At 53.8% G+C, this 50,708-nt stretch carries 43 protein-coding genes; 12 read left to right on the top strand and 31 right to left on the bottom strand.

Going from position 1 to position 50,708, the window contains the following annotated elements:
* The 5 genes from KQJ18_RS24605 to acnB form a co-directional block, all read right to left on the bottom strand.
* The coding region (locus tag KQJ18_RS24605; protein ID WP_346014720.1) for a hypothetical protein at positions 1-69 on the bottom strand (69 nt) is incomplete at its 3' end.
* On the bottom strand, positions 59-1,330 hold the full coding sequence (locus tag KQJ18_RS03790) for a D-threonate kinase (RefSeq protein WP_216421440.1): 1,272 nt from the start codon (positions 1,328-1,330) through the stop codon (positions 59-61). The genes KQJ18_RS24605 and KQJ18_RS03790, both read right to left, overlap by 11 nt.
* A complete protein-coding gene (locus KQJ18_RS03795) occupies positions 1,327-2,280 on the bottom strand; it encodes a 2-keto-3-deoxygluconate permease 1 (protein ID WP_038637287.1) in 954 nt (317 codons plus the stop codon). The genes KQJ18_RS03790 and KQJ18_RS03795 overlap by 4 nt, the downstream gene beginning before the upstream one ends.
* A 181-nt stretch (positions 2,281-2,461) precedes the next feature.
* Complete coding sequence (gene yacL / locus KQJ18_RS03800) at positions 2,462-2,824, bottom strand: protein YacL (protein ID WP_038637284.1); 363 nt, start codon at positions 2,822-2,824, stop codon at positions 2,462-2,464.
* Positions 2,825-2,998: 174 nt separating this feature from the next.
* The gene (acnB, locus tag KQJ18_RS03805; protein ID WP_216421441.1) at positions 2,999-5,596 is read right to left on the bottom strand and encodes a bifunctional aconitate hydratase 2/2-methylisocitrate dehydratase; all 2,598 of its coding nucleotides are present in this window, start codon (positions 5,594-5,596) and stop codon (positions 2,999-3,001) included.
* Positions 5,597-6,044: 448 nt separating this feature from the next.
* Between acnB and KQJ18_RS03810 the strand changes: the two genes are divergently transcribed.
* Together KQJ18_RS03810 and KQJ18_RS03815 are read left to right on the top strand one after the other, a co-directional pair.
* Positions 6,045-7,646 (top strand): DUF3300 domain-containing protein, encoded by a 1,602-nt coding sequence (locus tag KQJ18_RS03810; protein ID WP_216421442.1) that lies wholly within the window; start codon positions 6,045-6,047, stop codon positions 7,644-7,646.
* Positions 7,647-7,656: 10 nt separating this feature from the next.
* The gene (locus tag KQJ18_RS03815) at positions 7,657-8,451 is read left to right on the top strand and encodes a DUF2950 family protein (protein ID WP_216421444.1); all 795 of its coding nucleotides are present in this window, start codon (positions 7,657-7,659) and stop codon (positions 8,449-8,451) included.
* 61 nt (positions 8,452-8,512) lie between these two features.
* Here KQJ18_RS03815 and traT read toward each other — a convergent pair whose 3' ends face one another.
* From traT to pdhR, 6 genes are all read right to left on the bottom strand, one after another.
* A complete protein-coding gene (gene traT, locus KQJ18_RS03820) occupies positions 8,513-9,244 on the bottom strand; it encodes a conjugal transfer complement resistance protein TraT (protein WP_038637274.1) in 732 nt (243 codons plus the stop codon).
* A gap of 208 nt (positions 9,245-9,452) precedes the next feature.
* Positions 9,453-9,737, bottom strand: a complete 285-nt coding sequence (locus KQJ18_RS03825; RefSeq protein WP_137351405.1) for a hypothetical protein — start codon at positions 9,735-9,737, stop codon at positions 9,453-9,455.
* Positions 9,738-10,006: 269 nt separating this feature from the next.
* On the bottom strand, positions 10,007-11,431 hold the full coding sequence (lpdA, locus tag KQJ18_RS03830; protein ID WP_003018686.1) for a dihydrolipoyl dehydrogenase: 1,425 nt from the start codon (positions 11,429-11,431) through the stop codon (positions 10,007-10,009).
* A 175-nt stretch (positions 11,432-11,606) separates the two neighbouring features.
* Positions 11,607-13,499 (bottom strand): pyruvate dehydrogenase complex dihydrolipoyllysine-residue acetyltransferase, encoded by a 1,893-nt coding sequence (aceF, locus tag KQJ18_RS03835; protein WP_216421447.1) that lies wholly within the window; start codon positions 13,497-13,499, stop codon positions 11,607-11,609.
* A 14-nt stretch (positions 13,500-13,513) separates the two neighbouring features.
* Positions 13,514-16,177 (bottom strand): pyruvate dehydrogenase (acetyl-transferring), homodimeric type, encoded by a 2,664-nt coding sequence (gene aceE / locus KQJ18_RS03840; protein ID WP_038637266.1) that lies wholly within the window; start codon positions 16,175-16,177, stop codon positions 13,514-13,516.
* 162 nt (positions 16,178-16,339) lie between these two features.
* On the bottom strand, positions 16,340-17,104 hold the full coding sequence (pdhR, locus tag KQJ18_RS03845) for a pyruvate dehydrogenase complex transcriptional repressor PdhR (RefSeq protein WP_003018699.1): 765 nt from the start codon (positions 17,102-17,104) through the stop codon (positions 16,340-16,342).
* 565 nt (positions 17,105-17,669) lie between these two features.
* On the opposite strand from pdhR, the gene aroP reads away from it, so the two are divergent.
* The 3 genes from aroP to KQJ18_RS03860 all read left to right on the top strand — a co-directional run bounded on the left by aroP (position 17,670) and on the right by KQJ18_RS03860 (position 21,557).
* The gene (aroP, locus tag KQJ18_RS03850) at positions 17,670-19,043 is read left to right on the top strand and encodes an aromatic amino acid transporter AroP (RefSeq protein WP_087857667.1); all 1,374 of its coding nucleotides are present in this window, start codon (positions 17,670-17,672) and stop codon (positions 19,041-19,043) included.
* 157 nt (positions 19,044-19,200) lie between these two features.
* Complete coding sequence (locus tag KQJ18_RS03855; protein WP_042312300.1) at positions 19,201-20,607, top strand: MFS transporter; 1,407 nt, start codon at positions 19,201-19,203, stop codon at positions 20,605-20,607.
* Positions 20,607-21,557 (top strand): family 43 glycosylhydrolase, encoded by a 951-nt coding sequence (locus KQJ18_RS03860; protein ID WP_216421449.1) that lies wholly within the window; start codon positions 20,607-20,609, stop codon positions 21,555-21,557. The genes KQJ18_RS03855 and KQJ18_RS03860 overlap by 1 nt, the downstream gene beginning before the upstream one ends.
* Positions 21,558-21,648: 91 nt before the next feature.
* Here the strand turns inward: KQJ18_RS03860 and ampE are convergent, their stop codons facing one another.
* Entirely contained in the window at positions 21,649-22,503 is an 855-nt protein-coding gene (gene ampE, locus KQJ18_RS03865; protein ID WP_087857666.1) for a beta-lactamase regulator AmpE, read from the bottom strand.
* The gene (gene ampD, locus KQJ18_RS03870) at positions 22,500-23,063 is read right to left on the bottom strand and encodes a 1,6-anhydro-N-acetylmuramyl-L-alanine amidase AmpD (RefSeq protein WP_038637254.1); all 564 of its coding nucleotides are present in this window, start codon (positions 23,061-23,063) and stop codon (positions 22,500-22,502) included. Before ampD ends, ampE begins: the two co-directional genes overlap by 4 nt.
* An 87-nt stretch (positions 23,064-23,150) precedes the next feature.
* On the opposite strand from ampD, the gene nadC reads away from it, so the two are divergent.
* The 4 genes from nadC (at position 23,151) to hofC (ending at position 27,298) form a co-directional block, all read left to right on the top strand.
* Positions 23,151-24,044: a carboxylating nicotinate-nucleotide diphosphorylase gene (gene nadC, locus KQJ18_RS03875; protein WP_085048304.1), complete on the top strand. Its 894-nt coding sequence runs from the start codon at positions 23,151-23,153 to the stop codon at positions 24,042-24,044.
* A gap of 232 nt (positions 24,045-24,276) precedes the next feature.
* Positions 24,277-24,714 carry a prepilin peptidase-dependent pilin gene (ppdD, locus tag KQJ18_RS03880; RefSeq protein ID WP_038637249.1) on the top strand — a complete coding sequence of 146 codons (438 nt, stop codon included), beginning with the start codon at positions 24,277-24,279 and terminating at the stop codon, positions 24,712-24,714.
* Between the two features lie 9 nt (positions 24,715-24,723).
* A complete protein-coding gene (gspE, locus tag KQJ18_RS03885; protein ID WP_216421450.1) occupies positions 24,724-26,106 on the top strand; it encodes a type II secretion system protein GspE in 1,383 nt (460 codons plus the stop codon).
* A complete protein-coding gene (hofC, locus tag KQJ18_RS03890) occupies positions 26,096-27,298 on the top strand; it encodes a protein transport protein HofC (protein WP_216421452.1) in 1,203 nt (400 codons plus the stop codon). Before gspE ends, hofC begins: the two co-directional genes overlap by 11 nt.
* Before the next feature lie 34 nt (positions 27,299-27,332).
* On the opposite strand, the gene KQJ18_RS03895 is transcribed toward hofC, so the two are convergent.
* Positions 27,333-28,376: a GMP reductase gene (locus KQJ18_RS03895; protein ID WP_085048308.1), complete on the bottom strand. Its 1,044-nt coding sequence runs from the start codon at positions 28,374-28,376 to the stop codon at positions 27,333-27,335.
* 225 nt (positions 28,377-28,601) lie between these two features.
* Here KQJ18_RS03895 and coaE point away from each other — a divergent pair, with 225 nt between their 5' ends.
* Genes coaE through yacG form a run of 3 tightly spaced genes read left to right on the top strand, consistent with a single transcriptional unit; the run spans position 28,602 to position 30,169 of the window.
* On the top strand, positions 28,602-29,222 hold the full coding sequence (coaE, locus tag KQJ18_RS03900; protein ID WP_038637237.1) for a dephospho-CoA kinase: 621 nt from the start codon (positions 28,602-28,604) through the stop codon (positions 29,220-29,222).
* Entirely contained in the window at positions 29,222-29,965 is a 744-nt protein-coding gene (gene zapD, locus KQJ18_RS03905; RefSeq protein ID WP_038637234.1) for a cell division protein ZapD, read from the top strand. Before coaE ends, zapD begins: the two co-directional genes overlap by 1 nt.
* A gap of 9 nt (positions 29,966-29,974) precedes the next feature.
* Positions 29,975-30,169, top strand: coding sequence for a DNA gyrase inhibitor YacG (yacG, locus tag KQJ18_RS03910; protein ID WP_003018740.1), 195 nt, complete (start codon positions 29,975-29,977; stop codon positions 30,167-30,169).
* A 90-nt stretch (positions 30,170-30,259) separates the two neighbouring features.
* Here yacG and mutT read toward each other — a convergent pair whose 3' ends face one another.
* The 17 genes from mutT to ftsL all read right to left on the bottom strand — a co-directional run bounded on the left by mutT (position 30,260) and on the right by ftsL (position 50,706).
* Positions 30,260-30,649, bottom strand: coding sequence for an 8-oxo-dGTP diphosphatase MutT (gene mutT / locus KQJ18_RS03915; RefSeq protein ID WP_038642991.1), 390 nt, complete (start codon positions 30,647-30,649; stop codon positions 30,260-30,262).
* A gap of 56 nt (positions 30,650-30,705) precedes the next feature.
* Complete coding sequence (gene secA / locus KQJ18_RS03920) at positions 30,706-33,411, bottom strand: preprotein translocase subunit SecA (RefSeq protein ID WP_038637231.1); 2,706 nt, start codon at positions 33,409-33,411, stop codon at positions 30,706-30,708.
* 60 nt (positions 33,412-33,471) lie between these two features.
* Complete coding sequence (secM, locus tag KQJ18_RS03925) at positions 33,472-33,978, bottom strand: secA translation cis-regulator SecM (protein WP_038637228.1); 507 nt, start codon at positions 33,976-33,978, stop codon at positions 33,472-33,474.
* 282 nt (positions 33,979-34,260) lie between these two features.
* Positions 34,261-35,178: a UDP-3-O-acyl-N-acetylglucosamine deacetylase gene (gene lpxC, locus KQJ18_RS03930; protein WP_006686706.1), complete on the bottom strand. Its 918-nt coding sequence runs from the start codon at positions 35,176-35,178 to the stop codon at positions 34,261-34,263.
* Between the two features lie 100 nt (positions 35,179-35,278).
* Positions 35,279-36,430 (bottom strand): cell division protein FtsZ, encoded by a 1,152-nt coding sequence (gene ftsZ / locus KQJ18_RS03935; RefSeq protein ID WP_003018753.1) that lies wholly within the window; start codon positions 36,428-36,430, stop codon positions 35,279-35,281.
* 62 nt (positions 36,431-36,492) lie between these two features.
* The gene (gene ftsA / locus KQJ18_RS03940) at positions 36,493-37,755 is read right to left on the bottom strand and encodes a cell division protein FtsA (protein ID WP_003018755.1); all 1,263 of its coding nucleotides are present in this window, start codon (positions 37,753-37,755) and stop codon (positions 36,493-36,495) included.
* Positions 37,752-38,585, bottom strand: coding sequence for a cell division protein FtsQ (gene ftsQ / locus KQJ18_RS03945; RefSeq protein ID WP_038637223.1), 834 nt, complete (start codon positions 38,583-38,585; stop codon positions 37,752-37,754). The genes ftsA and ftsQ overlap by 4 nt, the downstream gene beginning before the upstream one ends.
* A gap of 1 nt (position 38,586) precedes the next feature.
* Positions 38,587-39,507, bottom strand: coding sequence for a D-alanine--D-alanine ligase (locus tag KQJ18_RS03950; protein WP_216421454.1), 921 nt, complete (start codon positions 39,505-39,507; stop codon positions 38,587-38,589).
* The gene (gene murC / locus KQJ18_RS03955) at positions 39,500-40,975 is read right to left on the bottom strand and encodes a UDP-N-acetylmuramate--L-alanine ligase (RefSeq protein WP_085048311.1); all 1,476 of its coding nucleotides are present in this window, start codon (positions 40,973-40,975) and stop codon (positions 39,500-39,502) included. Before murC ends, KQJ18_RS03950 begins: the two co-directional genes overlap by 8 nt.
* Before the next feature lie 51 nt (positions 40,976-41,026).
* Positions 41,027-42,094 (bottom strand): undecaprenyldiphospho-muramoylpentapeptide beta-N-acetylglucosaminyltransferase, encoded by a 1,068-nt coding sequence (murG, locus tag KQJ18_RS03960; RefSeq protein ID WP_038637216.1) that lies wholly within the window; start codon positions 42,092-42,094, stop codon positions 41,027-41,029.
* Positions 42,091-43,335: a cell division protein FtsW gene (gene ftsW / locus KQJ18_RS03965; RefSeq protein WP_038637214.1), complete on the bottom strand. Its 1,245-nt coding sequence runs from the start codon at positions 43,333-43,335 to the stop codon at positions 42,091-42,093. The genes murG and ftsW overlap by 4 nt, the downstream gene beginning before the upstream one ends.
* Complete coding sequence (gene murD, locus KQJ18_RS03970; protein WP_216421456.1) at positions 43,335-44,651, bottom strand: UDP-N-acetylmuramoyl-L-alanine--D-glutamate ligase; 1,317 nt, start codon at positions 44,649-44,651, stop codon at positions 43,335-43,337. The genes ftsW and murD overlap by 1 nt, the downstream gene beginning before the upstream one ends.
* 2 nt (positions 44,652-44,653) lie before the next feature.
* Positions 44,654-45,736: a phospho-N-acetylmuramoyl-pentapeptide-transferase gene (mraY, locus tag KQJ18_RS03975; protein ID WP_016151694.1), complete on the bottom strand. Its 1,083-nt coding sequence runs from the start codon at positions 45,734-45,736 to the stop codon at positions 44,654-44,656.
* On the bottom strand, positions 45,730-47,088 hold the full coding sequence (gene murF, locus KQJ18_RS03980) for a UDP-N-acetylmuramoyl-tripeptide--D-alanyl-D-alanine ligase (protein WP_085048313.1): 1,359 nt from the start codon (positions 47,086-47,088) through the stop codon (positions 45,730-45,732). The genes mraY and murF overlap by 7 nt, the downstream gene beginning before the upstream one ends.
* Entirely contained in the window at positions 47,085-48,572 is a 1,488-nt protein-coding gene (murE, locus tag KQJ18_RS03985; protein ID WP_038637205.1) for a UDP-N-acetylmuramoyl-L-alanyl-D-glutamate--2,6-diaminopimelate ligase, read from the bottom strand. Before murE ends, murF begins: the two co-directional genes overlap by 4 nt.
* Complete coding sequence (gene ftsI / locus KQJ18_RS03990; RefSeq protein ID WP_038637202.1) at positions 48,559-50,325, bottom strand: peptidoglycan glycosyltransferase FtsI; 1,767 nt, start codon at positions 50,323-50,325, stop codon at positions 48,559-48,561. Before ftsI ends, murE begins: the two co-directional genes overlap by 14 nt.
* A gap of 15 nt (positions 50,326-50,340) precedes the next feature.
* The gene (gene ftsL, locus KQJ18_RS03995; protein WP_006686695.1) at positions 50,341-50,706 is read right to left on the bottom strand and encodes a cell division protein FtsL; all 366 of its coding nucleotides are present in this window, start codon (positions 50,704-50,706) and stop codon (positions 50,341-50,343) included.
* Between the last annotated feature and the right edge of the window lie 2 nt (positions 50,707-50,708).

Raw genomic sequence — 50,708 nt, forward strand, 5'->3', positions numbered from 1 at the left:
TTTAACAATAATTTCCGGACCAATCCCCGCCGGATCTCCCATCGTAATCGCAATAGTTTTAGTTACCACGGTACATCTCCTCAATAAAATAAAGCGCATCACAAAGGGTCGTGTCGGAACCGAATCCACCCGCTTTGGTGATCACTGGCAAGTCATCAATCTCGCTGTTCACAAATGTTCCACACGGAATACAGGGGGCAACCTCACTTTGAATGCGATACCCTTCTGCCCCCAGCGCACTGGCGACCGCCGTAGCAATATCGCCTCCGGTCAGGAACAAACCGCCGATACGCGCCCGCTCAATAATCCGCAATGTTATCTCTCCAAGACGCCGACTCAGCAGCTCTCCCAACTGTTGCCGGCTCATCCCCAGGTTGGCGCACAGCGAGTCGATCATATTCCGGTCTTCTGCACGCCGACTGGTGCGCAAGATCGTGTGCTGTTGCTGGCTCAACTGCGCGCAAGCCTGTTCAACAACAGAGGCCATTTCCTGCTCAAATGACGATGCAGACAATCGCGCGGCATCGATTTCAACCACCGTTGCCCGGCCCTGGCACAACGCTTTTTCCACCTGACGTCGCGTTGCTTCGCTCATTGAGCCCGCCACGACCAGCACCGGTAATGCCTGCTTTTCTTGCATAAACGTTCCGGCAGGTAAGGCATTGGCAAGCCCTGCCGCCCCAACCAATAACGGCATCTGTTTTTGTTCGCAGACTGCGTGCGCGATTAGCGACAGATCTCGCTCTTCCACTGCATCCACAACCACCATGCATTCGCCTTCTGTCGCAAAAGCGCGAAGCAGCGCACTTAAGCTTCCCCGACGCACATCCGATAGCGACACCTCATGTACCGGGATATCGCTTTGCAACGCAATCAGCTCAGCAATACGAGAAGAGTGAATGGGTGTTTTTGGATCGCTGGCAAATTCCGTCTCTAACAGCGGCACGCCATGTACCAGACATAATCCACCCTGCGTGGTACGCCCGGCAGCAGGGATCGCTGCCGCAATCACGGCCAGCGTCCGACCAGCAGCACGCATCGCTGAGGTGACTTCGGCCCCGACATTGCCCCGGAAAGTAGAGTCGATTTTTTTGTATACCAGCGGTGTTACCGCTTCTTCACACCATGGCGCTAACGCCTGTTGTACAGCTGCAGCGGCCTGCATTGCAGGCATCGCCCGACTTTCGGTGTTGATGACCAGAACATCGGCGCGACGAGAGGGTTTCTGCGCAGGTGTGAGCATGACCTCCGTACGTGCGCCTTTTTTCGCCAACTGTACGCCGGTATCGTTAGACCCCGTAAAATCATCGGCGATAACGATCATTTTCATGCTTTGTTCTCCTGAACTGCCTGGCGCGCCTGCTTTTTCGCCACCCACGACGTAAGAATTGGCGTCAGAATAGCTGTCGTGATGACTGACGCTGCGATCAACGGCGCAGCCGCAGCAGCAACCTCTGCCAGCGATGGATCGGCTTGTGCTATCGCCAACGGCGTCGCCACCGCGTTCCCTGCAGTACTGGATGCAGCAGCGCCAGCAATACCACTCCCTCCGACGAGACGGTCGGCGCGAATGTTAAAGAAGCCGCCAACAAAGGTGGTCAGCACCCCCAACAGAATGCCCGCCAGACCGCCCTGCAGCAGCATTTCCAGGTTAATACCGGCCCCAAGCGCAAAGGCAAAGAAAGGAATGAGCAACGGACCGCCTTTGGTCAGGAAGTCACGCATATTGGCATCGAGGTTACCGAGGATCATACCTACCACCAGCGGTACCAAAACCGCCACCAGCGCCATGATAGGAATATTTGCCATACCCGCCGCGCCCAATGCGATCATGGTAAAGAAAGGCCCATCATTCAGCGACAAGATAGAGATCGCACCGACATCACGTTCGTTGCCAAACTCCCCCACCAGCGCCGCATAAAGCCCGCCATTGGAGTTACTCATTGCCGCAATAATGGCGACACCGCTTAAGCCAAAGATACCTTCCGCGCCAAACAGATGTTCAACCCCGAGGCCAATCGCGATGGCGACAAGTAATTTTGTCAGCGTAATCGTACCGCCTTGTAACAAAGCTTGTGGCGCCGCCTTTACGCTAATCCCTGCGCCCATGCAGAGCAGGAACGCGCCAATTAGAGGAGCTGCGCCATTTTTAAATAAAGCAGTGGTGAATCCACCAATCTGCAACGCCTGCGGGGCAAAAGTGTTGATAATGGCACCGATAACCAACGGCACAACCATCATGCCGCCGGGTACACGTTCTATTGCCTTCTTGATGTTCATGGTCTTCCCGCCTGTTGTTATGTTGTGATTAAATAAAATCATAACGATTATATTCAATCAAAATAAAAGCGCAAACGCGGCAGATCACAGTTTAATAATGATCAATAAAAATCAAATAATCATTTTTGTGAAAAAAAAAGCCGGGTTCGTCTCACCCGGCTTGATTGATATCTGAAATTTCTCAGGATTGATGGACAAATTCACGGTACGCCGCGACCACTTGCAGAAAATCCTCTACGCCGCAGAGCGAAAAGCTCTCTTCGTCGTAGTAGCTCATCCCCTCTTCCATTTCATCGCCTGAAAACTCAAGCTGATTGGCGCGAATCATCACCTCTTCGCCATCCAGCCAGAGCGTGTATTCATGCCCTGCTCGCTGCCAGGAGCGCTCACTGCCCTTAACCGCACGCGCCGCCTGTTCCACTTCATCAAGTAAGGCCAGGTTCTCTTTCACTTCTTCATTAAACCAGTGCCCCACCACCTCGTGGCCCATGGACATACGCACTTTTACCACTCCGGTAATATCGCGCAGAAATTCGTAATCCATAATGTCTTCCTCTGCTCCCGGCAATGCGCCAATACCGCATTGCGCCTTGCTGTAATTATCGCAGCAGCGCGGCAGAAAAAAAGCGTAGCGGGTATAAGGAATAGAAATAAAAATGCCCGGAGAAGCAGACTCCTCCGGGCATTGATGCGTTTTTACACAAAATGCGTTAGCGCATTAGACTGCGGTCTGGAAAATCACGCCGTCCGCTTTCTCGGTGTACTGAGAAAGCTGGTCGAAGTTCAGATAACGGTAGGTATCCACCGCCGTCTTATCCACCTGCGCCACATAGGTCTGATACTCTTCCGCTGTAGGCAGTTTGCCAATCAGCGCCGCAACCGCCGCCAGCTCAGCAGAAGCCAGATAGACGTTTGCCCCGGTACCTAAACGGTTCGGGAAGTTACGGGTAGAGGTCGATACCACCGTTGCGCCGTCAGCCACACGCGCCTGGTTACCCATACACAGGGAACAGCCAGGGATCTCAATACGCGCGCCGCTCTTACCAAACACGCTGTAGTAGCCTTCTTCGGTCAGTTGCGCCGCGTCCATACGGGTCGGCGGAGCCACCCACAGGCGCGTCGGCAGTTGGCCTTTGTGCGCATCCAGCAGCTTACCAGCGGCGCGGAAGTGGCCGATGTTGGTCATGCAGGAACCGATGAACACTTCGTCGATCTTCTCGCCCTGCACGTCGGACAGCAAACGCGCATCGTCCGGATCGTTCGGCGCACACAGGATCGGCTCTTTGATATCCGCCAGATCGATGTCGATCACCGCCGCGTATTCCGCGTCAGCATCGGCTTCCAGCAACTGCGGATCCGCCAACCATTTTTCCATGCCCTGCACGCGACGTTCCAGCGTACGACGATCGCCGTAGCCTTCTGCAATCATCCACTTCAGCAGCACGATGTTGGAGGTCAGGTACTCGATAATCGGTTCTTTGTTCAGCTTGATGGTACAACCGGCCGCGGAACGCTCGGCGGAAGCATCGGTCAGTTCAAACGCCTGCTCGACTTTCAGATCCGGCAGACCTTCAATTTCCAGGATGCGGCCAGAGAAGATGTTTTTCTTCCCTTTCTTCTCCACGGTCAGCAGGCCCTGTTTAATTGCATACAGCGGGATGGCGTGTACCAGATCGCGCAGAGTGATGCCCGGCTGCATTTTGCCTTTGAAGCGCACCAGCACGGATTCCGGCATATCCAGCGGCATCACGCCGGTCGCGGCAGCAAACGCCACCAGACCAGAGCCCGCCGGGAAGGAAATACCAATCGGGAAACGGGTATGGGAGTCACCGCCAGTACCGACGGTATCCGGCAGCAGCATGCGGTTCAGCCAGGAGTGGATAACGCCGTCGCCCGGACGCAGCGACACACCGCCGCGGTTCATGATGAAGTCTGGCAGCGTGTGGTGCGTGTTCACGTCCACCGGCTTCGGATACGCCGCAGTGTGACAGAAGGACTGCATCACCAGGTCAGAAGAGAAGCCCAGACACGCCAGGTCTTTTAGTTCGTCACGGGTCATCGGGCCAGTGGTATCCTGGGAACCCACGGAAGTCATCTTCGGTTCGCAGTACGCGCCCGGACGGATACCTTTCACACCGCAGGCGCGGCCAACCATTTTCTGCGCCAGAGAGAAGCCGCGGCTGCTTTCCGCCACGTCTTTCGCCTGACGGAAAACGTCTGAGTGCGGCAGACCCAGCGCTTCACGCGCTTTGGTGGTCAGGCCACGACCGATAATCAGCGGGATACGGCCGCCGGCGCGGACTTCGTCGATCAGCACGTCGGTTTTCAGTTCAAATGTCGCCAGCAGCTCACCGGTTTCGTGGTTGCGCACTTCACCGCTGTAAGGGTAAACATCAATCACGTCGCCCATGTTCATGTTCGACACGTCGACTTCAATCGGCAGCGCACCCGCATCTTCCATGGTGTTGAAGAAGATAGGCGCAATTTTGCCGCCGAGGCACAGACCGCCGCCGCGCTTGTTCGGCACATGCGGGATATCATCGCCCATGAACCACAGTACGGAGTTGGTCGCCGATTTACGGGAGGAACCGGTGCCGACAACATCACCGACGTAGGCCAGCGGGTAGCCTTTTTTCTGTAATGCTTCGATTTGTTTGATCGGGCCAACGACGCCCGGCTGATCCGGGTCAATGCCTTCACGGGCGTTTTTCAGCATCGCCAGGGCGTGCAGAGGGATATCCGGGCGGGACCAGGCATCCGGGGCCGGAGAGAGGTCATCGGTGTTGGTTTCACCCGTCACTTTAAAGACGGTAACGGTGATTTTTTCAGCAAGCTGAGGACGATTCAGGAACCATTCGGCATCAGCCCAGGACTGCATTACCTGCTTCGCATATTCGTTGCCCGCTTTGGCTTTTTCTTCTACATCGTAGAAGTTATCGAACATCAGCAGCGTTGAAGAGAGCGCTTTGGCAGCAATCGGTGCCAGTTTTGCGTCGTCCAGCGCATCGATCAGCGGATGAATGTTGTAACCACCCTGCATGGTGCCCAGCAGTTCAATGGCTTTTTCTGGCGTGACCAGTGGGGAGGTGGTGTCGCCTTTCGCGACAGCAGCGAGAAAACCGGCTTTAACATATGCGGCTTCATCTACGCCAGGAGGAACGCGGTTGATCACCAGGTCTAACAGGAATTCTTCTTCGCCCACAGGCGGGGTCTTCAGCAGCTCGACAAGTGCGGCCATTTGGGTTGCGTCTAAAGGTTTGGGCACAATCCCCTGGGCAGCACGCTCAGCTACGTGCTTACGGTATTCTTCTAGCACGACGATATCTCCTCGCTCTCATTGTCATAATGCGGCGCTTTTGTTGATGGGCGATTCTCTTCACGCTCCTGTGAGACAGTAGTTAGTAGGGTAAATGCCCGGTACCGCATAAGGCACAATAACAGGATTTTCTTTAAGTGTTAATCTGTTTACAAAAAAGCAACATAAAAAATTGGCTGAATCGTTAAGAATGGTGTAGCGGCGAGGCGGGACGCATTTCAGAGGGATAAAGAGCGCCGTAAAGCGGTTGATTTTCAAGCGTGACGCGCTGAATTTTCCAGCGTTTTTTTAGCCATCAGATATAATTGTGTAATAAATACTCACACTCTTTTTCCGGACCTGCCGGCTGAATCCCCAATAAAAGTCAAAACTGTCAAACACGGGTGCATGATACTCGCGGCAACAGGAACGCCTCACGGCACAGCGCTTGTCTCGTTGGAGTCATTTTATGAAGTTGCCATTAAAGCCACATCTGCTTGTTCTTCTGTGCAGTGCCGGGTTGTTTGCCGCCTCTGGCGTGATGTTCGTTAAAAGTCGCGTAACGGAGCCCGCTGCGCCGGCCCCCGCCGCACAACAACCTTCAACGCCGGCACCAGCTCCCGTAGCGGCCCCTGCTCCCGTTGACCAACCTGCGCCTGCTGCCGCGCCGACATACTCGGCTGCGCAAATCGATCAGTGGGTGGCACCTATCGCGCTCTATCCGGATTCACTGCTGTCACAAATTTTGATGGCCTCAACCTATCCGGCTAACGTCATCCAGGCTGCGCAGTGGTCAAAAGATAATCCCAAAATGCAGGGCGATGCCGCCATTCAGGCCGTTGCTGGTCAACCCTGGGATCCCAGCGTGAAATCGCTGGTTGCCTTTCCACAGTTAATGTCACTGATGGGTGAAAATCCGCCGTGGGTACAAAGCCTGGGTGACGCTTTCCTTGCGCAACCGAAAGACGTCATGGACTCCGTACAACGCCTGCGCGCGCTGGCGCAACAAACCGGGGCGTTGCAATCGACACCGCAACAGACCGTCACTACTGTGACAAAAGCGGCACCGGCTAAAACCGTCACCAGCGAGTCAACAACCAGTTCTACTACCACGACCGCCACGACAAGCCCAACGATTATCAAAATTGAATCCGCCGATCCACAGGTGGTGTACGTCCCCACCTATAACCCGAACACGGTTTATGGCACCTGGCCCAATACCGCCTATCCGCCAACCTATCTGCCGCCAACGCCCGGCGAGCAGTTTGGCAACAGCTTCGTGAACGGTTTAGGCTTCAGCCTCGGTGTTGCCACAACCTATGCCATCTTCAGCAACATCGACTGGGATGATGACGATGACTGGGACCACCATCATCACGATGACTGGGATAACCATGGAGGGTATAACCGCAACGGCGATAACAACATCAATATCAACGTTGATAACTTCAATAAAATCAGCGGACAACGGCTAACCGACGCCAACCGTAACTGGCAGCACAACCCGGCCTACCGCGAGGGTGTGCCGTACCCTAATAGCCAGCTCAATAACCGCTTTCATTCCACTAATACGGCAACGGGCTTAAGCTCAACCCAGCAACGACCGGTCAACCGTGATAGCCAGCGTCAGGCAGCCCTGAGCCAGATGGAAAAATCAACGGGGAAAACATTCCCGCAAACGGCGCGTACGGGCACGAGAGACGCCCAGCGTCAGGCATCCAGTCAACAACTGAAGCAAATTTCTCAGCGTAATAACTACCGCGGTTACGATACCAAACCGCAAACGGCGCAACGGGCAAACACTCAGCAGCGTGAAAATCGCCAGGCTGCCGCCCAGCGCCAGGAGAAACGGATCACGCAACCGGCGCAGCAACGCAATATACAGCAACATAATTTTCAACAACGGACCAGCCAGCCGCGCGCCAATGCGCTGAGCGGCAATGACAGTCGCTCCGCCAGCTGGCAGGCGCAGCAGCAGCGAGGGGCCCAAAGCAGGCAGTTCGCCCGCAACCAGCCATCTCGCCAGCTATCCGGCGGTCGTGCTGAACACCGTGAATTCCGTCATCGTTAAGGGAACCGACATGAAAAATAAACTACTCAGTGGAATGGTGTTGTTCATGGTTTCGGCCACCGCGATGGCGCAGCAATCCTTCAGCACGCCAGACCAGGCCACCGATGCGCTGGCAAACGCTATTAATGAGCAAAATGAAAGTGCGATGAACAACCTGCTCGGGGAAAACTGGCGCGAGTTTCTGCCGCCGGAAGGCGTCGATCCTGATGCGGTTGATCGCTTCCTGCGCGACTGGAAGGTTCGCCATAACACCGTTGTCGACGGTAATACCGCGCATCTGGTGGTGGGGGACAGCGACTGGCAACTGCCGATCCCGGTGGTTAAAACCACCTCTGGCTGGCAATTTGATATTAAGGAAGCGGCCGAAGAGATCCTGACCCGAGAGATTGGGCGCAACGAACTCGCTGCCATCGAGGCGTTACATGCCTACGTCGATGCTCAGCAAAGCTACTTTGCGATGAACCAGACGTACGCACAAAAGATTGTCAGCTCTGAAGGGAAAAAAGATGGTCTGTACTGGCCCGTTTCACCCGGTGAAGCACCTAGCCCGCTTGGACCAGCCTTCAGTCCGCAGGAACCCGGTACAGGCTATCACGGTTATCATTTCCGTATTCTTCCCGACAAAACCAGCGGCTTTGCGATGGTTGCCTGGCCCGTTAGCTACGATCATACTGGCGTGATGAGCTTTATGGTCAACGGTGATGACCAGGTCTATCAGGCGGATCTTGGCGAGGAGTCGCAGCAAAAAGCACAGGCGTTAACCGCCTACCACCTGGATAAAACCTGGCAGCCTGTCGCACCCTGAATCCCCAGAGTCGAAGGATGAGTTGCCGGGTAAGCGTAGTCCCCCGGCAACTCGCAACAAATTACAGGATGTTAGCGACAGATTTCGCCAGTTGCGCTTCCAGCACCGGCTTCGCTTCTTCGAACTTCAGGTTTACCTTATTCGCATTTGAAACAACACGAGTCTGGTATTTTGCGCGATCGCCCTGCGCAGTGCTGGTTTGCAGCTTGATGCCGGACGTCCCCTGACGCAGCGCGGCAACGTTATCTGTTGTCACTTTCGCTTTGCTGCGCTCGGAGATTTGCAGGTCTGTGACCATGGTGTAGTTTACGTCTTCCACCATCGCATCCGCAGCCATACCGATCAGTCCCGCTGCCAGGCCAACGCCCAGCGCCGCGCCGGAGGAGTTACTGTTATAGGCGGTAATCCCCGCGCCTAAAGCTGCCCCCATCGCCGCGCCTTCATAACCGGTCTTCAGGAAGCCCTGAGCTTCGCGCAGATCCATTTTGTCCGCTTTCAGTACGTTCGCCTGCACCCAGTAGTAAGCGTTATCCGGCGAACTGGTCACTTTATAGCCCTTAGCCGACAGGTCATTTGCCAGCAGGGTTTGCAGATTGCTCATGTCTTTATCGGAAGTGTTTTTCACCTGAATGTAGACGGTCTTCTCGCTGGAAGGCTCCAGCCAGATGGTCTCACTCATCTGCGTTTTCACTTCAAGATTACGTTTTTTAACGGCGGTGGTCATGGCGCCACACCCGGTCAGGGTCATTGTCGCGACAACCATGCCAACAACCGCGATTTTTTTTAAAGACATGTTTTTTCCTTTTTTCGTGTAATAAAGAGTCCAGAGCCTCTTAAGCGCGCGGCCAGTAGCCACACAATGGCGAAAAAAGTATCGGCAGTTGCGCAATTTTTTTTAGCGGAAATATCAATAAGATGACTACCAGAACTGGTAGTTTGGGATTGGCGTCATTGCCCAGACGCTCACGTCAGCGAAGATGTGTCTGACGTGAGCGGGAGAGTTAATTCTGATGCGGCATTAATTCAGGATAACCTTTAAACGCTGGCTTAGTGCTGGTAAGTGCTACTTCGTCAGCCCGAATGCTGCCAGAGTTTGTTGCCCATACACCTTCCTGTGTCTGGCTAATCTGCTGATGCTGCGCATTCAAATTTTGTCCCATTGCCGCAATATGCGTGCTTTCGGTACCACCGCTGTTGGTAGCCCATGGGATGACGGCATCCTGCGCCAGCGCCATGCCGGAAATAAACACGGTAGTCATTACTGCTGCTTTGAAAAAACGTTTCATCATTTCCCCTCTCAATTTGTTATCACGCTATTAGTTTAGAGGGTTATTAGTTTCATCTAATGACAAGATAAGGTGATTTATTTCTTGTGAAACAGGAAGTTGATTTGGAATGCCGATTTCATGCGGTTCGGGCGTATCGTGCAGTACGGGAAAAAACATTTTCTGGCAATTCGGCTATTCACCTTAATTTTTGCCAAATTTTGACACTATTTTGTAACAAACACATAAAAAAAGCGGCCATTCAGCCGCTTTTTATCATTTTGGAAAAATTACTTTTTCTTCGCTTTCGGGTTCGGCAGGTCGGTGATGCTACCTTCGAACACTTCGGCAGCCAGACCGACGGACTCGTGCAGCGTCGGGTGCGCGTGGATGGTCAGCGCGATGTCTTCAGCGTCACAACCCATTTCGATCGCCAGACCGATTTCACCCAGCAGCTCGCCGCCGTTGGTACCGACAATCGCCCCACCGATCACACGGTGAGATTCTTTGTCGAAAATCAGTTTGGTCATACCGTCTGCGCAGTCAGAAGCGATAGCACGGCCCGAAGCAGCCCACGGGAAGGTGGCGGTTTCGTAGCTGATGCCTTTTTCTTTCGCTTCTTTCTCAGTCAGGCCAACCCATGCAACTTCTGGTTCAGTGTACGCGATGGATGGGATAACTTTCGGATCGAAGTAGTGTTTCTTACCGGCGATAACTTCAGCGGCAACGTGACCTTCGTGAACACCTTTATGCGCCAGCATCGGCTGACCGACGATATCGCCGATAGCAAAGATGTGCGGCACGTTGGTGCGCAGCTGTTTGTCAACGCGGATGAAGCCACGGTCGTCAACTTCCACGCCAGCTTTGCCCGCATCGAGGTTTTTGCCGTTCGGTACACGACCGATAGCCACCAGCACGGCATCGTAACGCTGTGCTTCAGCAGGCGCTTTTTTGCCTTCCATGGAAACGTAGATACCGTCTTCTTTCGCTTCAACGGCGGTCACTTTGGTTTCCAGCATCAGGTTGAATTTCTTGCTGATGCGCTTGGTGAAGACTTTAACCACGTCTTTATCGGCAGCCGGGATAACCTGATCGAACATTTCAACTACGTCGATCTCTGAACCCAGCGCATGGTACACGGTACCCATTTCCAGACCGATGATACCGCCGCCCATAACCAGCAGGCGCTTAGGAACCGTTTTCAGTTCCAGCGCGTCAGTGGAGTCCCACACGCGCGGATCTTCATGCGGAATGAACGGCAGTTCGATCGGACGGGAACCCGCCGCGATGATCGCGTTGTCAAAGTTGATCACGGTTTTGCCGTTTTCGCCTTCAACTTCCAGGGTGTTCGCCCCGGTAAATTTACCCAGACCGTTAACCACTTTCACTTTACGGCCTTTAGCCATACCAGCCAGACCGCCGGTCAGTTGAGTGATAACTTTTTCTTTCCAGGTACGAATCTTGTCGATATCGGTTTTCGGCTCGCCAAAAACGATACCGTGTTCAGCCAACGCTTTGGCTTCTTCGATAACTTTAGCTACGTGCAGCAGCGCTTTAGAAGGGATACAGCCGACGTTCAGACAAACACCGCCGAGGGTGCTGTAACGTTCTACGATGACGGTCTCCAGACCTAAATCTGCGCAACGGAAGGCAGCAGAGTAACCTGCAGGGCCTGCCCCAAGTACCACGACCTGAGTTTTGATTTCAGTGCTCATCATGACCTCTTAATTTATACCCGTCGTCCACCGGGTCGTTCTATCCGCCCGTATTTTACAAAATTGTTAACAATTTTGAAACAACAAACGGCAACCGATTTGTCTTTCGCACAATAACCTCACTGACTTCATGAGATTACCAGAAAAAAGCCGGCCGTCGGGCCGGCTTTTTCGCTTACATCACCAGGCGGCGAATGTCAGACAGCATGTTGTTGATGATGGTGATAAAGCGCGCACCATCCGCACCGTCGATTACGCGGTGGTCAAAGGAGAGCGAAATCGGCATCATCAGACGCGGCATAAACTCTTTACCGTTCCACACTGGCTCCATTGCGGACTTGGAGACACCGAGGATCGCCACTTCCGGCGCGTTAACAATCGGCGCGAAGTGGGTAGTACCCAGGCCACCGATGCTGGAGATGGTGAAGCAACCGCCCTGCATTTCGCCAGCAGTCAGCTTGCCATCACGCGCTTTTTTGGAGATGGTGGTCAGCTCACGGGACAGCTCGGTAATGCTCTTCTTGTTCACGTCTTTGAAGACCGGAACAACCAGACCATTCGGCGTATCAACCGCAACACCGATGTTGATGTATTTCTTCAGGGTCAGACGCTGACCATCTTCGGACAGAGAGCTGTTGAAGCGCGGCATCTGTTCCAGAGCGGCGGCAACGGCTTTCATGATGAAGACCACTGGGGTGAATTTCACGTCCAGTTTACGTTTTTCAGCTTCGGCGTTCTGCTGTTTACGGAACGCTTCCAGATCGGTGATATCGGTCTTATCAAAGTGCGTAACGTGCGGGATCATCACCCAGTTACGGCTCAGGTTCGCCCCAGAAATTTTCTGGATACGGCCCAGTTCCACTTCTTCGATTTCACCAAACTTGCTGAAGTCCACTTTCGGCCAGGGCAGCATGCCCGGGATACCGCCGCCAGCAGATGCTGCCGGTGCAGACTCGGCGCGTTTAACCGCGTCTTTCACGTAAGCCTGAACGTCTTCACGCAGGATACGACCTTTACGACCGGTACCTTTCACTTTCGCCAGGTTCACACCAAACTCGCGCGCCAGGCGGCGAATCAGCGGAGTCGCGTGGACGTAAGCGTCGTTTTCAGCGAAGTCAGATTTACCTTCCGCTTTTGCAGCTGGAGCTGCTGGCTTCTCAGTTTTCGCCGCAGGAGCCGGAGCCGCCGCTTCTTGTTTAGCCGGAGCGGCCGCAGGCGCTGCGCCTTCAACTTCGAAGACCATAATCAGAGAACCGGTTTTCACTTTGTCGCCGGTGCTGATTTTGATTTCTTTCACGGTGCCCGCGAACGGCGCCGGAACTTCCATTGACGCTTTGTCGCCTTCAACGGTGATCAGTGATTGTTCAGCGGCAATTTTATCGCCCACTTTAACCATCACTTCAGTGACTTCAACTTCATCACCACCGATGTCCGGCACGTTAACTTCTTTCGAGCCAGAGGCTGCCGGAGCCGGAGCTGCTGCTGGAGCCGCTTCAGCTTTCGCCGGGGCAGCCGCACCAGCTTCGCCTGCTACTTCAAAGATCATAATCAGGGAGCCGGTAGACACTTTGTCGCCAGTGCTGATTTTGATTTCTTTCACGGTGCCTGCGAACGGCGCCGGAACTTCCATAGAGGCTTTGTCGCCTTCAACGGTGATCAGAGACTGCTCAGCCGCAACGGTGTCGCCCACTTTAACCATTACTTCGGTCACTTCGACTTCGTCGCCGCCGATGTCCGGTACGTGTACTTCTTTCGCCGCTGCCGCAGCAGGTGCTGCTGCCGGAGCCGCTTCTTTCTTCTCTTCTGCCGGAGCAGGTGCAGCAGCTGCTGCACCGTCGGCGGAATCGAAAATCATGATCAGTTTGCCGGTCTCAGTTTTATCGCCAACAGAGACTTTGATCTCTTTAACGATACCAGCCTGAGGAGACGGAACTTCCATAGAGGCTTTGTCGCCTTCTACGGTGATCAGCGACTGTTCAGCTTCAACTTTGTCGCCCACTTTGACCAGGATCTCGGTGATTTCAACTTCATCAGCCCCGATGTCCGGTACATTGATTTCGATAGCCATTATTCTTTTACCTCTTACGCCAGACGCGGGTTAACTTTATCTGCATCGATGTTGAATTTGGTGATTGCGTCAGCAACCACTTTCTTATCGATTTCGCCACGTTTAGCCAGTTCGCCCAGGGCCGCTACAACCACGTAGGAAGCATCAACTTCGAAGTGGTGACGCAGGTTTTCACGGCTGTCAGAGCGACCGAAGCCGTCAGTACCCAGTACGCGGTAATCATCAGCCGGTACATAAGTACGAACCTGTTCGGCAAACAGTTTCATATAGTCAGTAGATGCTACTGCCGGTGCGTCGTTCATTACCTGAGCGATGTACGGAACGCGCGGCGTTTCCATCGGGTGCAGCATGTTCCAGCGCTCACAATCCTGGCCATCACGCGCCAGTTCAGTGAAGGAGGTTACGCTGTACACGTCAGAACCCACACCGTAATCGTTCGCCAGGATCTGGGCAGCTTCACGCACGTGACGCAGGATAGAACCGGAGCCCAGCAGCTGAACTTTACCTTTCTTACCTTCGAGGGTTTCGAGTTTGTAGATACCTTTACGGATACCTTCCTCGGCGCCTGCTGGCATTGCCGGCATGTGGTAGTTTTCGTTCAGGGTGGTGATGTAGTAGTAAACGTTCTCTTGTTTCTCACCGTACATACGCTCCAGACCATCGTGCATGATGACCGCAACTTCGTACGCGTAAGACGGATCGTAAGAGATACAGTTCGGGATAGTCAGAGACTGAATATGGCTGTGACCATCTTCGTGCTGCAGACCTTCGCCGTTCAGCGTAGTACGACCGGAAGTACCACCAATCAGGAAGCCGCGAGCCTGCTGGTCGCCTGCCTGCCAGCACAGGTCGCCGATACGCTGGAACCCGAACATGGAGTAGTAGATGTAGAACGGAATCATCGGCAGATCGTTGGTGCTGTAAGAAGTCGCAGCAGCCAGCCAGGATGCGCCGGCACCCAGTTCGTTGATACCTTCCTGCAGGATCTGACCTTTCTCGTCTTCTTTATAGTAAGCAACCTGCTCACGGTCCTGCGGGGTGTACTGCTGGCCGTTCGGGCTGTAGATACCGATCTGACGGAACAGACCTTCCATACCGAAAGTACGCGCTTCGTCAGCGATGATCGGAACCAGACGATCTTTGATCGACTTGTTCTTCAGCATCACGTTCAGGGCACGAACGAACGCGATAGTGGTGGAGATTTCTTTGTTCTGCTCTTCCAGCAGCGCACCGAAGTCTTCCAGAGCCGGCAGTTCCAGCTTCTCGGTGAAGTTCGGCTGACGAGCAGGCAGGTAGCCGTGCAGTTTCTGACGCTGGGCGTGCAGATAAGTGTGCTCTTCAGAACCTTCCGGGAAGGTGATGTAAGACAGGTTTTCAACCTGCTCATCGGTCACTGGAACGTTGAAACGGTCGCGGATATAACGCACGCCGTCCATGTTCATTTTCTTAACCTGGTGAGCGATGTTTTTACCTTCGGCGGTGTCACCCATGCCGTAACCTTTAATGGTATGGGCGAGGATTACAGTTGCTTTGCCTTTGGTTTCCTGCGCTTTTTTCAGTGCAGCGTAGACTTTCTTCGGATCGTGACCACCACGGTTCAGAGCCCAAATCTGCTCATCGGTCCAGTCAGCAACCAGGGCTGCGGTTTCCGGGTATTTACCGAAGAAGTGCTCACGTACGTATGCGCCATCTTTGGATTTGAAGGTCTGGTAGTCGCCGTCAACGGTTTCGTTCATCAGTTGGATCAGTTTACCGCTGGTGTCTTTACGCAGCAGCTCATCCCAACGACCGCCCCACATGACTTTGATAACGTTCCAGCCAGCACCTGCAAAGATGCCTTCCAGTTCGTTAACAATCTTGCCGTTACCGGTGACCGGGCCGTCAAGACGCTGCAGGTTACAGTTGATAACAAAGACCAGGTTGTCCAGTTTTTCACGGGTCGCGATAGTGATCGCACCTTTAGATTCTGGCTCATCCATCTCGCCGTCGCCGAGGAAGGCGTAAACGGTTTGTTTAGAGGTATCTTTCAGGCCACGGTGTTCCAGATATTTCAGGAATTTAGCCTGGTAGATAGCACCGATTGGGCCCAGACCCATAGAAACGGTCGGGAACTGCCAGAATTCCGGCATCAGTTTCGGGTGCGGGTAGGAAGACAGGCCTTTGCCGTGAACTTCCTGGCGGAAGTTGTTCATCTGCTCTTCGGTCAGACGACCTTCCAGGAATGCGCGTGCGTAGATACCCGGAGAGATGTGACCCTGGAAGTATACCAGGTCGCCGCCATCCTGCTCGTTGCGTGCACGGAAGAAGTGGTTGAAGCAAACATCATATACCGTTGCGGAGGACTGGAAGGATGCCATGTGGCCACCCAGCTCAAGGTCCTTTTTAGACGCACGCAGTACGGTCATGATGGCGTTCCAGCGGATAGCAGAACGGATACGACGTTCCAGATCCAGATTACCCGGGTATTCCGGCTCATCTTCAACGGCAATAGTGTTGACATAATTGCTGGCCCCTGCACCTGCCGCTACTTTCACGCCGCCTTTGCGCGCTTCTGAAAGCAGTTGGTCGATCAGATACTGAGCACGCTCAACACCTTCTTCACGGATGACCGATTCGATCGCCTGTAGCCAGTCGCGAGTTTCGATCGGATCCACGTCATTTGGGAAACGTTCTGACATGGGGGTATTCCTTATCTATCTAATACGTTGAGTTATCTGGAACCTGTCCCATTACGTTCTCGCCAGAGAGCGTAATAAGACAGGTTCTGCGTTTAGTTGCCGCGCTTTTAGTTCGCGCTTGATTTACAACATCTTCTGGTTAACGTTCTGCCAGAAAAATCACTAATTCTTTCGTTGCTCCAGACGGCGTAAGGCGCGTTCTCGACGGCTTTCCTCACGGCTTCTGTCCAGTAAAATCTCTTCGATAAACGCCAGGTGACGGTGAGACGCTTCACGCGCCTCTTCAGGTTTCCCGGCGATGATTGCTTCGAAGATACGGGTACGATGACTGCTTACCAGCGGCAGCATCTCGCGACGCGCATACAGCAATTCGAAGTTTTGCCGAACATTCTGGGCCAGCATCGGCTCCATACACCTTAGCAGATGGAGCAGCACCACATTGTGTGCGGCTTCGGTGACAGCAATTTGATACTGGAGTACGGCATCGGATTCGCCGTCCAGATCGCCGGACTGTTGCGCAAGCTCGATCGCATGGTGGAGTTCACGGATACGCGTTTTGTCTTCATCCGTGCTACGTAATGCAGCGTAATAGGCTGCAATACCTTCCAACGCATGGCGCGTCTCAAGCAGGTCAAACTGGGATTCAGGATGGTCAGAGAGCAGCTCTACCAGTGGGTCGCTAAAGCTTTGCCACAGGCTGCTCTGTACAAAAGTGCCGCCGCCCTGACGACGAAGCAGTAACCCCTTCGCTTCAAGGCGTTGGATCGCCTCGCGTAAGGAGGGGCGGGAGACGTCGAACTGTTTTGCCAGCTCGCGTTCCGGTGGGAGTTTTTCTCCGGGGCGAAGTGTCCCCTCAAGAATTAAAAACTCCAGCTGCTGCTCAATCACATCGGAGAGTTTTGGTTGGCGGATTTTGCTGTAGGCCATGATTTCCTGTCTTAAGCCATTTGCCCGGAGTCAATTGGTCTTACCAATTTCATGTTCTTGACGCTAAAGTAACAAAGTATTCACCTTCTGTCCATACAGGTTTTGATTGAAATCAGTAAAGGAGGCATATTTTAACAACATTACAGAAATAACGTTTCAAACATGTAACTATGCACAAATGTTAAATTTACCCACCACGGGGTAGTTTTAACCTAATTTAAACGAAAAAATATATTATCTGAACCGATTCACCCACTTAATTATCGAGTTAATAAGCAAAATTTATGAATAAAAATTCATAATGGAAATTTTGTGGTAGTTAAACTCGCATTTACAAATGGTTTCTTTTTATTCAACTCGTCAACACCCTCGCATAAAGCAGGTGCATTCGCGCCCGCATAACATTATTCTGTTAAAGACAAAAGTATTTAGGCAACATTTCCTTATTGGCATCTGTAAACAAATTAATACAACAAACGGAATTGCAAACTTACACACGCATTGCTGCGTAGTTCAAAAAATAAGTACTCGAAATTATGAAGAGTAAAACCACACACGAGGTTTAATGATGGAAAGTCAACCGCATGGCGATCAGCTCAAGCGCGGCCTTAAAAACCGCCATATACAGCTAATCGCGCTGGGTGGCGCGATTGGTACCGGGTTATTCCTCGGTAGCGCATCCGTTATCCAGTCTGCAGGACCGGGGATTATCCTGGGTTACGCTATTGCCGGCTTTATCGCCTTTTTGATCATGCGCCAGCTCGGTGAAATGGTCGTTGAAGAGCCGGTTGCAGGCTCCTTTAGCCACTTTGCCTATAAATACTGGGGCGGTTTCGCGGGTTTCTCTTCCGGCTGGAACTATTGGGTACTGTACGTTTTGGTTGCCATGGCAGAGCTAACTGCCGTAGGTAAATACATTCAGTTCTGGTATCCGGAGATCCCAACCTGGGTTTCTGCGGCGGCCTTCTTCGTGCTGATCAACGCCATCAACCTGACCAACGTGAAGGTGTTTGGCGAGATGGAGTTCTGGTTTGCCATTATTAAAGTCATCGCCGTAGTCGCCATGATCCTGTTCGGCGGCTGGCTGCTGTTTAGCGGCAACGGCGGCCCACAGGCCACCGTCAGCAACTTGTGGAGCCAGGGGGGATTCCTGCCGCACGGCTTCACCGGTCTGGTGATGATGATGGCGATTATCATGTTCTCCTTTGGTGGGCTGGAACTGGTCGGCATCACCGCGGCAGAAGCCGATAACCCGGAGCAAAGCATTCCCAAAGCGACTAACCAGGTTATCTACCGTATCCTGATTTTCTATGTCGGTTCGCTGGCGGTTCTGCTTTCCCTGATGCCGTGGACGCGCGTCACCGCTGATACCAGCCCGTTTGTCCTTATTTTCCACGAGCTGGGCGACACCTTTGTTGCCAATGCGCTGAACATCGTGGTGTTGACCGCCGCCCTTTCTGTCTATAACAGCTGCGTATACTGCAACAGTCGTATGCTGTTCGGTCTGGCGCAGCAGGGTAATGCGCCGAAAGCGCTGATGAACGTCGACAAACGCGGCGTACCGGTGAACACTATTCTGGTCTCTGCGCTGGTAACGGCTCTGTGCGTGCTGATCAACTATCTGGCGCCGGAATCCGCCTTTGGCCTGCTGATGGCATTGGTGGTTTCCGCCCTGGTGATCAACTGGGCGATGATCAGCCTGGCGCACATGAAGTTCCGCAAAGCCAAACAGCAGCAGGGCGTAACCACTCGCTTCCCGGCGCTGTTCTACCCGCTGGGTAATTGGGTATGCCTGCTGTTCATGGCCGCAGTGCTGGTGATTATGCTGATGACGCCGGGCATGGCGATCTCGGTGTACTTAATCCCGGTATGGATTGGTATTCTTGGCATCGGCTATCTGTGCAAGCAGAAAACGGCCCGCGCGGTTAAAGCGCATTAAACCTCCCTCCCCCACCTGGACCAGGTGGGGGTTGTTACCTGCCTCACACTTTCCCACTCACGACTGTTTCGTCCATATCAGCGGCGTTATCCTGCAACGTAAAAACACCGGTACCAGACAATAATTCTCTCCATATCTCATTAATGGAGTGCAGTTGATGGAAACCAGTAAGCTCACGGTGAAAGAAAAGATCGGCTATGGAATGGGCGACGCCGGATGCAACATCATCTTTGGCGCCATCATGTTGTTTGTTAACTATTTTTACACCGATATTTTTGGTCTTGCGCCTGCCCTGGTCGGCGTATTACTGCTCTCAGTACGCGTTATCGATGCCGTTACCGACCCTATAATGGGCGCGATGGCCGACCGCACACGCAGTAAATATGGTCGATTTCGTCCATGGCTTTTGTGGATGGCTTTCCCTTACGCATTATTCAGCGTGCTTATGTTTACCACCCCTGAGTGGACGTATAACAGCAAGGTTATCTATGCCTTCGTCACCTACTTCCTGCTCTCCATTACCTATACGGCGATCAACATTCCCTACTGCTCGCTCGGCAGCGTTATCACCAACGATCCCAAGGAACGCGTCGCCTGCCAGTCATATCGCTTTGTATTGGTAGGAATCGCAACCCTGCTGCTCTCCCTTACCCTGCTGCCGATGGCCGACTGGTTTGGCGGGGAAGACAAAGCTAAAGGGTATCAGATGGCGATGGCGGTACTCGCCTTCATCGGCATGTGTATGTTCCTGTTTTGCTTTGCATCAGTCCGTGAACGCGTTCGCCCCGCCGTGCAGACTAACGACGATTTAAAAGCCGACCTGAAAGACGTGTGGAAGAACGACCAGTGGGTAAAAATCCTGCTGTTAACCCTGTGCAACGTCTGCCCGGGCTTTATTCGCATGGCCGCCACCATGTACTACGTTACGTGGGTTATGCAACAAAGCACGCAGTTCGCCACGTTGTTTATCAGCCTCGGCGTCGTCGGCATGATGATCGGCAGCATGCTGGCGAAGGTATTAACCGATCGCTGGTGCAAACTGAAGGTGTTCTTCTGGACCAACATCATCCTGGCGATTTTCTCCGCTGCATTTTATTTCTTCGACCCGAAAGCCACCATGATGATTATGGTGCTCTACTTCCTGCTCAACATCCTGCATCAGATCCCTTCCCCGCTGCACTGGTCGTTGATGGCGGATGTCGATGACTACGGCGAGTGGAAAACCGGTAAGCGCATCACCGGGATCAGTTTCTCCGGTAACCTGTTTTTCCTCAAGCTGGGCCTGGCAATTGCCGGGGCGATGGTAGGCTTCCTGCTCTCCTGGTACGGCTACGACGCAGGGGCGAAAGCGCAAAGCGACTCCGCCATTAACGGTATTATGCTGCTGTTCACCATCATACCTGGTGTAGGTTATCTGATTACCGCAGGCGTGGTTCGCCTGCTAAAAGTTGACCGCGAGTTTATGCAGCAAATCCAGACCGATCTGGAAAAACGCCGTACCAACTACCGTGAACTCAATGAATACCACGATATAAAAACGACTGAACCCGTAAGGAAAGCCTAATGAAACAGTGGCCAAATCCCTTTATCGAACAACGCGCCGATCCGTTTATCTTACGCGACGGTAGCCACTACTATTTCATTGCGTCAGTGCCAGAATATGACCGACTGGAGATTCGTCGGGCCGACTCTCTGGAGGGATTGCGCTCCGCCACTCCCGTTGTCGTCTGGCGTAAGCCGGAAAGTGGTCCTATGAGCCAACTCATCTGGGCGCCGGAACTTCATCATCTGGCGGGCAAGTGGTACATCTATTTTGCCGCTACCCATACTCAGGCGCTTGATAAGCTGGGGATGTTCCAGCACCGCATGTTTGCCTTGGAGTGCGCAGACGCCGATCCGCTGACCGGCAAGTGGACAGAGAAAGGCCAGATTAAAACGCAGTTTGATACCTTCGCCCTGGACGCCACCACCTTTAATCATCAGGGGAAACAGTGGTATTTGTGGGCACAGAAATCGCCAGATATCGCCGGAAATTCCAATATTTATCTCGCAGAGCTGGAAAACCCATGGACGATTAAAGGCGAGCCAGTCATGCTCAGCCATCCTGAGTATGACTGGGAATGCCGAGGTTTCTGGGTCAACGAGGGTCCGGCAGTCATGTTGCATGGCGACAAGCTGTTTATCAGCTATTCGGCCAGCGCCACCGATGATAATTACTGTATGGGGTTACTGTGGATTGGCCTCAACGACGATCCGCTCACCCCGCAGAACTGGCATAAATCACCGCGCCCGGTCTTTACCACCAGCTATGAAAATCGCCAGTATGGACCGGGACACAACAGTTTTACGCAAACGCCGGATGGTGAAGATGTACTGGTGTACCACGCGAGAAATTACACCGAGATTGAAGGCGATCCGTTGTACGATCCAAACCGCCATACGCGTCTGAAACTGGTGCGCTGGGACGAAAACGGGATGCCCGATTTTGGCATCCCGCCTGCTGATACGATCTAAGCCGTTGCACTGCCCGGTGGCGCTAATGCTTACCGGGCCTACACGTTTTCCATTCCAGGCCGGATAAGCATTAGCGCCATCCGGCACAACGCTACACTAATGTGCCATAAATGGTGAGCAACGCGATAATCACCACCACCACAAAAGAGGTCTTCTTCGCCATTGAAACAGCCGCTTTTGGCGTTTCGACTTTATCAGTATGCGGTTCACGCGCCAGAGAGAACTGCGCCAGACGCGTTAACACCTGATATTGCGAAGTATGCAGATCCGCCAGTGAGGCAAACCAGGCCGGCAACGCTTTCTCGCCGTGTCCCAGCAACGCATAGACTACGCCAGCCAAACGAACCGGGATCCAGTCCAGCACATGCAGGATCGCATCAATACCCGATTGCAGACGCTGATGCGGCGTCTGATAGCGCGCCAGCCAGGACTGCCAGGCGCGTAAAAAGGCATAACCAACCAGCGTCACCGGTCCCCAAGGACCACCAACAATCAACCAGAATAACGGCGCCAGATAAAAGCGGAAGTTGTTCCATAACAACGCGTTCTGCAGCTCGCGCAAGAACTCGCGCTCATCGCAATCCGGCGGAACCCCATGTATAAGCGTCAGCTCGCTGGCCATCGCCTCACGAGCATGTGTGTCATCGCGAGCGGCCGCCTGCAAATAGGCATGATAGTGGAGACGCGCCTTGCCTGCGCCGATGCACAGCAAGCCAATTAAGATCCATGCCACCAGCAACGGAACGTTAAACAGCAGCCCATGAACCGCGCGCAGCAGCAGGAATGTCAGCCCCATTGCAATCAGGGTCATGCCCACCGTACGCATCATCGAGAAGTGCTTAATTCTGCGGAAAAAAGCTTCCACCCGATGATCAAGCTGCCAGTGCTCACCCAGCTTAAACAGGCGTTCAACAATCAACACCAGTAATGTTGTAAACAACGTCATGTCATCTCCTTGTGCGACGAGGGGGTGACCAGGGCGCGAAATTTTGCCCAGTCAAAAGACGGCCCGGGATCGGTCTTACGTTCGGGGGCAATATTACAGTGTCCAGTCATATTGTTGGCAATGGCCGGATAACGCGTAATCAGTGCATTCGTCACGGCGGCCAGTTGCTTATACTGTGCATCGGTATAGGCCAGCGTATCCGTTCCTTCCAGCTCAATACCAATTGAAAAATCATTACAGCGCTCACGCCCCTGATAATTTGACACGCCCGCATGCCAGGCGCGTTTATCAAAAGGGACGTACTGCACAATCTCACCATCACGGCGGATCAAACAATGCGCTGAGACGCGCAAATGGGCGATCTCAGCAAAAAAAGGATGGGCCTTGGGATCAATCGTGCCGGTAAATAACGCGTCTATCCACGGGCCGCCAAACTCGCCGGGCGGCAGACTGATATTATGCACCACCAGTAGAGAAGGGGTTTCGTCATCCGGGCGGCAATCGTAATGAGGAGAGGGAACGCGTCGCGCCTCTGCCAGCCAGCCCTCGTCTAACAACATGCAGAATCTCCTTATTGGTGGTGCTCATACCAGGTTCAGGGTAGCATGTTTCTACCTTATGATTCGTTAGCAATTTGGAGTTTTATCATGCCGCCTCGCCGCTATAACCCTGACTACCGACGTGACGCGCTGTTGGAACGCATAAATCTGGATATCCCTGCCGCTGTAGCTCAGGCACTGCGCGAAGATTTAGGCGGAGAAGTTGATGCCAATAACGATATCACCGCACAGCTTTTACCCGAAGATATGCGTTCCCACGCCACCGTGATTACCCGAGAAAATGGCGTTTTTTGCGGGAAACGTTGGGTGGAAGAGGTCTTTATTCAATTGGCTGGCGATGATGTCAACATCACCTGGCATGTCGAAGATGGCGACAGCATTAAGGCTAATCAACCGCTGTTTGAGCTGGACGGCCCTTCCCGCGTACTGCTGACCGGCGAACGTACCGCGCTTAATTTTGTACAGACGCTTTCGGGCGTGGCGAGCGAGGTGCGTAAATACGTCGATCTGCTGGCGGGGACAAAAACCCAACTACTGGATACACGTAAAACGCTGCCAGGACTGCGTACCGCCCTGAAATATGCCGTGTTATGCGGCGGCGGTGCGAATCATCGCCTGGGGCTTTCTGACGCCTTCCTGATTAAAGAAAACCACATTATTGCTTCTGGTTCGGTACGTAAGGCCGTTGAAAAAGCCTTCTGGTTGCATCCGGATGTGCCCGTTGAAGTTGAAGTTGAAAGCCTGGAAGAACTGGACGACGCACTGAAAGCCGGGGCGGACATCATCATGCTCGATAACTTCGAAACTGAGCAAATGCGCGAAGCGGTAAAACGCACCAACGGCCAGGCGCGTCTGGAAGTCTCGGGTAACGTCACCCATGAAACGCTGCGCGAATTTGCCGAAACCGGTGTGGACTTTATCTCCGTTGGCGCACTGACCAAGCACGTCCGCGCGCTCGATCTCTCCATGCGTTTTCGTTAATTGCTAATTGCAAGGCCCGATGGCGCTTCGCTTATCGGGCCTCCCCCCAGCCGGATAAGGCATTTACGCCGTCATCAGGCAGTTTCTTCTAGCCCCTTCGCAAATACGTTGTCCGATCCTGTAATTTCGTAAAAATCCTCTGAACCCGCTTTCCCGTTCTGTTTTTTGTCTCTCGCCTAAGATCCGTTCGATTTGCCAAAGTAGCGCCAGCTAACTCAGGAGCGAATCAACAATGGATAAACAACGAGGCTTCACGCTTATCGAACTGATGGTGGTCATTGGCATCATTGCCATTCTTAGCGCCATCGGCATTCCGGCTTATCAAAACTATCTGCGCAAAGCCGCCCTGACAGACATGCTGCAAACCTTTGTCCCCTATCGCACCGCGGTCGAGCTCTGTGCGCTGGAGCATGGTGGAACAGAGACTTGCGATGCCGGGACCAATGGCATTCCCTCCCCCACAACCACCCGTTATGTCTCAGGCATGAGGGTTGAAAAAGGCGTTGTCAGCCTCACAGGCCAGGAAAGCCTGAATGGGCTAAGCATCACGATGACGCCGGGTTGGGACAATGCCAACGGTATTACCGGCTGGAACCGTAACTGCGCCATTCCAAATGACAGCGCACTACAACAGGCTTGCGAAGACGTTTTCCGCTTCGACACGTACTAAGGAAAAGAGATGAATACCACGCAACTCACGGCGCTATGCCAACGTTATCAGGGAATATTACTCGATGCAGACAATGAAGTAGTGCACATCGCCGTGGTGGATGCACCGTCCCATGAGCTGCTGGACGCCCTGCATTTTGCCACCACCCGACGTATCGACATTGTTTGCTGGACTCGCCAGCAAATGGAAGGCCACACGCATACGCCACAGAAAATGTTACCGGTCGTAGTGTCTGAAAGCAGCGCCACCGCAGCTGGGTTGCTGAATCAGACGTTTCAATCCGCCCTGGCGCAACGGGCTTCTGATATTCACTTTGAACCAGCGGAACATCGCTATCAGATCAGATTACGCGTGGATGGCGTATTACATGCTTTGCCAGAAGTCACAACTGAGATGGGCATCGCTATCACCGCAAGATTAAAAGTATTAGGCAGCCTGGATATTGCCGAGCACCGGCTGCCACAAGACGGACAATTTACCATTGAGATTTCAGGACAACCCATCTCGTTTCGTATCTCCACCCTGCCCTGTCGCTGGGGTGAAAAGGTTGTACTACGGCTACTTCATCAGGTCGATCAGACACTGGATATCACCGCGCTGGGCATGCAGGACGCGCAGCTGGCAGCATTTTCGCAAGCGTTGCAGCAGCCTCAAGGGCTGATTCTGGTTACCGGGCCTACCGGGAGTGGTAAAACGGTCACCCTGTACAGCGCGCTACAAACCCGAAATACATCAGAGGTGAATCTTTGTAGCGTAGAGGATCCGGTAGAGATCCCCATCGCAGGCCTTAACCAGACACAAATTCACCCACGCGCAGGTCTTACTTTTCAGGGCGTATTGCGCGCTCTGCTGCGCCAGGATCCCGACATCATTATGGTCGGCGAAATCCGCGATGGCGAAACGGCTGAAATAGCGCTTAAGGCGGCACAAACCGGTCATCTGGTTCTGTCAACACTGCATACTAATTCCACCAATGAAACGCTGGTACGCCTGCAGCAAATGGGGGTTGCGCGCTGGATGATCGCCTCCGCGCTGACGCTCGTCATTGCCCAGCGCCTGGTCAGAAAGCTATGCCCCCATTGCCGACAACGCCTGGAGACATCCATTACGCTCCCCCAAGCAATCTGGCGCATGCCACTGCCACGTTGGCATGCGCCTGGTTGCGAACATTGTTATCACGGCTTTTATGGTCGTACCGCATTGTTTGAAGTGCTCCCGGTGACACCTGCATTACGCCAGAGCATCGCCAGTGGCACATCCGCAGACGGGGTCGAGTCAGATGCTCAGCTATCTGGGCGTACGCTTTTCGAGAATGGCTGTCAGGCTGTCGAACAAGGCTTAACGACATATGAAGAACTTATTCGCGTACTGGGCATGCCGCATGTCAGCTAAACAGCTTTGGCGCTGGCAAGGCATTAACAACGAAGGTGAGCCGTCGGAAGGAGTATTATGGGCTGATACCCGACTCTCGCTGATACAAGCGCTGGAGCAGCGGCATATCACGCCGTTACGTATTAAACGTATCCGTGTCAAAAACTCTCACTGGAGCAGTGAAAGAAGCGCCGAAACCATACATCAGTTGGCAACCTTACTGAAAGCAGGGCTAACACTCTCGGCAGCGCTAACCCTGCTGGCTGAACAGCATCCCAGCAGCCAGTGGCAGGCGCTCCTGCGCACGCTGGCTCACGATATGGAGCAGGGCGTTTCCCTCTCCACCTCACTCGCAACATGGCAACACATTTTTCCGCCACTTTATCAGGCGATGATCCGTACCGGAGAGCTTACAGGTAAGCTGGATGATTGCTGTTTTGAACTCGCCAGACAGCAAAAAAACCAGCAGCAACTCGCTGATAAAGTTAAAAAAGCCCTGCGCTATCCGATTATCATCATCACGATGGCGGTAATAGTGGTATTTGCGATGCTGCAGTTTGTGCTCCCTGAGTTTGCCGCCATCTACCAAACGTTTAACACCCCACTACCAGCGCTCACTCGGGGGATGATTGCCATCGCCCACTACAGCAGCCAATGGTCGTGGCTGGCGGTAGCATTCACGATGCTCTCGGTTATGACATATCACGTGATCAAACAGAAACCGTATTGGCGCATTCTGAGTCAGAAATGGTTGCTTGGGCTCCCGGTGACAGGAGCAATGGTCAGAGGGCAAAAACTCACGCAGATCTTTACCGTTCTGGCGTTAACACAAAACGCTGGCATTCCCTTTTTACAGGGTCTTGAGAGCGTTAGTGAAACGCTTGCCAGCCCTTTCTGGTCTCAACGTTTAGCGCAGGTTCATCACGATATCAGCGCCGGGAAACCTGTCTGGTTGGCGCTGAAAAATTGCGGCGAATTCAGTCCATTATGTATACAGCTGGTAAGAACGGGGGAAGCATCCGGCTCGCTGGATGCAATGCTGCGTAATCTCGCCCACCATCACGGGGAGAAAACGCTGTCTCAGGCGGAAAATCTGGCTGCGCTACTTGAGCCCGCGTTACTGGTCATTACGGGTTTGATCATCGGTACGCTGGTTGTCGCGATGTATTTACCGATTTTCCATTTGGGAGATGCAATGAGCGGCGTGGGATAAAGCTGGCGCATTACCACACGCCAGCTTCATCATGTTACAGGCTATTGAAAACGCGGTTTTCTTGTTCCTGTACACGAATAAACGTTGTACGTTTGGTTAGCTCTTTCAGACGGGAGGCGCCTACATAAGTACAAGCTGAACGCAGGCCACCGAGGATATCGCGAGCGGTATTATCAACCGGACCACGCAGCGGCAGCTTAACGGTTTTACCTTCTGCAGCGCGGTACTGTGCAACACCACCTACGTGACGCGTCATGGCAGATTCAGAGCTCATACCGTAGAACAGCATGAATTTCTCACCGTTCTCTTCAACAATTTTGCCGCCACTTTCTTCATGACCGGCCAGCATGCCGCCGAGCATAACGAAGTCCGCGCCGCCGCCGAATGCTTTTGCCACGTCGCCCGGCATTGTGCAGCCACCGTCGCTGACAATCATACCGCCCAGACCGTGCGCTGCGTCGGCACATTCAATCACTGCAGAGAGCTGCGGATAGCCAACGCCGGTTTTTACACGCGTAGTGCATACAGAACCAGGCCCAATACCGACTTTGACAATGTCCGCACCGGAAAGTATCAGCTCTTCACACATTTCGCCGGTAACCACATTACCCGCACAGATCGTTTTCGTCGGCCATGCTTCACGCGCTTTTGACACAAACTGAACAAAATGCTCAGAGTAGCCATTTGCCACATCAATGCAGATAAAGTTCAGCGCCGGGTTGAGCGCCAGAATCTGTTTGGTTTTTTCGAAATCTGCGTCAGACGTGCCGGTGGAAACCATCACATGCTGGAGGATATCGGCAGAGCTATCCGCGATAAAGGCAGACCAGTCTTCAACAGAATAGTGTTTGTGCACAGCGGTCAGGATGTCGAAGGATGCCAGCGCCTTTGCCATGGCAAACGTCCCGACAGTGTCCATGTTCGCAGCGATAATTGGTACGCCGGACCAGGTCTGACCTGAATGCTTAAAGGTAAATTGACGTTCCAGCTCAACATCGGAACGGCTTTTGAGAGTAGAACGCTTAGGGCGGATAAGAACGTCTTTGAAACCTAACTTCAGATCTTCTTCGATACGCATGTGCGGATTCCTGGGGTTAATGGCGAAAAATCGAAACTCACAACTCCAGTGACGCTATCATACGCACTAATCAATGCCGCGCAAGACTGCGAAATTCTCTTTTTTTACGCTACAATCCCATAAATTTACCTGGCGAATAGTAGGTTAATCCTGCAGCAGCCTCGCCTTCGCGTGCTTAACTTTTAACTGTTTGATAATCAAACTTAAACTCCAGGATCTGCATCTATGAGGTATACAGTAGCCTTAACCGGCGGCATTGGCAGTGGTAAAAGCACCGTTGCAAATGCGTTCGCTGACCTCGGAATAAACGTGATTGATGCAGATATCATTGCGCGTCAAGTGGTTGAACCAGGTACGCCTGCCCTCATGGCGATTGAAGAACATTTTGGTTCCGACGTGATAGCCGCGGACGGGTCGCTACAGCGACGCATTTTACGCGAACGTATTTTTTCCAATCCTGAGGAAAAAAGCTGGCTAAATGCGCTGCTCCATCCGCTTATTCAGCAGGAAACACAGCGTCAGTTTGATCAAGCGACCTCGCCCTATCTGTTATGGGTTGTCCCGTTGCTGGTAGAGAATTCGCTGTATAAAAAAGCCAACCGCGTGCTGGTGGTGGATGTCACCCCCGAGACCCAGCTCAGACGAACCATGCAGCGTGATGATGTGACGCGCGAGCATGTTGAAAAAATTCTTGCTGCCCAGGCTACGCGTGAAGCGCGTCTGGCCGTGGCAGACGATGTTATTGATAATAATGGCGCACCGGAAGCCATCGCCTCGGATGTCGCCCGCCTGCACGCGCTCTATTTGCAATGCGCGTTGCAGTTTGTCTCACAGGAAAAACCGTAATGCACACCCAGGTCCTTTTTGAACACCCTCTCAATGAGAAGATGCGTACATGGCTGCGCATAGAGTTTTTGATCCAACAGCTCTCCGTTAATTTACCTATTGCAGACCATGCAGGCGCACTGCATTTTTTCCGTAATATCGGCGATTTACTGGATGTCTTTGAACGCGGTGAAGTTCGCACCGAACTCCTGAAAGAACTTGAACGACAACAGCGTAAACTCCAGGCCTGGGTTGAAGTTCCCGGCGTCGATCAAAGCAGAATCGACGCATTGCGCCAACAGTTAAAAAGCGCGGGCAGCATTCTGATTTCGGCCCCACGCATTGGACAAACGCTGCGTGAAGATCGCCTGATTGGCCTCGTGCGTCAGCGTTTAAGCATTCCTGGCGGATGCTGCAGTTTCGATCTCCCCACCCTGCATATCTGGTTACATTTACCACAGCCGCAACGCGACGCGCAGGTTGAAACCTGGCTTGCCAGCCTGAATCCACTCAACCAGGCGTTGTCGCTGGTGCTGGATTTAATTCGTAACTCGGCGCCGTTTCGTAAACAAACCAGCCTGAATGGTTTTTACCAGGACAACGGCGAAGATGCCGATTTGCTGCGCTTGCAGCTGCCGCTGGATTCGCAGCTTTATCCGCAAATTTCTGGTCATAAGAGCCGTTTTGCCATTCGTTTTATGCCGCTGGATAGCGAGAATGGCCAGGTGCCTGAGCGTCTCGATTTTGATCTGGCGTGCTGTTAAGGAGTCAACATGTCTGAACAAACCATCGTCAACTGCCCAACCTGCGGTAAACCCGTGGTGTGGGCTGAAGTCAGTCCGTTTCGCCCATTCTGCAGCAAACGCTGCCAGTTAATCGATCTGGGTGAGTGGGCCGCAGAAGAGAAACGTATCCCCAGCTCTGGCGATCTGTCGGAAAGCGACGACTGGAGTGAAGAGCAGAAATAATTCTGCTAAAACGGGATAAAGCAACGCCGCATCCGGCGTTGTATGTTGTTTTGCCTGATGGCGCTGCGCTTATCAGGCCTACGAACACCCTTAGCCCGCAATCAGCTTTTCAATTACCGGGGCATTCGCGGGCGGGAAGTCCTCCACATTCAGAGCATCTTGCGCAATCCACTGCGCCGGTTGCCCCTCTTTTCCCCACGGTTCGCCTTCCCAGCTTTCCACCAGCCAGAACCACAGCGTAATGTGCCGGTCCGGAAACTGATACTCCAGCTTTTCGAACAGTGAATTCTGAGTCGGTGTGATCCCAACTTCTTCCTGTAGTTCGCGAATCAGCGCCTGCTCTGGCGTTTCACCCGCTTCAATTTTCCCGCCGGGGAATTCCAGCTTATTTGCCATATGGGCATCCGCCGCACGCTGGGTGATAAAAATTTCATTGTGCTGGTTACGAATAATCCCGACGGCGATCTGCAATTTTTTCATTTTCATCGTCCATAAAAAAGGCGCAGAAGTCTGCGCCTTTTCAATAAGTTATTTTCTTAGCTCAGACGGCCATGGCACTGTTTGTATTTTTTGCCGGAACCGCAAGGGCACGGATCGTTACGACCCACTTTACGCTCGCCGGTTTGTGCTGCCATCTCTTCTGCCGCGGCGGCATCGTCGCCTTTATGGCTCAACTGCTGCATCTGCGCTAAACGCTCAGCTTCTTCACGACGCTGCTGCTCCATCGCTTCGACTTCTTCAGGCATACGTACCTGAACTTTGCTCAGGGTGCTGATCACTTCATACTTCAGTGATTCCAGCATTGATGCAAACATAGAGAAGGATTCACGCTTGTATTCCTGCTTCGGATCTTTTTGCGCGTAACCACGCAGGTGGATACCCTGACGCAGGTAATCCATCGCCGCCAGGTGCTCTTTCCACAGCGAGTCGAGCGTTTGCAGCATCACGCCTTTTTCGAAGTGACGCATCATCTCTGCGCCCACAACTTCTTCTTTACGCTGATAAACTTCTACCGCATTTGCCAGAATACGTTCGCGCAGCGTTTCTTCGTGCAGCTCAGGTTCTTTATCCAGCCACTCTGAAATCGGCATATCCAGATCAAAGTCGTTTTTCAGGCGCTCCTGCAGACCCGGAATATCCCACATCTCTTCCAGAGACTGCGGCGGAATATAGGCATCAATCGTCGCTTTGAAGACGTCTTCGCGGATGCTGTTAATGGTTTCGCTAACGTCAGAGACATCCAGCAGTTCGTTACGCTGGGTGTAGATTGCGCGGCGCTGATCGTTAGCAACGTCATCATATTCCAGCAGTTGCTTACGAATATCGAAGTTGCGGCTTTCCACTTTACGCTGCGCGTTTGCAATCGCTTTCGTCACCCATGGGTGTTCAATCGCTTCACCCGGCTTCATACCCAGTTTACGCATCATGCCGGACACGCGGTCAGAGGCAAAAATACGCATCAGCGCATCTTCCATCGACAGATAGAAACGAGACGAACCCGCATCACCCTGACGACCGGAACGACCACGCAGCTGGTTATCGATACGACGAGATTCATGACGCTCAGTACCGATAATATGTAAACCGCCGGCCGCTAACACCGCGTCATGACGAACCTGCCAATCAGCTTTGATCTGGGCGATCTGTTCCGGAGTTGGGTCTTGCAGCTCGGCAACTTCCGCCTGCCAGCTACCACCCAGCACGATATCGGTACCACGACCCGCCATGTTTGTCGCAATAGTGACGGCTGACGGATAACCCGCCTGGGCGACGATATCCGCTTCGCTGGCGTGGAACTTGGCGTTCAGCACGTTGTGCTTAATGCCTGCTTTGGTCAGCTCGTTAGAGACCACTTCCGATTTTTCAATGGAGATAGTACCCACCAGCACCGGCTGGCCATTTGCGGTACGCTCTTTAATATCTTCAATAATCGCCTGAATTTTTTCCGCTTCGGTCATGTACACCAGATCCGGTAAATCCTTACGGATCATCGGACGGTTGGTCGGAACGACCACGGTATCCAGTTTGTAGATGGAGCTGAATTCAAACGCTTCAGTGTCTGCAGTACCGGTCATACCGGCCAGTTTTTCGTACAAACGGAAGTAGTTCTGGAAGGTAATGGATGCCAGCGTCTGGTTTTCGTTCTGGATCTCCACGCCTTCTTTCGCTTCAACAGCCTGGTGCAGGCCATCGGACCAGCGACGCCCCTGCATCGTACGACCAGTGTGTTCGTCGACGATGATAACTTCGCCATCTTTCACGATGTAGTCGACGTCACGGGTAAACAGCACGTGCGCGCGCAGTGCGGCAGTCACGTGGTGCATCAGCATAATGTTGCCCGGAGAGTACAGCGACTCGCCCTCATCCATAATGCCTTCGTTCACCAGCAGTTCTTCAATCAGCACCAGACCACGTTCGGTCAGGTTAACCTGGCGCGCTTTCTCATCAACGGAGAAGTGGCCTTCACCCTGGAAAGTGTCGGAATCTTCCTTCTCCTGACGGATCAGGTGCGGAATGATTTTGTTCACTTTTTTATACATTTCCGAGCTGTCTTCAGCCGGACCGGAAATGATCAGCGGCGTACGCGCTTCATCGATCAAGATGGAGTCGACTTCATCGACCAGCGCATAGTGCAGTTTACGCTGAACACGCTCTTCCGGGCTAAACGCCATGTTGTCACGCAGGTAGTCAAAGCCGTATTCGTTGTTGGTGCCGTAGGTAATATCGGCATTATAAGCTTCACGCTTAGCTGGCGCTGGCAGGCCAGACATGTTGATACCGACAGTCATGCCGAGGAATTCAAACAGCGGGCGGTTATTTTCGGCGTCACGCTGGGCCAGGTAGTCGTTCACGGTAACCACGTGTACGCCTTTCCCGCTTAACGCGTTCAGGTACGCCGGCAGCGTTGCGGTCAGGGTTTTACCTTCACCGGTACGCATTTCCGCGATGCAGCGATCGTTAAGCACCATACCGCCCAGCAGCTGAACGTCGAAGTGGCGCATGCCGAACACACGCTTACTCGCTTCGCGAACCACCGCGAACGCTTCCGGGATCAGGCTCTCAACGCTGGCGCCTTTTTCCAGACGGGCGCGGAATTCCGCAGTCTTTGCTTTCAGCTCATCATCGGAGAGTTTTTCCATCTCCGGTTCCATGGCGTTGATGACATTGACCACTTTACGCATACGACGCAGCGTACGTTCGTTACGGCTACCGAATACTTTTGTTAATAATTTGATTAGCATAATAAAATCTCAAACGCCCCGCGATGCGGAGTCAAAAATTATAAGTTGGAAGGTTCTTTTTTAGCTGAGGCGTTGAGGGCCAGCGCGGATACCCTGCAGCTGGCTGATCCAGACCGGAACGCTAAACGCGGCCTGAGAGGTAAAATGAGAGTATGTCACGCGACTCACGGTCGCTGGCGGTCTGCCTTCTTGCGTCAGCATCGCGCTGAGCGTATTCAATAACGCAAGATGGTGCGCCTGGATTGGCAACGGCTCTTCGGCAACGGGCAGCGCCTGAGGAGCCATAGCAAAAGAAAGATGGCGAATAACCGTACGAATAGCATGCTGATGCCAGTAGTCGACGGTAAAATTCGGGCGGCGATTGGTCGCTTCCAGCAAAGCAAGCTGGTTAAAGTTAACTTTAGCGCCTTGATCGTGATTGCTGGCGGTCGCCTTCGCGGGGGTATTAGGTTCAGCAGCATTACCGAGCGCGGGCAGGCCAAAACTAGCCGCGACCATCCCCAACAGGAGATGCGGCCAGAAGTACCGTCTGCCTAACTGTCGCCAGCGCGTCAGTATTCCACTCACGTTATTGCCACCTGATATACCCTGCGTTTGGGGTTACATATGCAAAACCATTTTTTGCGCACAAATATTACCATTAATGCGTTCGCACCACAGCAGTAATGACGCAAGTCGCGGGTAAATATGCTTAAGAAAGCAGCGATCGAACGCTATTTTACTCTGCCGGTGGGGAGAAAGTCGCTTCAGGGAAGGTGGTTTGCAATCGGAAAATAAAAAAACGACTGGTTCACCTGGCCGGAGAGAGTGCCAGATTAACCAGTCGAATTTATGCGACAGCGTATGTCGTTATGCCAGTACGGTCGAAGGTGCTTTGAACGCCAGCGGCAGTTCTGCATCGTCCTGGAAGGTCACATATTCCCAGGCTTCCTGTTTCGCCAGGACCGCCTGCAACAATTTGTTATTCAATGCATGACCGGATTTATACGCGGTGAATGCACCAATAATGTTGTGACCACACATGAACAAGTCACCAATCGCGTCGAGCATTTTGTGACGAACGAATTCGTCTTCAAAACGCAGGCCGTCTTCGTTCAATACGCGATAATCGTCAACAACGATGGCACAATCGAAGCTGCCGCCCAGGCACAGGCCGCGGGACTGCAGATATTCGATATCACGCATGAAGCCGAAAGTACGCGCGCGGCTGATCTGGCGCATGAACGCATCCGCAGAGAAGTTCATCGCGTAGCGCTGCGTGCTGGAGTCGATTGCCGGATGGTTAAAGTCGATGGTGAAATCCAACGTAAAACCATTATACGGCTTAAACTCAGCCCACTTATCGCCATCTTCGACACGAACGGTCTCTTTGATGCGAACAAATTTTTTGGCGCTGCTCAGTTCTTCAATACCCGCATCAAGCAGCAGATAAACGAACGGAGCGGCACTGCCATCCATAATCGGGATTTCCGGGGCGTTAACTTCAATAACGATGTTATCGATACCTAAGCCCGCCAGAGCAGCGTTAAGGTGCTCAACGGTTGAAATCCGTACATCATGCTCGTTGACCAGACACGTACAGAGCATGGTATCACGCACAGATTTGGCATCGGCCGGGAAATCTACCGGAGGATTCAAGTCGGTGCGACGATAGATGACCCCGGTGTTGGCCGGCGCAGGGCGTAATGTCAGGGTGACTTTTTTGCCGGTATGCAAACCGACGCCAGTCGCCTGAACGATACGTTTAAGAGTCCTTTGTTTGATCATCGTATAATCTCGCCAAATTACCTATCCAACCGAAGTGTACTATACATTCGGTGGGCCAGTTTAGCACAAAGAGCCACAATTCCCAAATTCCAGCTAATTCTTAATCAGCTTGCTTACGCAGGAACGCAGGGATATCCAGATAATCCGGCTCTTTGGTGGTTTGCGGCGTATTGTCGTTTACCACTTTCGCAACCGGTTTTTGCTCTTGCGTCAACGGCGCCATACCGTGCTGCTGGTAACGATCCATTACCGGCTGCTGGACCTGCTTGTTGGTTACCAGAGTGATTTCAGGACGCTTGTCCATACCAATTCCAGTCGCAACAACGGTCACGCGCAGTTCGTCGTTCATATCCGGGTCCAGAGAGGTACCGATAACCACGGTCGCGTTATCCGATGCAAAGGCACGGATGGTGTTACCGACGGTTTCGAATTCATCCAGACGCAGGTCGAAGCCCGCAGTAATGTTGACCAGCACGCCGCGCGCGCCAGACAGATCGATATCTTCCAGCAGCGGGGAAGAGATAGCCATTTCAGCCGCTTCTTCCGCACGGTCTTCACCGCTTGCCACGCCGGAGCCCATCATCGCGTAGCCCATTTCGGACATCACGGTGCGCACGTCTGCAAAGTCGACGTTCATCAGGCCCGGACGAGTGATCAGTTCAGCGATACCCTGCACCGCGCCTTTCAGTACGTCGTTCGCCGCGCCGAAAGCGTCAAGCAGGGAGATACCACGACCCAGCACTTTCAGCAGTTTGTCGTTCGGGATAGTGATCAGAGAGTCCACGTGTTTGGACAGTTCGGTGATACCCTGCTCCGCGAATGCCATACGCTTCTTGCCTTCAAAGTTGAAAGGCTTAGTCACGACAGCAACGGTCAGGATACCTAAATCTTTTGCCACTTCAGCAACCACTGGCGCAGCACCGGTTCCGGTACCGCCGCCCATTCCTGCTGCGATAAACACCATGTCTGCACCGTCAAGCGCTGCACGCAGAGCTTCACGATCTTCGTCTGCCGCATTACGACCGACTTCCGGGTTTGCACCCGCGCCCAGACCTTTGGTGATGCCGCTACCAATCTGAATGGTCTGTCCAACCGCCGTTTTACGCAACGCCTGAGCGTCGGTATTCACCGCAAAGAATTCAACACCTTCGATGCGCTCGCGCACCATGTGTTCAACGGCATTACCGCCGCCGCCGCCGACGCCGATGACTTTAATCACCGCGTCATTGGTTAGTTCCATAGGTTCAAACATAGTTTCTCTCTCCGTTGTGCCTGTCGCCTGAGACCTTTAATGTGCGTCGGTCTCTTTAAAAATTAAAACTCTTTTCTCAGCCAGCTATTGAGTCGTTTAATCCACGAGCCAACTGACGCCGTTACGCGTTTTTCAACTTCAGCCTCACCACTCAAATGGGACTCTTTCCCGTAGTGAAGCAGCCCCACCGCCGTTGAATAATACGGCTCCTGGGCATAATCCGTCAGACCGGTAATATTCAGCGGTGCGCCAATACGGACTTGCGTATGGAACACGCGCTGTGCGCAGGCTGCAAGACCTTCAATTTGCGCTGCGCCACCCGTTAACACAATCCCCGCCGCCAGATGATGTTTCACCCCCTGCTGGCGAAGCTGTTCTTGTAATTGCAAAATTTCTTCGTTGACTAGGTTGAGCAGCTCGGTATAACGCGGCTCAATGACCTCTGCCAAAGTCTGACGCTGCAGGCTACGCGGCGGACGACCGCCCACGCTTGGCACCTCAACGCTCTCGTCTTTACCGACGATGGAGCCCAGCGCGCAGCCATGACGTACTTTGATGGCTTCAGCATCGCTCGGCGGCGTACCAAAGGCATACGCGATATCGCTGGTCACCACATTCCCTGCATAAGGGATCACTTTGGTATGGCGCAACGCCCCGCCAGTATAAACGGCGATATCCATTGTACCACCACCAATATCTACCACGCAGACACCCAGTTCACGTTCATCTTCCGTCAACACGGAATAACTGGCTGCCAGTCCGGCGAAAATCAGTTGGTCAACTTTCAGACCACAACGTTCAACAGCTTTGACAATATTCTTCGCCATGTCGTTGTGGCAGGTAATAAGATGCACTTTTGCCTGCATACGTACGCCGGAAAGACCTACCGGATTTTTGATACCTTCCTGGTAGTCAATGGCGTATTCCTGCGGAATAACGTGCAGAACACGATGTTCATCGCGCACGCGTACGGATTTTGCCGTATGTACGACGTTTTCCACATCTTCCTGCGTCACTTCCTCTTCGGAAATGGGCACCATACCAATTTCATTCTGACAGCTAATGTGTTTGCCGGAAAGCGCCAGATACACCGAGGATATCTGGCAATCTGCCATCAGCTCAGCCTGGTCAATGGCGCGCTGTACGCATTTCACCACTGACTCAAGGTCATTCACCCCGCCTTTATCCATACCTCGCGATGGGCAACTGCCCACGCCAATGATATTGACCATACCGTCGGGCAGAACTTCCCCTACTAAAGCGGCTACCTTCGCGGTGCCAATCTCCAGTCCAACTACCAGTTTTCTGTCCGTCGCCTTGATCATTGTTGTTCTGCCTGTGCCTGATTCTGTTGCTGATTAGATTCCTCAGGAGGCAAGGGAACCCAGCCTACTGCCGCTCCTGAGTCATAACGCAAATCAACGTAGCTAATCCGTTTGCCATCGGTTTGCGCCTGCTGCTGTAAAACCGGGTAGAGTTCCACAAAGCGAGCCAAACGTTTTATCGTATCGCCCCTGCCCAGATTGAGCTTAATATCGTTATTTAGCGTCAACTGCCAGGAACGACGCGCGGTCATCGCCGCTTCCTTCAGGGTGAATCTATCCTTAGCCAGCACCTGCCCCATATCGCGGAACCCTTGCAGCACTTCACTTGCGCTGCCTTCCGGTCCATACAACATGGGTAATACCTGCTTATTGGCCCGACCGGATGGGACGCTGAACGTATTGCCTTCAGCATCCACCATGTGCTGGTCATTCCAACGCGCAATTGGCACATATTCAACCAGATGAATCTTCAATTCATCAGGCCATTGCTTTCTGACGCTCGCCTGTTTAATCCACGGGAGGCGTTCAATCTGACTCTGGATGATGTTCACATCCTGGGTCATAAAGGTTCCCGGCGCGCCCAGCGCCAGAATGGACTGACGGATATCATCATTGCGCGTGTAATGCCGTTCGCCGGTTAACACCAGTTTTGACAACGGCAAACGCTGCGCATCTTCCATCCATCCCAACACGACCCAGCCGCTGACAAACACGGTGCACAGCACTGTCAGCAGGAACAGTATTCCTGCAAGACGCGTTCCATTATTGCGGCGTGAGGAATTTACGTCTTCTTCATCACCGTTTCGCGTGTTCAGTGCAGCCTGCGACATATCAGTCCGCCAACTCCAGAATTCTTACCACCAACTGCGAGAAGCTCAGACCCGCCTGACGCGCCGCCATCGGCACCAGGCTGTGGCTGGTCATACCCGGAGAGGTATTGGCTTCCAGCAGATAAAACTGGCCATCGCTGTCCAGCATGACGTCAATGCGCCCCCAACCTTTACAGCCTAAGGCGGTCCACGCTTTCAGGACTAAATCCTGTAATTGGGCCTCTTGCTCGACTTCCAGACCTGCAGGGCAGAAATATTGTGTCTCATCAGAGAGATACTTCGCCTCATAATCATAGAAGGTTCCCGCGGATTGGATACGTATTGACGGTAAAATTTCTTCGCCGAGTATCGCAACGGTAAATTCCGGGCCACTGAGCCATTTTTCAATCAGTACTTCTTCATCATGCTGAAAAGCCAATGCTAATGCACCCTGCAAAGCATTTTCTTCTTCAACTTTTGACATCCCTACGCTGGAACCTTCACGGCTTGGCTTCACAATCAGCGGCAAACCTAACGCAGAAATTTTTGCAACTATCTCATCGCTAAGACCTTTTTCGAACTCAGCGCGGGTCAACGCAACCCATGGCGCGACGGGTAAACCTGCGCCCTGCCACAGCAGCTTGCTGCGCAGTTTGTCCATCGAAATCGCGGAAGCCATGACGCCGCTGCCGGTATAAGGCAGGCCAATTTGCTCCAGCATGCCCTGCAACGTGCCATCTTCACCGCCACGGCCGTGCAGCGCAATAAACACCTTCTGAAAACCCATTGATTTCAGAAGAGTGACATCAACCTCTTTAGGGTCAACCGGATGGGCATCCACGCCGCCTTCACGCAACCCGGCGAGCACAGCCGCGCCAGAGTTCAGCGACACTTCTCGTTCTGCGGAGGTGCCCCCTAACAGGACCGCGATTTTATCAGCCATGTTGTTCTTCCTCCGGATTTTGCGGCTTCAGTTTGATTTCAGCTAAGGAACGCGCAATTTTGCCGATATTTCCAGCGCCTTGCACCAAAATCAGATCATTGCCGGTTAATACCGGTGCCAACATTTCTGCCACCTGGGCCGGATCGGATACCAGAATAGGATCGATCTTACCGCGACCACGAATAGTACGGCACAGCGAGCGGCTGTCAGCGCCTGGAATGGCGGCTTCGCCCGCGGCGTATACATCCAGCATCAACAGCGCATCAACCTGAGTCAGCACGTTGGCAAAGTCATCGTACAAATCGCGCGTACGCGTATACCGATGCGGCTGGAACAGCATCACCAGATTTTTGTCCGGCCAGCCCGCGCGCGCGGCTTTAATCGTGGCATCCACTTCCGTTGGGTGATGGCCGTAATCATCAACCAGCATCGCGGTCCCGGCTTTACCGTTAACCGGCTCCAGCGGGAATTCGCCGAGGAAGTCAAAACGGCGTCCGGTACCCTGGAAACTTTCCAGCGCGCGCAGGATCGCGTCGTCTTCAATACCTTCTTCCGTTGCGACCGCCACCGCAGCCGCGGCGTTCAGCGCATTGTGACGGCCCGGCGCGTTCAACGTTACGCGTAGTTCGGCCATCCCCTGACGCACCAGGGTGAAGTGTCCCTGCGGGCCGATCTGCTGGTAATCTTCAACGCGCACATCGGCATCATCACTGAAACCATAGGTTGTGGTTTGACGGCCAACTCGCGGTAGCAGTTCGCGGATCACCGGATCGTCAACGCACATCACCGCACGACCATAAAACGGCAAGTTATGCAGGAAATTAATAAACGTCTGCTTTAAATTTTCGAAGTCGCCATGGTAGGTATCCATATGGTCGGCTTCGATATTGGTGACAATCGCCACCATCGGCTGCAAATGCAGGAACGACGCATCGCTCTCGTCCGCTTCGGCAATCAAATAACGGCTATGACCCAGACGTGCATGAACGCCTGCGGCCTTCACCAGACCACCGTTAACAAAGGTCGGATCCAGCCCCGCTTCCGCGTAAATACTGGAGACCATCGCCGTGGTCGTGGTTTTACCATGCGTCCCGGCAATGGCGATGCCGTGACGAAAACGCATTAACTCCGCCAGCATTTCAGCACGACGGATCACCGGAATGCGCGCTTCATGCGCCGCAACAATTTCTGGGTTATCCGCAGAAATGGCGCTGGAGACCACTACCACGCTCGCATCGCGTACGTTTTCCGGACGATGGTTGAAGAAAATCGTGGCACCGAGATTCGTCAACTGCTGCGTCACCGGATTTGGCGCTAAGTCAGAACCGCTGATCTGATAACCTTCATTGGCCAAAACTTCGGCAATACCGCCCATACCAGCACCACCGATGCCGACAAAGTGAATGTGCCGAACGCGACGCATTTCGGGCACGATGGAACGCAGTTTTGCCAGTTGTTGTGTATTCATTCTTTAGCCATTAACTTCTTAGTTCATGCGATGCAAAAGGCATCACCACAATTACGCCCGGGCAGCCCGGCTCACTTCATTTGCAACGCGTTCGGTGGCATCCGGTATGGATGCGGCGCGCGCACGTTCTGCCATGGTTAATAAAGTTTCTCGCGACCACCCGGCAAGGGTGCTGGCGACGGCATCCACAGTAAACTGTGGTTGCTCTAAAATTTTGGCGGCGCCCGCTTTTTCCAGCGGCAACGCATTCCAGTACTGCTGTCTGTCTTTGTGCTGGAACGGCACAAACAGCGCAGGTAAGCCTGCAGCGGCAATCTCACTCACCGTCAGCGCGCCGGAACGGCACACTACAACATCCGCCCATGCATAAGCGGCGGCCATATCATCAATAAACTCAGTGACCTTGTGCTGCGGTTGTCCGACCTCGGCATAAGCGTGTTCAACGGTTTGTTGCGCACCTTTACCGCTCTGGTGCCAGATAGTCACCGCCTCGCCAAGCTTTGCGGCAACCTGCGGCATCGTCTGGTTGAGAACGCGCGCGCCCTGAGAACCACCGACCACCAGCACACGAACCGGGCCTTCACGTCCAGCCAGACGCGCTTCGGGTAATGGCAGCGCCAGCACGTCCGTGCGTACCGGGTTCCCGACCACTTCCGCATTCGGGAAAGCGCCGGGGAAAGCCTGCATAACCTTCGTTGCAATCTTTGCCAGCCATTTATTGGTTAATCCCGCAATGCCGTTCTGCTCATGCAGTACGACCGGAATACCTAATGACCATGCGGCCAAGCCGCCAGGACCTGACACGTAGCCGCCCATACCGAGCACCACATCAGGCTTGAATTGCTTCATGATGGCGCGCGCCTGACGCCAGGCGTTAAAAATACGCACGGGTGCGGCAAGCAGTGCGTTAACGCCTTTGCCACGCAGACCGGAGATGCGAATAAAGTCAATTTCAATGCCATGCTTCGGCACTAAGTCCGCTTCCATACGATCGGCGGTGCCCAGCCAACGAACCTGCCAGCCCTGGGCCATTAAATGGTGCGCGACCGCCAGTCCCGGGAACACATGCCCGCCGGTACCGCCTGCCATCACCATTAACCGCTTCGGTTGACCACTCATCGTGCACCTCGTGTAAACGCCTGGGCTTTTTCCAGACGCGTTTCATAATCAATACGTAACAAAAACATGATGGCCGTCGACATTATCAACAAACTGGAACCACCATAACTAATAAGCGGCAGCGTCAGGCCTTTGGTTGGCAGCATACCTGCCGCCGCGCCGACGTTTACTAACGCCTGGAAGCTAAACCAGATCCCGATGGAGCAGGCTAAAAAGCCTGAAAAACGGTGGTCAATTTCCAGCGCTTTACGGCCAATCGACATCGCGCGAAAAGCGACGAAGAATACCATTAAAAGTGCCAATACCACACCGATATAACCCAGTTCTTCCCCAATGATGGCGAAGATGAAGTCGGTGTGCGCTTCCGGTAAATACTCCAGTTTTTGGACTGAGTTGCCTAACCCTTGCCCCCAAACCTCACCACGGCCAAACGCCATTAGCGATTGCGTCAACTGGTATCCGCTGCCGAACGGATCTTCCCATGGATTCCAGAAAGAGGTTACGCGACGAATACGATACGGTTCGGCAAGGATCAGCAGCACGACCGCCGATATCCCCATGCCGATAATCGCAATGAACTGCCACAATTTAGCCCCGGCAAGAAACAGCATCGCCAGCGTGGTGACAAACAGCACCACTACCGTACCGAGGTCAGGCTGCGCCAGCAGTAATACGGCCAGCACCAGGATCACGCCCATCGGTTTCAGGAAGCCGCGCAGGTTGTTGCGCACTTCATCCACCTTGCGTACCAGGTAGTTGGCGAGATAACAGAACAGCGACAGCTTGGTAAATTCCGCAGGCTGAATACGCAGCGGCCCCAGAGCAATCCAGCGCGATGCCCCGTTAACGGAGCTCCCCACCACCAACACGATCAGCAGCATGATGATCGAGGCGATGAGCATCGTAGTGCTGTACTTCTGCCAGAACGCCATCGGCAGACGCAGCGTGACCATCGCCAAACAGAACGCCAGGAAGATGTACAGCGCGTCACGTTTAGCAAACAGGAAGGGGTCGCCCGCCAGACGTTGTCCTACCGGCATTGATGCCGATGTCACCATGATGAAACCAATTGCCGCCAGACCAAAGGTCAGCCACAGCAGCATGCGGTCATACATGATCAGGCTGTCCGCGTCTTTATCGCGCGAAGCCATCACCCAGCCTTTGAGTGCCGCGAAGATCCACGCCAGGACACCCAGTCCCGGTAAGCGCGGCATTCTCAGGCGAGGGAGAGATAAACGCATCAACCCAACTCCTTCGCCAGACGCGTAAAGACGTCACCGCGTTGCTCAAAGTTCTTGAACTGATCGAGGCTGGCACACGCTGGCGACAGCAGCACCATATCACCCGGCTTCACGCGCGGCGCGAGCAGACGCATTGCCTGCTCCATGGTTTCGGTTTGTTCGGCAAACTCAGGTCGCAGTGCCGCAAGCTGCGCGCCATCACGGCCAAAGCAGTACAGACGGATGTTGTCGCCGGTGAGGTAACGTTGCAGCGGCATAAAGTCAGCGGATTTCCCGTCGCCGCCCAGCAGCAGGTGCAGCGTACCGTCAACATGCAGGCCATTCAGCGCCGCTTCAGTACTGCCGACGTTGGTCGCTTTTGAATCGTTGATCCAACGCACACCGTTATGATTCAGTACCAACTGGAAACGATGCGCCAGTCCGGTAAAGGTGGTCAGCGCTTTCAGGCTTGACGCCCGCGGCAGACCCGCTGCATCAGCCAGCGCCAGCGCTGCCAGAGCGTTGGTATAGTTATGCTGGCCGGTAAGCGTCATCTCTTTCACGTTGAGAACTTTTTCACCCTTCACCCGCAGCCAGGTTTCGCCCTGCTGACGATTAAGGTGATAGTCCCCCATGTTGACACCGAAGCTCACACAACGCTCATCTGCGCCACGAACCGGCATGGTCAGCGCATCATCCGCATTGACCACGCAGACTTTCGCATTCTCATAAACGCGCAGTTTGGCCGCACGATACTGCTGCAAGCCAAACGGATACCTGTCCATATGATCTTCGGTGACATTCAAAATGGTGGCGGCTACGGCCTGTAAGCTGGAGGTCGTTTCAAGCTGAAAGCTGGATAGCTCAAGCACATATAGCTCACGCTCGGCGTCCAATAACATCAGTGCTGGCAGGCCAATGTTACCGCCTACGCCGACGTTAACGCCTGCTGCTTTTGCCATTTCGCCAACCAGTGTCGTAACCGTGCTCTTACCGTTAGAGCCGGTGATCGCGACGATCGGCACCTGTGCTTCGCGACAGAACAGCTCGATGTCACCGACAATTTCAATCCCCGCATCGGCGGCGGTGCTCAGTGAAGGGTGCGCCAGGGCAATACCAGGGCTGGCGACGATGAGATCGGCGTCCAGCAGCCAGTCATCATTCAGGCTGCCAACATGACGCTCAACCGCTTCCGGTAATTTATCCAGGCCCGGCGGCGTCGCGCGGGTATCCATCACGCGCGGCGTCACGCCACGCGCCAGGAAGAAATCCACGCAGGATAGCCCGGTCAAACCCAGACCGATAATGACGACTTTTTTACCCTGGTAATCAGCCATGATTAACGTACCTTCAGCGTTGCCAGGCCAATCAGCACCAGCATCAGCGAAATAATCCAGAAGCGCACAATCACGCGCGGTTCCGGCCAGCCTTTCAGTTCATAGTGGTGGTGAATCGGCGCCATACGGAAGATGCGCTGTCCGCGCAGCTTAAAGGAACCGACCTGCAGAATGACCGACAGCGTTTCTACGACGAATACGCCGCCCATGATCACCAGCAGGAACTCCTGACGCAGCAGCACGGCAATAATGCCCAGCGCGCCGCCCAGCGCCAGCGATCCGACGTCGCCCATAAAGACCTGCGCCGGATAGGTGTTAAACCACAGGAAGCCTAACCCCGCGCCGACAATCGCCGTACAGACGATCACCAGTTCGCCGGCATGGCGTAAATACGGAATGTGCAGATAGTTAGCGAAGTTCATGTTCCCGGTCGCCCATGCCACCAGCGCAAAACCCGCAGCCACGAACACGGTCGGCATAATCGCCAGGCCATCCAGACCATCGGTGAGATTGACCGCGTTACCGGTACCCACAATGACGAAGTACGCCAGCAGGACGTAGAACAGTCCCAGTTGCGGCATCACGTCTTTAAAGAATGGCACGACCAGTTCGGTCGCCGGGGTATCTTTCCCCGCCAGGTACAGCGCAAAGGCTACGCCCAGCGCAATCACCGACATCCAAAAATATTTCCAGCGCGCGATCAGACCTTTAGTGTCTTTGCGTACCACTTTGCGGTAGTCATCGACAAAACCAATAATCCCGTAACCGACCAATACCACCAGCACGCACCAGACGTACGGGTTCGACGGGTATGCCCATAGGAGCACGGAGATAACAATCGCGGTGAGGATCATGATCCCGCCCATGGTCGGCGTACCGCGTTTACTAAAGTGTGATTCCGGGCCGTCGTTACGTACGACCTGTCCAAAGGACATTTTTTGCAGGCGGGCGATCATGCGCGGGCCCATCCACAAAGAGATGAACAGCGCGGTCAGCAGGCTGACGATGGCGCGAAACGTCAGATAGGAAAAGACGTTAAAGCCGGAATAATATTTGACCAAATGCTCGGCCAGCCAAACTAACATGTCCCATTCTCCTGTAATGCGCGTACTACCTCTTCCATGGCGGCACTACGTGAACCCTTCACTAAAATCGTCATGATCTGATGTTCCGCAATCAGCGCCTTGAGATGCGCGACCAGCGCGGTTTTATCCGCAAAATGCTCGCCAACGCCGCTGGCGTCGCTAATTGCCTGACTCAGTTTCCCTGTACTCAGTACACGGTCGATGCCCGCGTTTTTCGCAGCAACACCTACCTGTACGTGACATGCTTCGCTTTCCGCGCCAAGCTCTGCCATATCGCCCACCACCAGCACGCGGTAGCCTGGCATTTCGGACAGCACCTGTACCGCTGCGGTCATCGAGCCGACGTTAGCGTTGTAGGAGTCGTCCAGCAGCAGCTGATTTTCTGCCAGTTGAATCGGGAACAGACGCCCCGGTACCGCTTGCAGATCCTTCAGGCCCGCTTTGATCGCCTCAGGCGTCGCGCCTACCGCCATAGAGAGCGCAGCCGCCGCCAGGGCGTTGGCAATGTTGTGACGACCCGGCAACGGCAGCAGAACATCAATGCTTCCGGTTGGCGTGCGCAGCGAAAACTCCGTACCGTGCGAGGTCACGTGAACGTTAGCCGCCGAAAAATCGCTGTTGGCCGCATTCGGGGAGAAGCGCCAGACTTTGCGATCGCCAATGATGCTCTGCCAGTTCAGCCAGTCGTTGTTATCAGCGTTCATGATGGCGATGCCATTCGCTGACAGACCGCCAAAAATCTCACCTTTAGCCTTCGCAACGCCCGCCAGAGAGCCGAAACCCTCCAGATGCGCGGCAGCAAGATTGTTCACCAGCGCCGCTTCCGGACGCGTCAGGCCAACGGTCCAGGCGATTTCGCCCTGATGATTGGCGCCGAGCTCAATCACGGCATAGTCGTAATCGTTGTTTAAGCGCAGCAACGTCATCGGTACACCGATGTCGTTGTTCAGATTGCCCGCGGTGTATAGGGTGTTGCCACACTGGCTCAGAATGGATGCCGTCATCTCTTTAACAGACGTTTTGCCGGATGAGCCGGTCAGCGCGACCACGCGCGCCGGAACCTGGGCGCGAACCCACGCTGCCAGTTCGCCGAACGCCAGACGGGTGTCTTTTACAATAACCTGCGGTAAATCAATATTGAGTGGACGGCTGACTAACAGCGCGCCTGCTCCCCCGTCTTTCGCCTTGTCAGCAAAATCGTGGGCATCAAAGCGTTCGCCTTTCAGCGCCACAAACAGGCAGCCCGGCGTCACTTTACGCGTATCGGTTGTCACTGCATCGAGGGTCAGATCGCCCCCTTTTAGTTCGCCACAGAGGATTTCCGCCAGTTGGCTGAGCGTTACGCTAATCATGCGATCACCCCCAGCAGACGCGCTGCCGTGACGCGGTCAGAATAGTCGAGACGCTGTGAACCAACGATCTGGTAGTCTTCGTGCCCTTTCCCGGCCACCAGCACCACGTCGTTTTCTTTCGCCTGCATGATGGCGTTAGTCACTGCTTCGGCGCGACCTTCCATCACCTTCGCCTGTCCGGCATCCAGCATCCCCGCCAGAATGTCGTTGATGATGGCGCGCGGCTCTTCGGTACGCGGGTTGTCATCGGTCACCACGACCACATCAGCAAATTGTTCGGCAATCGCGCCCATCAGCGGACGTTTGCCTTTGTCACGATCGCCACCGCAGCCAAAGACGCACCACAGTTTGCCGGTACAGTGCAGACGCGCCGCCTGCAGCGCTTTTTCCAGCGCATCCGGCGTATGGGCATAATCAACCACCACGGTGGTTTTACCGGGCGCGCTGAACACTTCCATACGCCCGCAAACCGGTTGCAATTGTGTCGCTGTTTTTAGTAAATCAGCTAACGGATACCCCAGCGCCAGCAGCGTTGCCAGCGCCAGCAGCAGATTGCTGACGTTAAACGCGCCCATCAGGCGGCTTTCAATTTCGCCCTCCCCCCAGGAGGAGGTAAAGCGAATCGTTGCCCCGCTGTCGTGATACTTCACCTCAACGGCTTTTAACCAACGACCATGACAGTTCGGGTTGATGTGGTCTTCCATCGAAACAGCCACCGCATCCGGAAGTTTGGCCAGCCAGCGACGACCGACCTCATCATCCGCATTGACGATGGCCTGACCGCAATGGTGCGTGGAGTACAGCAGCCATTTCGCGGCTTCGTAATGTTCCATGTCACCGTGGTAGTCGAGATGGTCACGGCTTAAGTTAGTAAACACTGATGCGGCAAACTTCAGCGCCGCGACGCGATGCTGAACCAGACCGTGGGAAGAGACTTCCATCGCGCCAACCGTGGCGCCCTGTGCAACCAGCCCCGCCAGCACATGCTGGACATCAACGGCTGAACCGGTGGTATTTTCCGTCGGGATCACTTTGCCCAACAGACCATTGCCAACGGTTCCCATCACCGCGCTGGTTTCACCCAGCAGTTGGCTCCACTGCGCCAGCAATTGAGTAGTGGTCGTTTTACCGTTGGTCCCGGTCACGCCAACCAGACGCATTTTTTCAGAAGGCTCGTGGTAAAAACGGCCCGCCAGTGCAGATAAACGCTCATTAAGCTGGCTGAGATAGATAACCGGAACGCCGTGCATTTCACGGATTTCACCATCAGTCGCTTCATCTTTTGCTTCTGCAATAATGGCAGCCACACCTTGCGCTATCGCCTGCGGGATATACCGACGCCCGTCCGCCTGATGACCCAATACTGCGACAAAGAGATCGCCCGATGCAGCCACACGGCTGTCGAGCGTCATCTCCCGCAGTGCTCGCTCCGGTGCACCCGGCACCCATGGAGCAAGAAGGTCGCGCAAATTACGATCTGCCACCTGTTGCCTCGCCTTGATTATTCACAAATTCACTTTTATCGCCCGTTGCCAGCGCATCCGGTTCGATGTTCATGGTGCGCAGTACGCCGCCCATGATGGCACCGAAGACCGGCGCGGAAACGGCGCCACCGTAGTATTTACCCGCCTGCGGATCGTTGATAACAACAACCAGCGCGAAGCGCGGCTGACTCGCAGGCGCAACGCCTGCGGTATAAGCAATGTATTTGTTGATGTAGCGACCATCCGGCCCTACTTTTTTCGCCGTACCGGTTTTGATGGCGATGCGATAGCCTTTAATCGCCGCCTTCACGCCGCCGCCTCCGGGCAGCGCTACGCTTTCCATCATGTGCACCACGGTACGAACGGTCGCTTCCGGGAAAATACGCTCGCCCGGAACAGGAGGGTCAACTTTGGTAATCGACAGCGGGCGATAAACGCCATAGCTGCCGATCGTTGCATAGACTCGCGCTAACTGTAACGGGGTTACCATTAGCCCATAGCCGAAAGAGAAGGTGGCCCTCTCTATGTCAGACCACCGTTGTTTTTGAGGATATAAGCCACTGCGTTCTCCGACCAACCCCAAATTGGTCGCTTTTCCCAGCCCAAAACGTGAGTAAGTATCTACTAACGCTGAGGACGGCATCGCTAACGCCAGCTTAGAAACACCGACGTTACTCGACTTCTGCAAAACCCCGGTAAGGGTCAATTCGCTATAACGCGCCACGTCTTTGATTTCGTGACCATTAATTCGGTAAGGAATCGTATTGAGTACGGTATTTTCGCGTACCACTCCACGCTGCAGCGCCGTCATTACCACCATTGGTTTGACGGTAGAACCCGGTTCAAACACGTCGGTAATGGTACGGTTACGCATGACATCTTTTTGCGTACCGGAGAGATTATTGGGGTTGTAGGACGGGCTGTTCGCCATCGCCAGCACTTCACCGGTGTTGACATCCACCAGCACGGCGCTGCCGGATTCCGCTTTGTTGAACGCGACGGCATTATTCAGTTCACGGTAGACCAGCGCCTGTAAACGCTCATCAATGCTCAGCGCAAGGTTGTGCGCCGCCTGGCTGTCGGTAGAGGAGATATCTTCAATTACGCGGCCATAGCGGTCTTTACGTACGATACGTTCGCCCGGCTGTCCGGTGAGCCACTTATCGAAGCTCTTCTCAACGCCTTCAATCCCCTGGCTATCAACGTTAGTAAAGCCAATGAGGTGAGCGGTCACTTCTCCGGAAGGATAGTAACGACGGGATTCTTCACGCAGGTGAATACCTGGCAGCTTGAGTTTTTTGATGTAGTCGGCCATGTCAGGGTTAACCTGACGCGCCAGATAGATAAAGCGCCCTTTCGGGTTGGCGTTAATACGGGAAGCCAGCTGGTCGAGCGGGAGATTAAGCGCGGTCGACAGCGCTCTCCAGCGTTCACCAACGCTCACGCCGCCTGCGTCATGCACCTCTTTCGGGTCGGCCCAAATCGCCTTCACCGGAACACTCACCGCCAGCGGACGGCCCGAACGGTCGGTAATCATCCCGCGCGATGTAGAGACTTCCTGTACGCGCAGGGAGCGCATGTCGCCCTGACGCACCAGCATATCCGGCGCGATGATTTGCAGCCAGGCGACGCGTCCCAGCAGGAAACCCAGTGCCAGCAAAATACAGCCGCACAGTAACGCAAAACGCCAACTGACAAAGTTGGCTTGTTCTTCCTGGCGTTTTGGTTTGTGCGTTTTTGCCGCTGCTTTCATGCGTCGCGTTTATCCTTATTTTTGTACTACAATATTTTCTTGTGAGGGATCAACATGCTGCATTTGCAGCTTTTCCGTTGCGATCCGTTCAACACGGCTATGGTCGCCGAGCGCGTTCTCCTCAAGGATCAAGTTGCGCCATTCGATATCCAACGCATCTCGCTCCAGAACCAACTGCTCACGCTGCGCGGTCAGTAACCGCGTATGGTGGGCGGTTGTCACGACGGTAACCGCCGTCAAAATAATGCAAATGAACAGGCAGAGTGGCAGCTTCCCATACCGCAAAAGATCGTCACCGATCACGCCAGGCAAGGCATGGCGCTCGTTGCTTCCTATCGATCCTTTAACTTTGCTAAGGGCTTCTGTCACTCTGCTGATCATGC

The organism is Citrobacter sp. S55_ASV_140, from assembly GCF_018919505.1.
Taxonomy (GTDB): Bacteria; Pseudomonadota; Gammaproteobacteria; order Enterobacterales; family Enterobacteriaceae; genus Citrobacter; species Citrobacter werkmanii.

Bases quoted from the DNA above. Each gene is read 5' to 3' on its own strand.
- lpxC (WP_006686706.1), bottom strand. From the start codon at position 35,178: ATGATCAAACAAAGGACTCTTAAACGTATCGTTCAGGCGACTGGCGTC.
- zapD (WP_038637234.1), top strand. From the start codon at position 29,222: ATGCACACCCAGGTCCTTTTTGAACACCCTCTCAATGAGAAGATGCGT.
- KQJ18_RS03790 (WP_216421440.1), bottom strand. From the start codon at position 1,330: ATGAAAATGATCGTTATCGCCGATGATTTTACGGGGTCTAACGATACC.
- KQJ18_RS03855 (WP_042312300.1), top strand. From the start codon at position 19,201: ATGGAAACCAGTAAGCTCACGGTGAAAGAAAAGATCGGCTATGGAATG.
- ftsZ (WP_003018753.1), bottom strand. From the start codon at position 36,430: ATGTTTGAACCTATGGAACTAACCAATGACGCGGTGATTAAAGTCATC.
- ftsI (WP_038637202.1), bottom strand. From the start codon at position 50,325: ATGAAAGCAGCGGCAAAAACGCACAAACCAAAACGCCAGGAAGAACAA.
- KQJ18_RS03825 (WP_137351405.1), bottom strand. From the start codon at position 9,737: ATGAAACGTTTTTTCAAAGCAGCAGTAATGACTACCGTGTTTATTTCC.
- aceF (WP_216421447.1), bottom strand. From the start codon at position 13,499: ATGGCTATCGAAATCAATGTACCGGACATCGGGGCTGATGAAGTTGAA.
- yacG (WP_003018740.1), top strand. From the start codon at position 29,975: ATGTCTGAACAAACCATCGTCAACTGCCCAACCTGCGGTAAACCCGTG.
- ftsA (WP_003018755.1), bottom strand. From the start codon at position 37,755: ATGATCAAGGCGACGGACAGAAAACTGGTAGTTGGACTGGAGATTGGC.
- ftsQ (WP_038637223.1), bottom strand. From the start codon at position 38,585: ATGTCGCAGGCTGCACTGAACACGCGAAACGGTGATGAAGAAGACGTA.
- ppdD (WP_038637249.1), top strand. From the start codon at position 24,277: ATGGATAAACAACGAGGCTTCACGCTTATCGAACTGATGGTGGTCATT.
- lpdA (WP_003018686.1), bottom strand. From the start codon at position 11,431: ATGAGCACTGAAATCAAAACTCAGGTCGTGGTACTTGGGGCAGGCCCT.
- ftsW (WP_038637214.1), bottom strand. From the start codon at position 43,335: ATGCGTTTATCTCTCCCTCGCCTGAGAATGCCGCGCTTACCGGGACTG.
- aroP (WP_087857667.1), top strand. From the start codon at position 17,670: ATGATGGAAAGTCAACCGCATGGCGATCAGCTCAAGCGCGGCCTTAAA.
- murC (WP_085048311.1), bottom strand. From the start codon at position 40,975: ATGAATACACAACAACTGGCAAAACTGCGTTCCATCGTGCCCGAAATG.
- secA (WP_038637231.1), bottom strand. From the start codon at position 33,411: ATGCTAATCAAATTATTAACAAAAGTATTCGGTAGCCGTAACGAACGT.
- KQJ18_RS03895 (WP_085048308.1), bottom strand. From the start codon at position 28,376: ATGCGTATCGAAGAAGATCTGAAGTTAGGTTTCAAAGACGTTCTTATC.
- murG (WP_038637216.1), bottom strand. From the start codon at position 42,094: ATGAGTGGTCAACCGAAGCGGTTAATGGTGATGGCAGGCGGTACCGGC.
- KQJ18_RS03950 (WP_216421454.1), bottom strand. From the start codon at position 39,507: ATGGCTGATAAAATCGCGGTCCTGTTAGGGGGCACCTCCGCAGAACGA.
- KQJ18_RS03810 (WP_216421442.1), top strand. From the start codon at position 6,045: ATGAAGTTGCCATTAAAGCCACATCTGCTTGTTCTTCTGTGCAGTGCC.
- KQJ18_RS03860 (WP_216421449.1), top strand. From the start codon at position 20,607: ATGAAACAGTGGCCAAATCCCTTTATCGAACAACGCGCCGATCCGTTT.
- coaE (WP_038637237.1), top strand. From the start codon at position 28,602: ATGAGGTATACAGTAGCCTTAACCGGCGGCATTGGCAGTGGTAAAAGC.
- murF (WP_085048313.1), bottom strand. From the start codon at position 47,088: ATGATTAGCGTAACGCTCAGCCAACTGGCGGAAATCCTCTGTGGCGAA.
- pdhR (WP_003018699.1), bottom strand. From the start codon at position 17,104: ATGGCCTACAGCAAAATCCGCCAACCAAAACTCTCCGATGTGATTGAG.
- hofC (WP_216421452.1), top strand. From the start codon at position 26,096: ATGTCAGCTAAACAGCTTTGGCGCTGGCAAGGCATTAACAACGAAGGT.
- mraY (WP_016151694.1), bottom strand. From the start codon at position 45,736: ATGTTAGTTTGGCTGGCCGAGCATTTGGTCAAATATTATTCCGGCTTT.
- traT (WP_038637274.1), bottom strand. From the start codon at position 9,244: ATGTCTTTAAAAAAAATCGCGGTTGTTGGCATGGTTGTCGCGACAATG.
- ampE (WP_087857666.1), bottom strand. From the start codon at position 22,503: ATGACGTTGTTTACAACATTACTGGTGTTGATTGTTGAACGCCTGTTT.
- ftsL (WP_006686695.1), bottom strand. From the start codon at position 50,706: ATGATCAGCAGAGTGACAGAAGCCCTTAGCAAAGTTAAAGGATCGATA.
- mutT (WP_038642991.1), bottom strand. From the start codon at position 30,649: ATGAAAAAATTGCAGATCGCCGTCGGGATTATTCGTAACCAGCACAAT.
- aceE (WP_038637266.1), bottom strand. From the start codon at position 16,177: ATGTCAGAACGTTTCCCAAATGACGTGGATCCGATCGAAACTCGCGAC.
- yacL (WP_038637284.1), bottom strand. From the start codon at position 2,824: ATGGATTACGAATTTCTGCGCGATATTACCGGAGTGGTAAAAGTGCGT.
- murD (WP_216421456.1), bottom strand. From the start codon at position 44,651: ATGGCTGATTACCAGGGTAAAAAAGTCGTCATTATCGGTCTGGGTTTG.
- KQJ18_RS03795 (WP_038637287.1), bottom strand. From the start codon at position 2,280: ATGAACATCAAGAAGGCAATAGAACGTGTACCCGGCGGCATGATGGTT.
- KQJ18_RS03815 (WP_216421444.1), top strand. From the start codon at position 7,657: ATGAAAAATAAACTACTCAGTGGAATGGTGTTGTTCATGGTTTCGGCC.
- nadC (WP_085048304.1), top strand. From the start codon at position 23,151: ATGCCGCCTCGCCGCTATAACCCTGACTACCGACGTGACGCGCTGTTG.
- ampD (WP_038637254.1), bottom strand. From the start codon at position 23,063: ATGTTGTTAGACGAGGGCTGGCTGGCAGAGGCGCGACGCGTTCCCTCT.
- gspE (WP_216421450.1), top strand. From the start codon at position 24,724: ATGAATACCACGCAACTCACGGCGCTATGCCAACGTTATCAGGGAATA.